This window comes from Frankia torreyi (assembly GCF_000948395.1).
Lineage (GTDB): Bacteria > Actinomycetota > Actinomycetes > Frankiales > Frankiaceae > Frankia > Frankia torreyi.
This window is the reverse complement of sequence record NZ_JYFN01000004.1, coordinates 173,014-225,038: the sequence shown is the minus strand read 5'-3', so window position 1 is coordinate 225,038 and position 52,025 is coordinate 173,014. Positions and strand designations below refer to the sequence as shown.

General features: G+C 72.8%; 41 protein-coding genes, 1 tRNA gene and 4 pseudogenes (1 of these 46 running past the window's edge). 10 read left to right on the top strand and 36 right to left on the bottom strand.

What is annotated here, in order from left to right; all coding sequences use genetic code 11:
• The first annotated feature begins 726 nt into the window (after positions 1 to 726).
• The gene (locus FF36_RS04455; protein ID WP_052680943.1) at positions 727 to 2,055 is read left to right on the top strand and encodes an MFS transporter; all 1,329 of its coding nucleotides are present in this window, start codon (positions 727 to 729) and stop codon (positions 2,053 to 2,055) included.
• A 102-nt stretch (positions 2,056 to 2,157) separates the two neighbouring features.
• Here the strand turns inward: FF36_RS04455 and FF36_RS04450 are convergent, their stop codons facing one another.
• Positions 2,158 to 3,420, bottom strand: a complete 1,263-nt coding sequence (locus FF36_RS04450) for a hypothetical protein (RefSeq protein WP_128423260.1) — start codon at positions 3,418 to 3,420, stop codon at positions 2,158 to 2,160.
• Positions 3,421 to 4,027: 607 nt separating this feature from the next.
• Here FF36_RS04450 and FF36_RS04445 point away from each other — a divergent pair.
• On the top strand, positions 4,028 to 4,723 hold the full coding sequence (locus FF36_RS04445) for a response regulator (RefSeq protein ID WP_082121665.1): 696 nt from the start codon (positions 4,028 to 4,030) through the stop codon (positions 4,721 to 4,723).
• A 19-nt stretch (positions 4,724 to 4,742) separates the two neighbouring features.
• Here FF36_RS04445 and FF36_RS04440 read toward each other — a convergent pair whose 3' ends face one another.
• On the bottom strand, positions 4,743 to 6,509 hold the full coding sequence (locus FF36_RS04440) for a sensor histidine kinase (protein ID WP_044883660.1): 1,767 nt from the start codon (positions 6,507 to 6,509) through the stop codon (positions 4,743 to 4,745).
• Between the two features lie 563 nt (positions 6,510 to 7,072).
• Between FF36_RS04440 and FF36_RS04435 the strand changes: the two genes are divergently transcribed.
• From FF36_RS04435 to FF36_RS04420, 4 genes are all read left to right on the top strand, one after another.
• Positions 7,073 to 7,675 (top strand): cysteine dioxygenase, encoded by a 603-nt coding sequence (locus FF36_RS04435; protein ID WP_044883659.1) that lies wholly within the window; start codon positions 7,073 to 7,075, stop codon positions 7,673 to 7,675.
• Between the two features lie 26 nt (positions 7,676 to 7,701).
• The gene (locus FF36_RS04430; RefSeq protein WP_044883703.1) at positions 7,702 to 8,073 is read left to right on the top strand and encodes a rhodanese-like domain-containing protein; all 372 of its coding nucleotides are present in this window, start codon (positions 7,702 to 7,704) and stop codon (positions 8,071 to 8,073) included.
• Between the two features lie 788 nt (positions 8,074 to 8,861).
• Positions 8,862 to 9,230, top strand: coding sequence for a WhiB family transcriptional regulator (locus tag FF36_RS04425; RefSeq protein WP_011603451.1), 369 nt, complete (start codon positions 8,862 to 8,864; stop codon positions 9,228 to 9,230).
• 228 nt (positions 9,231 to 9,458) lie between these two features.
• The gene (locus FF36_RS04420) at positions 9,459 to 10,001 is read left to right on the top strand and encodes a SixA phosphatase family protein (RefSeq protein WP_044883658.1); all 543 of its coding nucleotides are present in this window, start codon (positions 9,459 to 9,461) and stop codon (positions 9,999 to 10,001) included.
• 28 nt (positions 10,002 to 10,029) lie between these two features.
• Here the strand turns inward: FF36_RS04420 and FF36_RS04415 are convergent, their stop codons facing one another.
• From FF36_RS04415 to FF36_RS04395, 5 genes and pseudogenes are all read right to left on the bottom strand, one after another.
• A complete protein-coding gene (locus FF36_RS04415) occupies positions 10,030 to 10,224 on the bottom strand; it encodes a hypothetical protein (RefSeq protein WP_370657157.1) in 195 nt (64 codons plus the stop codon).
• 250 nt (positions 10,225 to 10,474) lie between these two features.
• Positions 10,475 to 11,200: pseudogene (locus tag FF36_RS37090) on the bottom strand (trehalose-6-phosphate synthase); the annotation flags it as partial.
• Position 11,201: 1 nt separating this feature from the next.
• Positions 11,202 to 11,995 (bottom strand): trehalose-6-phosphate synthase (locus FF36_RS37085; protein WP_242422285.1); only part of this gene is annotated, 794 nt, incomplete at its 3' end.
• 271 nt (positions 11,996 to 12,266) lie between these two features.
• Positions 12,267 to 12,530, bottom strand: a complete 264-nt coding sequence (locus FF36_RS04405) for a hypothetical protein (RefSeq protein ID WP_009739496.1) — start codon at positions 12,528 to 12,530, stop codon at positions 12,267 to 12,269.
• A gap of 1,324 nt (positions 12,531 to 13,854) precedes the next feature.
• Positions 13,855 to 16,920: an FtsK/SpoIIIE domain-containing protein gene (locus tag FF36_RS04395; RefSeq protein ID WP_044883655.1), complete on the bottom strand. Its 3,066-nt coding sequence runs from the start codon at positions 16,918 to 16,920 to the stop codon at positions 13,855 to 13,857.
• A gap of 822 nt (positions 16,921 to 17,742) precedes the next feature.
• Between FF36_RS04395 and FF36_RS04390 the strand changes: the two genes are divergently transcribed.
• A complete protein-coding gene (locus FF36_RS04390) occupies positions 17,743 to 18,258 on the top strand; it encodes a phosphatase domain-containing protein (protein WP_082121672.1) in 516 nt (171 codons plus the stop codon).
• Between the two features lie 371 nt (positions 18,259 to 18,629).
• Here the strand turns inward: FF36_RS04390 and FF36_RS04385 are convergent, their stop codons facing one another.
• The 12 genes from FF36_RS04385 to FF36_RS04330 form a co-directional block, all read right to left on the bottom strand.
• On the bottom strand, positions 18,630 to 19,169 hold the full coding sequence (locus FF36_RS04385) for a MerR family transcriptional regulator (RefSeq protein WP_044883700.1): 540 nt from the start codon (positions 19,167 to 19,169) through the stop codon (positions 18,630 to 18,632).
• A gap of 884 nt (positions 19,170 to 20,053) precedes the next feature.
• Complete coding sequence (locus FF36_RS04380) at positions 20,054 to 20,539, bottom strand: bifunctional nuclease family protein (protein WP_009739504.1); 486 nt, start codon at positions 20,537 to 20,539, stop codon at positions 20,054 to 20,056.
• A gap of 158 nt (positions 20,540 to 20,697) precedes the next feature.
• A complete protein-coding gene (gene ftsR, locus FF36_RS04375) occupies positions 20,698 to 21,471 on the bottom strand; it encodes a transcriptional regulator FtsR (RefSeq protein ID WP_044883654.1) in 774 nt (257 codons plus the stop codon).
• 16 nt (positions 21,472 to 21,487) lie between these two features.
• On the bottom strand, positions 21,488 to 22,033 hold the full coding sequence (locus FF36_RS04370) for an FHA domain-containing protein (RefSeq protein WP_009739506.1): 546 nt from the start codon (positions 22,031 to 22,033) through the stop codon (positions 21,488 to 21,490).
• Between the two features lie 294 nt (positions 22,034 to 22,327).
• Positions 22,328 to 22,708 carry a glycine cleavage system protein GcvH gene (gcvH, locus tag FF36_RS04365; protein WP_044883653.1) on the bottom strand — a complete coding sequence of 127 codons (381 nt, stop codon included), beginning with the start codon at positions 22,706 to 22,708 and terminating at the stop codon, positions 22,328 to 22,330.
• A 96-nt stretch (positions 22,709 to 22,804) separates the two neighbouring features.
• Positions 22,805 to 23,941 (bottom strand): DUF881 domain-containing protein, encoded by a 1,137-nt coding sequence (locus tag FF36_RS37080; RefSeq protein ID WP_242418194.1) that lies wholly within the window; start codon positions 23,939 to 23,941, stop codon positions 22,805 to 22,807.
• A 2-nt stretch (positions 23,942 to 23,943) separates the two neighbouring features.
• The gene (locus FF36_RS04355; RefSeq protein ID WP_044883652.1) at positions 23,944 to 24,276 is read right to left on the bottom strand and encodes a DUF1290 domain-containing protein; all 333 of its coding nucleotides are present in this window, start codon (positions 24,274 to 24,276) and stop codon (positions 23,944 to 23,946) included.
• Entirely contained in the window at positions 24,273 to 25,076 is an 804-nt protein-coding gene (locus FF36_RS04350; protein ID WP_242422284.1) for a DUF881 domain-containing protein, read from the bottom strand. The genes FF36_RS04355 and FF36_RS04350 overlap by 4 nt, the downstream gene beginning before the upstream one ends.
• A 597-nt stretch (positions 25,077 to 25,673) precedes the next feature.
• Positions 25,674 to 28,160: a mannose-1-phosphate guanyltransferase gene (locus FF36_RS04345; RefSeq protein WP_044883651.1), complete on the bottom strand. Its 2,487-nt coding sequence runs from the start codon at positions 28,158 to 28,160 to the stop codon at positions 25,674 to 25,676.
• Positions 28,161 to 28,178: 18 nt separating this feature from the next.
• On the bottom strand, positions 28,179 to 28,868 hold the full coding sequence (clsA, locus tag FF36_RS04340; protein ID WP_044883650.1) for a cardiolipin synthase ClsA: 690 nt from the start codon (positions 28,866 to 28,868) through the stop codon (positions 28,179 to 28,181).
• Between the two features lie 231 nt (positions 28,869 to 29,099).
• Entirely contained in the window at positions 29,100 to 30,188 is a 1,089-nt protein-coding gene (locus FF36_RS04335; RefSeq protein ID WP_044883649.1) for an NlpC/P60 family protein, read from the bottom strand.
• Between the two features lie 766 nt (positions 30,189 to 30,954).
• Positions 30,955 to 31,941 carry a class F sortase gene (locus FF36_RS04330; RefSeq protein WP_052680942.1) on the bottom strand — a complete coding sequence of 329 codons (987 nt, stop codon included), beginning with the start codon at positions 31,939 to 31,941 and terminating at the stop codon, positions 30,955 to 30,957.
• Positions 31,942 to 32,281: 340 nt separating this feature from the next.
• Here FF36_RS04330 and FF36_RS04325 point away from each other — a divergent pair, with 340 nt between their 5' ends.
• Positions 32,282 to 32,959 (top strand): hypothetical protein, encoded by a 678-nt coding sequence (locus FF36_RS04325; protein WP_044883648.1) that lies wholly within the window; start codon positions 32,282 to 32,284, stop codon positions 32,957 to 32,959.
• 169 nt (positions 32,960 to 33,128) lie between these two features.
• Positions 33,129 to 33,202: transfer RNA gene (locus tag FF36_RS04320), tRNA-Pro, on the top strand.
• A gap of 346 nt (positions 33,203 to 33,548) precedes the next feature.
• Here FF36_RS04320 and pyrF read toward each other — a convergent pair.
• The 7 genes and pseudogenes from pyrF to FF36_RS04290 all read right to left on the bottom strand — a co-directional run bounded on the left by pyrF (position 33,549) and on the right by FF36_RS04290 (position 40,854).
• Complete coding sequence (pyrF, locus tag FF36_RS04315; protein WP_044883696.1) at positions 33,549 to 34,445, bottom strand: orotidine-5'-phosphate decarboxylase; 897 nt, start codon at positions 34,443 to 34,445, stop codon at positions 33,549 to 33,551.
• Positions 34,446 to 35,054: 609 nt separating this feature from the next.
• Positions 35,055 to 35,873, bottom strand: coding sequence for an ABC transporter ATP-binding protein (locus FF36_RS04310; RefSeq protein ID WP_236705569.1), 819 nt, complete (start codon positions 35,871 to 35,873; stop codon positions 35,055 to 35,057).
• A 2-nt stretch (positions 35,874 to 35,875) separates the two neighbouring features.
• Positions 35,876 to 36,738: pseudogene (locus FF36_RS40660) on the bottom strand (FecCD family ABC transporter permease); the annotation flags it as partial.
• A gap of 1 nt (position 36,739) precedes the next feature.
• The coding region (locus FF36_RS37075; RefSeq protein ID WP_242422283.1) for a hypothetical protein at positions 36,740 to 36,919 on the bottom strand (180 nt) is incomplete at its 3' end.
• Positions 36,919 to 37,866 (bottom strand): FecCD family ABC transporter permease, encoded by a 948-nt coding sequence (locus FF36_RS04300; RefSeq protein WP_157871700.1) that lies wholly within the window; start codon positions 37,864 to 37,866, stop codon positions 36,919 to 36,921. The genes FF36_RS04300 and FF36_RS37075, both read right to left, overlap by 1 nt.
• 118 nt (positions 37,867 to 37,984) lie before the next feature.
• Positions 37,985 to 39,316 carry a phytanoyl-CoA dioxygenase family protein gene (locus FF36_RS04295; RefSeq protein WP_044883645.1) on the bottom strand — a complete coding sequence of 444 codons (1,332 nt, stop codon included), beginning with the start codon at positions 39,314 to 39,316 and terminating at the stop codon, positions 37,985 to 37,987.
• Complete coding sequence (locus tag FF36_RS04290) at positions 39,313 to 40,854, bottom strand: ABC transporter substrate-binding protein (protein ID WP_206778441.1); 1,542 nt, start codon at positions 40,852 to 40,854, stop codon at positions 39,313 to 39,315. Before FF36_RS04290 ends, FF36_RS04295 begins: the two co-directional genes overlap by 4 nt.
• A gap of 754 nt (positions 40,855 to 41,608) precedes the next feature.
• Here FF36_RS04290 and FF36_RS04285 point away from each other — a divergent pair.
• Positions 41,609 to 42,541: an alpha/beta hydrolase gene (locus tag FF36_RS04285; protein ID WP_052680939.1), complete on the top strand. Its 933-nt coding sequence runs from the start codon at positions 41,609 to 41,611 to the stop codon at positions 42,539 to 42,541.
• A 69-nt stretch (positions 42,542 to 42,610) separates the two neighbouring features.
• Here the strand turns inward: FF36_RS04285 and der are convergent, their stop codons facing one another.
• The 10 genes and pseudogenes from der to FF36_RS37070 all read right to left on the bottom strand — a co-directional run.
• Positions 42,611 to 44,056, bottom strand: a complete 1,446-nt coding sequence (gene der / locus FF36_RS04280; protein ID WP_052680938.1) for a ribosome biogenesis GTPase Der — start codon at positions 44,054 to 44,056, stop codon at positions 42,611 to 42,613.
• 49 nt (positions 44,057 to 44,105) lie between these two features.
• Positions 44,106 to 44,882: a lysophospholipid acyltransferase family protein gene (locus FF36_RS04275; RefSeq protein WP_044883642.1), complete on the bottom strand. Its 777-nt coding sequence runs from the start codon at positions 44,880 to 44,882 to the stop codon at positions 44,106 to 44,108.
• Positions 44,879 to 45,682, bottom strand: coding sequence for a (d)CMP kinase (gene cmk, locus FF36_RS04270; RefSeq protein WP_044883641.1), 804 nt, complete (start codon positions 45,680 to 45,682; stop codon positions 44,879 to 44,881). Before cmk ends, FF36_RS04275 begins: the two co-directional genes overlap by 4 nt.
• 255 nt (positions 45,683 to 45,937) lie before the next feature.
• Positions 45,938 to 47,050: a prephenate dehydrogenase gene (locus tag FF36_RS04265; RefSeq protein WP_044883640.1), complete on the bottom strand. Its 1,113-nt coding sequence runs from the start codon at positions 47,048 to 47,050 to the stop codon at positions 45,938 to 45,940.
• A 378-nt stretch (positions 47,051 to 47,428) separates the two neighbouring features.
• Entirely contained in the window at positions 47,429 to 48,187 is a 759-nt protein-coding gene (locus FF36_RS04260; protein WP_044883639.1) for a pseudouridine synthase, read from the bottom strand.
• 635 nt (positions 48,188 to 48,822) lie between these two features.
• Complete coding sequence (gene scpB, locus FF36_RS04255; protein WP_044883638.1) at positions 48,823 to 49,428, bottom strand: SMC-Scp complex subunit ScpB; 606 nt, start codon at positions 49,426 to 49,428, stop codon at positions 48,823 to 48,825.
• Positions 49,425 to 50,315: a segregation and condensation protein A gene (locus FF36_RS04250; RefSeq protein ID WP_044883637.1), complete on the bottom strand. Its 891-nt coding sequence runs from the start codon at positions 50,313 to 50,315 to the stop codon at positions 49,425 to 49,427. The genes scpB and FF36_RS04250 overlap by 4 nt, the downstream gene beginning before the upstream one ends.
• A gap of 40 nt (positions 50,316 to 50,355) precedes the next feature.
• Positions 50,356 to 51,045 carry a zinc metalloprotease gene (locus FF36_RS04245; protein ID WP_044883636.1) on the bottom strand — a complete coding sequence of 230 codons (690 nt, stop codon included), beginning with the start codon at positions 51,043 to 51,045 and terminating at the stop codon, positions 50,356 to 50,358.
• A gap of 39 nt (positions 51,046 to 51,084) precedes the next feature.
• Positions 51,085 to 51,895 (bottom strand): annotated as a pseudogene (locus FF36_RS04240) (ParA family protein); the annotation flags it as partial.
• A gap of 7 nt (positions 51,896 to 51,902) precedes the next feature.
• Positions 51,903 to 52,025 (bottom strand): annotated as a pseudogene (locus FF36_RS37070) (chromosome partitioning ATPase) (its annotated part continues 49 nt past the right edge of the window); the annotation flags it as partial.

Below are 52,025 nucleotides of genomic sequence, written 5' to 3'. Positions count from 1 at the left end.
TCGGAGTTGCTACAGAACCCACCATCATGATCACCAGGCCAGGGGTGTCGAGGACCATCGGACACCGACACACTCCCACCCACCACCGACACTTTTCCGACCCCACCCATGCACCACCCGACATCAACCACACCCAGACCTGGCCTCAGCCCCACACTGAGCCGCCCACCCTGCGCCGCCCACTCCGAGCCGACCCACCCCAACCCGACCCACCCGACCCGACCCGACCAGCCTCGACCCGGCCGACCCGACCCCAGCCGTCACGGCGTTCCGCAAAACCGGAAGCCACATCCACCCCTGTCCGACGATCAGGAGGTTCCGCGGAACCAGCCCCGCCCCGACCGCAGCCCCGACCCCGACCCACGCCCCGACTCCGACAAGACAGCGCGGTCATCTCGTCCCCGCCGTTATCCCATCGCCCTGATCCGTCACCGGGGCCGCCGTGCCGCCCGCTGCGACCCCAGTACTGCTTCGGTGAGAGCGACCAGTCACTGCCTGCATCCCGACCATGCACAACTGGCACGGCCAACCCCCGGGCCCCAGCCGCCCGTCCTCGGCAGCCAGAGGCCAGCCACCATCGACCCGCCCCACCCTGCGCGCTGAAGATTGGCTCAGCCCGGCGCGACGCAGGAGTGGACGACGTGACCCGGACCGCTCATGACACGCTCCTGACCAGGGAAAATTCCGTTGGCGTCCGGCGGTGCGGTGCGGCACTCTTGACCTGTTATGACCGACCCGCCCCCGATGTACCCCGTCCCCGCCAGCGGTTCCGAGGCCCCCGCGCCCGGCGCGGTCGGAAGCGTCTACCGGCGGACCCTCGCAACCCCCGGCGCGACCCGGTTCATCGGGCCGGCGTTCGTGGGACGGCTGCCGATCGCGATGCACGCGCTCGGCACGGTGCTGTTCGTGCAGGACCGGTCCGGCTCGTACGCCGTGGGCGGGGCGGTCGCCGCCGCCGGTGCGCTCAGCGAGGCGGTGTGCGTGCCGCGGGTAGGCCGCGCCCTGGACCGTTTCGGCCAGGCCAGGGTGCTGCTCGCCGGGCTCGCCGGGCATCTGCTCGGGGTGGCGGCGCTGCTGGCGACGGTGTGGGCCGGCACCCCCCGGCCGCTGTGGTTCCTCGCCGCGATGGTCGCCGGCGGCTGCCTGCCACCCGTCGGGACCTGTGTACGGGCCCGATGGAGCGCACTGCTGGGTGGTGGCGCGCTGCTGCCCGCCGCGCTCGCGCTGGAGGCGGCGATCGACGAGCTGGTGTTCATCCTGGGGCCCACCCTGGTGACGGCGCTGGTCGCCCTCGTCGACCCCGCCGCCGGCCTGCTGGCCTCGGCGGTCCTGCTCGGCGTCGGCGCCATGGGGCTCGCGCTGCAGCACGGCACCGATCCGGGGCCCCGGCCGGCGTCGGCCGCGCCACCGGAACGGATCATGCGGCGGCCGGACACCCGCACCCTGGTCGCGATCGTGTTTGCGATCGGGATCGGCTTCGGCGGGATCGATGTGGCCATGGTCGCCTTCGCCCGCGAGCAGGGCCTGGCGGCCATCGGCGGGCTGCTGCTGGGCATGTTCGCGGCCGGCTCGGGAATCTCCGGCCTGATCACCGGCGCCCGCACGCACGACCGCCCGCTCCGGGCCCGGCTGCTGCGCTCAATCGCGCTGTTGACGGTCGGCCTCGCACTCCCCCTGGCTGGGGTCGGCGTGGCCGCGATGATCCCGCTATCCGTCCTCGCCGGCGCCACGGTGGCCCCCACGATGATCGACGCGAACGCGATGATGGAGCGGATCGTTCCGCCACACGCCCGCACCGAGGGTTTCGCCTGGCTCACGATGGCGGTGGTCGGCGGCCTCGCCGTGGGTTCCCCGCTGGCCGGCCGCCTGATCGACACCGGGGGCGCACGGCTGGGCTACCTCGTGCCGGCGGGCGCGGGTCTGCTCGCCGGCCTGACGGCCCTGCTCGGGCGCCGGTACCTGCCGGACGTCGACGCCCGTGGCCCCGCCCCGGCCGGCGTCCAGCGCCCCGCCTCCGCAGTCGATACCACCGGCGCGGCCGCCCCCGCCGACTGACCGGCCCGGTCCACGGCTTCCGGCCCCCGGCCCCCGAGACGGGGCGCGCAGCGACCCGCTCGCCCGACAACCTCTCGCCGGGCGGCGGTTCGCTGAGGACACTCAGGAGGCGGTGTCGTCGCCCGCCTTGCCTGCGGTCCCCTCCCCGGTCTCGGCGTCAGCGGGGCCGATCGTCTCGGCAGTGGGAGCCGGCGCTCCGGACGCGGCCGGCGCAGCAGTCACGGCCGGAGCAGCAGTCACGGCCGGAGCAGCAGTCGCGGCGGCCGTGGCGACAACCTCGGCGGGTCGACGACGGAGCAGTCCGCGCCGGGCCCCGCAACGGGCCGCCTCGGCGTCACCGCGCCGTTTGCGGCCCTTGCGACCCGCCGCGGCGACCACGGTCGCGTCGTCGCTCGTGCCCTCCGCTGCCTTCTCCGTGGGATCGGCGGCCTCGGCCTTCTCAGCAGGCTCGGCCTTCTCAGCAGCCCCGGCCGCATCGACAGGCTCGGCCCCGTCTGCGGCCGCAGTCCCATCGGCAGCCGCAGTCCCATCGGCAGCCGCAGTCCCATCGGCAGCCTCCGCTGCGCCGGTGGCCTGCGCTGCGTCGGCCGCCACAGTCCCGTCATCAGGCTCCGCCGCACCGGCGGGCTCGGCGGCACCGGCGTCGGCGGCCGTCTCGGCGGTGGGCGTCGAGGGCAGCACCTCGGTGGCACCGGTTTCCGTCGAGGTTGCCGGGATGGATCCCTCGATGCCGGCGGATCCCTCTATGCCGGCGGATCCCTCGGTGCCGGCGGCGTTGACGACGCTCTCGCCGGCCGCGTCTCTGCTCGTCGCCGAGCCAGCCTCCGGCTGGGCCGTGGTCGGCTCGGGCGGGGCCTCGGCCGACGGCGCGGCGACCGGCTCGACCGGCTCGGCCGCGGGCGGCGTGGCGACGACCGGGTGGGGCGTGACCGGGTCGGCGGCGGCCTTGCGACCCCTGGAGGTGGGGGCTGCGGCCGCAGCGGCCGGCGTCACGTCGAGGGCGACCGTCCGCCACCCCTCGAAGACCTCGGTGACGGTGTAGCCGTCGGCGCTCAGCGCGTCGCGGAAGCGGACGAGCTGCTGGTAGGACAGCGTCAGATCCGCTGCGGCGACGGCGGTCTCCGCGCGCTGCGCACCGTCCGGGCCGTCGGCCGGATCCGCGTCCGGGAACGTCGCGACCGTCGCCGACACCCGATAGGTGGTCGAGGCGGCGGGGTTCACCGTCCCGGTCACGGTCCACGACCGACTGGCGACCCGGCCGACGGGCGGCTCGAGTGGCGCGCTCTCGGTCTGAGCGGCCAGCAGCGTGACAATCTTCGCCCCGGCCGTCATGGGCACCGTGTCGTCACTCTTACCCCATCGCACGCGCGCACGTCCTTTCCTCACGAAGTCGGCATCGTCCGCACGCCCGTTCGGCAGCGCCGGCGTCCCCCGGCCCCGGGAACGGCCCGGCCAACAGGCCGTCGGCGTGGGCGAGACCCGCATTCTGACGGACAGACCGGATGCGCTCCGCATCGGGGTGTGTTCCGACACAGCGGCGACATATCGGCGCAAACTAGCGGGAGGTCGGACATGATTGACGCACGCCAAGGAGCGAACGATCGGTGCGGCGCAGACATCGGCACGGATCACCGCGTGCGCGGGGCCCGCCGCCCCGCCCCAGAAAGCGCCGGAGGCGTGGCGCGGATTTCCGCCGCGACAACCAGGTCATGATCACATACGGAAACTACACATAGCAGTTAAATGATTACCTAGCTGTTCCACGTCGGTGGCGACCTCACGGGCCACCCCGTTCGGGATGGCTCCGCAGACGGCGTTCCCGGCCCCCACCGAGGCGCCCGCGGCGCGGCTCGCCGCCCCGTCCGTTCCGCCAAGCCAGCCCGGGCGTTGGACCATGAGCGTTATATTCTGCTTGCCGCACGTGACATACAGCGACGGTCTTCTACGACAGCGAGGTCGGGCGGAGTCAACGGTGTCAGACGAAGTGGCGGTCGGGTCCGGTGTCGGTGACGCCGCGTCCCCACCGTCGACCACCGGAATCATCAGGGTGTTCCTTCTTGACGACCACGAGGTAGTACGGCGCGGGCTGCGGGATCTCCTCACCGAGGAACCCGACGTGGAGGTGGTCGGCGAGGCCGGCCGGGCCGACGAGGCGCTCGGCCAGATCATCGCGCTGCGACCGCAGGTCGCGGTGCTCGACGCGCGGCTGGAGGATGGCAGCGGCATCGAGGTCTGCCGCCAGGTGCGCTCGGCGGACCCCGGAATCGCCTGCCTCATCCTCACCTCCTTCGACGACGAGGAGGCGCTCTTCACCGCGATCATGGCCGGCGCCGCCGGCTACGTCCTCAAACAGATCCGGGGCACGGCTCTGGTGGACGCGGTTCGCCAGGTGGCCGCGGGCAAGTCCCTGCTCGACCCGGCGGTCACGCCGCGGGTGCTGGTACGTCTGCGGGAGGGGCCGGCCGAGGATGAGCGGCTCGCCGGTCTGACCGACCAGGAACGGCGCATCCTGCGGCTGATCGCGGAGGGGCTCACGAACCGTCAGATCGCCAGCCGGATGTTCCTCGCCGAGAAGACGGTGAAGAACTACGTGTCCAGCATGCTGGCCAAGCTCGGCCTGGAGAGCCGAACCCAGGCCGCCGTCTTCGCCACCCGCCTGAACACCTGACGCGGCTGGCCGCCGGGCGCTAGCGGGCGGTCGAGTGGTCCGCCGGCGAGTACGCGTGCAGCGCTCCCGGCGGGGTGATGAGCGGGACCAGCCAGGTCACGGTCGTGCCGATGCCGTTCTCGCCGGGGCCGAACCCCATTCGGCCGCCCAGATCCAGCGCCCGGCGGCGCAGATTCGCCAGCCCGCTGCTGCGGGAGGCCCCGCCGGGACCGCAGCCGTCGTCGCGGACCTCGACGAGGACGTCCACACTGGTCACCCGCAGCAGCACGTCGATGCGGGTGGCCCGGGCATGCCGGGCGATGTTGGACAGCGCCTCCCGCAGCGCGGCGAGCATGTGCGGGCGGATCGCCGCGGGCACCCGGCGGTCGATCGGCCCGTCCACCCGGATCGTGGGGCTGATGCCGAGCGCGCGCTCGGTCTGGGCGACGATCGACCGGATCTCGGTGCCCAGGTCGGCACCGTCGAGGTCGGCGACCGTCAGCGAGAAGATGGTCTGGCGGATGTCGGCGATGGTCTGGTCGAGCTCGTCGGCGGCGACGTGCAGCCGCCCCGCCGCCGGGCCGTCCAGGACGCGGGCGAGGCTCTGCATCTGCAGGCCCGTCGCGAACAGCCGCTGGATCACGACGTCGTGCAGGTCGCGGGCGATCCGATCGCGTTCCTCGAACACCGCGAGGCGCTCCCGGTCGCGGTGGATGCGGGCGAGTTCGAGCGACAGGGCCGCCTGACCGGCGAAGGCGGCGGCCATCTCCAGGTCGAGGCCGCTGAAGGTCTCGAACGGACCGCTCGTGCCGAGGACGAGGATGCCCAGCGCTCGGCCGCCCGCCATGAGCGGCACCACCATCCCGACCATGGCCGTCGCGTCGGGGGTCTCCGGGCCGAGCAACGGGCCGCCGGGCGCGCCGGCGCCGACGAGCACGGCCCGCCCGGTGCGCATCGCCTCGGTCATCCGCTCGTTGCCGGTGAAGACCCGGCCGCGCAGGTGCTCCTGCCCCGGCCCGTCCACCACCCCGACGACCAGACCGGCGGCGTCGGGGACGAGGATCGCCGCGAGGCGCGCGGCGGTCGCCTGCCGGGCGCGGCGCGCCACCAGCTCGAGAGCCTCCTCGGGATCGGCCACCGACAGCAGCGCCGTGGTGATCTCCGCGCTGGCGGACAGCCAGGCCTGGCGGCGCCGCGTCGCCTCGTACAGGCGGGCGTTCTCGATCGCGAAGCCGACCGCGGCGGCCAGGGCGCAGGCCAGGCTCTCGTCCTCCCGGCTGAACTCGCCGCCGCCCCGCTTGGCCCCGAGGAACAGGGTGCCGAACGCCTCTCCGCGCACCATGATCGGGACGTTGAGGAAGGTGTCGAAGCGGGGATGACCCGGGGGGAAACCGACGGCGGCCGGATGGCCCGCCACGTCGGCGACGCGCAGCGGGCGGGGATAGCGCAGGCTCTCGCCGATCAGACCGCGGCCCAGCGGCAGCCGGCCGATCGTCCCGGGCACGCCCTCGGCGAAACCGACGTGGATGAGCTCGGTGATCTCGCCGGCCTCGCCGATGACCCCGAGGGCGCCGTATTCGGCGTCGACGAGCTGGCTGGCGGCCTGCGCGATGCGGCGCAGCGTGACCGGCAGGCTCAGTTCGCGGGCGACGTCGACCACCGCGTCGAGCAGGCCCTGCATCCGCGACTGCATCGAGGCCACCTCGTCGACCTGCGCGGACAGGCGGGTGCGCAGCTCGTCGAGAGGCGAGGGATCGCCCGCGGCCGGCACCGCCCACGGGCGTCCATCGGAGGGCACAACAGTCATCGCGGGTGATTCCTCCTCGCTCCGCGCGGCTCCCAGCCGGGCCCCTCGGCGAAGAGCGGCCGCCCGAAGGTGGGATCACTCTGGCGTGCAGGATATCCACCGGGGCGATTGCGGGGAATACCCTCGGCGGCGGCCCGGGTCCCTTCCGCCGCCGGCGCCCGGGTCCGCCGCCTCCGCGCCGCCCGACGCGGCGCAACGTGGAGTGCGGACCGCAAGCAGAAGTACAGTGTGCTGCATGGCAGTGCTGCGTCCTCTCCTGCACCGCGACCGCGTGACGGACCTGGGTCGGGCCGTCAGCGCGGCGTGTACCGGGCGGGTCTGAGGCGCCTCGTCGTCGCCGGCGGATCGGCGCGCGTCCAGCCCCGTCCGCCGCCTTCCGGTCCCGCACCGCGCCGGGCCCGACCGAACGCCCCCACGCGCTCCTGCGAGCGCGCCCCGCCGCCCGGCTCGCCGCGGCCCTGCGGGGTGGACGGTCGCCCGCGCCGATCCCCGCCCCCGCCGGCCGCCCTTCTCCCGGCCGACGCGGTGGCACTCGTTCGCCTCCACCGCCCTGGGAGTTCCCCGTGCCTCTTCTGCACCCGGCGCTCGGCGCCGACCCGGCCCGTCACGCCGCGCCCTTCCTGCCGGCCCCCTTTCTGCCGGCCGCGTGCCTCAGCGACGAGCCGGGCATCATCGACCTGGCGACACTGCGGGACCTGACTGCGGCCTTCGCCGGCGTGCCGGAGATCTGGCGCCCGGTGATCCACCACCGTCCCGACCGTCGCTGGTACACGCGGCTGCTGCTTTCCGCGACGGTCGAGGTGTGGTTGATCGGGTGGTATCCGGGGCAGCAGACCGAGGTGCACGACCACGGGGGCGCGCTGGGGGCGATGACGGTCGCCGAGGGCCGCGTCGAGGAGGACCGGTACGATCGGAACTGGACGATCACGCGGGTCCGCCAGCACCTGACCGGCTCGTCTGTCGGGTTCGGCGCGGAGCACGTGCACCGGGTCGCCAACCGCGGGCAGGAGGTCGCCACGACCATCCACGCGTACTCCCCGCCGGAGCTGCCGATGCGCTTCGCGCCGACGCAGGACGGCGCCGACGTGCGCGCGGCGGCGGTCCCGGCACCGGCGCTCGCGACCCCGGCCGGGCGGGACGTCGCGGCCGTGGGCGCCGCGCGGTGACCGCCGGCGGGAGCAGGATCGACGCGATGCTCGCCGCGGCCCGCTCCCGCCTGCGGCGCCTCGAGCCCGCCGAGGCGGCGCAGGCGTTGGCCGAGGGCTCGGGCAGCGTCCTCGTCGACATCCGGCCCGCCGCCCAACGGGCCGCGGAGGGGGAGATCCCCGACGCCGTGGTCGTCGAACGCAACGTGCTCGAATGGCGCTTTGACCCGACCAGCGACGCCCGGTTGCCGATCGCGACCGGCGACGACCTTCAGATCATCGTGATCTGCTCCGAGGGCTACACCTCCAGCCTCGCCGCCGACGCGCTGCGCCAGCTCGGCCTGCGGCGGGCCACCGACGTAATCGGCGGATACCACGCCTGGGCCGCCGCGGGCCTGCCGATCCGCGGCGGTGCGTGACCGGTCCGACGCCGATCGCCCCACTCGGCGGTACGCCACCGGAACTTTCCGCGTACCCCGAACCCCACCTGCGGCGCTTGCATCAGCAAAGGCGTCGAATGTGGTTCTGCGCACATTTCACGGCCGAATCCGGCCCGGTGACGCCCCCCGGACGGGGTTCCCCCGTTCGTCACCTGCTCGCAACGCGGCCGCGCGCGGCGCCGGGTGGGCGATCGTAGTCCTCTCCGTGAGGGCTTCGGTGTCCCGTGTCGGCCACTGGACAGCGATCTCCTGGGTGCCCGTTTCCGCTGCCCACCAGCAATTCTCCCCTGACGAGCAGCCTCGTCCCGCACCCGGCCGCCACTGCCATCAAGATCATCAAGGTTGGCTCGCGCCGTTGCGGATCACCCGCACGGCGTCCCGGCGCGCGCCCTGACGGCCCGCGGAAGCACTCCGGACGTCCGCGTTCCGGAACCCTTGCTATCCGGTCGAGAGGCGTCTACGTTCCTCGGTTAACGAGACGAGACGGGATCGTTTCCGAGTGGAGCCCACCCCCGGTATGCCAGGCGAATGGCACCGTCGGTGGATTCCTCCCGGAACCCCAGGGGGCCTCTCGCCGCAACAAGGTTGACCTGCCTGTCTGGGGTGTCGCGCTACGCCGGATTTGGCGGTCTGCAAAAGCATGTGTCCGCCTTTGCAACGTCAGCAGGAGACGGTATGCCCAGTCAGCTCAGCGTGCTATCTGCCAGAAGCTCCGCCGCACCCAGCTTCCTGTTCGCCGCGTGCCACTGCGTCTGCGGTGATGCCCGATGAGCGCCGGGGTACCTGTTCTTCCCGGTCGTGACCTGCCGCCGCAGCCGTTCGGCGCCGGCTGGCCCGCCTACTGGCGCCAGGACGCGGCCTGCCGCGACGGCGATCCGGACGCGTTCTTCCCGCCGGACGGCCGTAACACCAAGGCCCGCGCCGCCGCCGAGACCCGCGCCCGCAAGATCTGCTCGGACTGCCCGGTGCAGCGTCCCTGCCTGGCCACCGCGATCTTCCGGCAGGAGGAGCACGGCGTGTGGGGTGGGCTGACCTCGGACGAGCGCGCCACCGTCGTTCCCCGCGGCCGCCTGAGCGCTGACGACGCGCTGGTGTTCGCCGACCGCCTGCTGCTGTCGGCCTCGGTCGCGAGCTGACCTCCAGTACCTGCAGACCCCCCTGGTACTGCTGACCCCCTGGCACTACAACCGCCCCAGAGACGGTACGGCGAACGGCCCGACCCCCACGCGGGGCCGGGCCGTTCGCCGTCAAGTTCCCCGGCTGGTACATTTCCGCATTCCAGAACAGCTCGACACGGCCATGCACGGGAATGCGGGTGAAGTCATGTTCTCCACGCGCGGTATCAGATCACTCGGCGGTGTCGAGTGAGGCCGCCCCGCCGGCTGCTGCTGCTGCGTCACGCCAAGTCCGACTGGGCCGACGGTTCCATCCCGGACATCGACCGGCCGCTGTCCGACGCCGGGCGCCGCGGATGCCGGCTCATCGCCCGCCATCTCGCCGACAACGGGCTGGCCCCGGACCTCATCCTGTGCTCGGCCGCCCTGCGGACCAGACAGACCGTCGAGGGCATCGCCGAGGCGCTGCCGGCGAGCGTGCCGGTGCTGGTCGAGGACCGCCTCTACCTGGCGGAGGCGCAGGCCCTGCTGGAACGGCTGCACGAGGTCGACGACGGGGTGCCGAGCGTCCTGCTCGTGGCACACAACCCCGGCATCCACACGCTCGCCGTGGCCCTGCTCGCCCCCGACGAACGCTTCCGGATCCCCACCTTCCCGACCGCCGCGCTCGCGGTCGAGGACCTTGCCGTGTCGCGGTGGGCCGAGCTCGGCCAGGATTCGACCCGGCTCGTCTCCTACGTCACTCCCCGCGCGCTGCGTGCGGCAGCCGACCCCCCGGCCGCCTCGAGCTGAGCGCGGGGCGCCGCCCGACTCGCCAGGCTCAGTACGCCTGCTCCATGATCCGGGAGGCCAGGGCGACGATGCCGCCGCCGACCAGCAGCACGGCGGTGACGATCCACAGCGGCACCGAGGCGAAGATGAGCGCGAAACTCCCGATCACGAAGCCCGCGATCAGCAGTAGCACCGCCAGCCACGAACCCGTGTTGGCCTTGTGGTGACCGGTCTCACTCGCCACGTCCACTCCTGTCCCTCTCATCCCACCGCCTGCCGGCAGCGGGATGCGCCTCGTTCCCGCTGCGAGACTACCTGCGAACACCGATGGCGGATGCCCGGGGCCGATGTGCGTTCGCCCCTTCTTCCGACCCGTCCGCGCAGGCAGGTCGGCAGGGTGGTACCCGGACCGCACCGGGCCCTTCGGCCCGCCGTCCGGGGTCCGGTCGGCTCCGTCCGGGCTCCGTCCGGGCTCCATCCGGGTTCCTCCGGGCTCAGATGAATCCGGCGATCCGGCGCAGATCGACGAGCTGGTCGTCGAGCCAGCGCCGGACGTCATGGGTGCGGACCTGTTCGGCGGCGGCGGCGAGCCGGCGGTGGCGCTCCTCCATCGGCATCGTCAGCGCCGTGTACAGGGCGTCGGCCATCTGCTGGACGTCGAACGGCTGGAGGGTCACCGCGAACTCGCCGAGCTCCTCATGGGCGCCGGCCATCTCGGACAGGGCCAGCACACCGCCGCGACGGTTGACGACCGCCACCTCCTTCGCGACGAGGTTCATCCCGTCGGCGATCGCGTTGACGATCAGCACATCGCAGATCGAGTAGGCCGCCACGGCCAGCGGGAAGTCCTCCACCATCCGCAGGTCGATCGGCTGGCGGCCCTCCTTGGTGTGCCGGGCGTTGATCTCGGCGACGACGGCGCCGATGAGCGCGATGTAGTCGGCGTACTCCGGGACGTCGGTGCGGCTGGGCTGCAGCAGGGCGAGGAAGCTGACCTTGCCGACCAGCTCGGGATGCTGGTCGAGCAGCGTGCCGAAGGCGAGGAAGCCCCGCACGACGTTCTTGCTCGGGTCGGTGCGGTCGACACGCAGGATGAGCTGACGATCGTCGTCGAGGAAGATGTAGCGCAGCATCGCGATGTGCGCCGCGACCTCCTCCGACGCCTGGGTGGCGTCGAGCGCGGCCGCGTCGACCGAGATCGGGTAGTAGCGGGCGCGGACNACCCGGTCCCCGACCGTGACGGTGAGCTGCTCCAGGTCGACGGGCAGGCCGAGGAGTTCCTGGGCGCACAGGACGAAGTTGCGGGCGTAGCGGCGGGTGTGGAAGCCGACGACATCGCTGCCGAGCAGCCCGCGCAGCAGCCGCTCGCGGATGTCGCCGGGCAGAATGCGCCACTCGTCCGGGCCCGGCCAGGGGATGTGCACGAAGTGGGTGAGCACGACGTCGGGGCACTGCTCGCGCACCCAGTCGGCGACCAGGTAGAAGTGGTAGTCCTGCAGCAGGACGAGGGCCTTGCCCCCGCGGGCACGCACCTCGTCGACGACCGCGTCGGCGTAGGCGCGGTTGACCGCCGCGTAGCCGTTCTCGAAGGCGTCGTGCTCGGCCCGGGTCAGCACCGGCGCGAGCGACCGGCCGTAGAGGCCGTGCTGGATGAACCAGAGGATCGGGTTGGACCACACGCTGTAGAAGTCGGCGTAGGCGGTCGGGTCGGTGACGACGAGGCGGACCCGGATCGCCGGGCCGTCCGGCTCGCCGTCCACCACGTGGGGCTGGGGAGCGGTCTGGACGAGGATGGAGCTGCCCGCGCTCTCCGCCGCGACGGCGGCGTCCTCCTCGCCGGCGGCGCCACAGACCCAGACGGCGTCGTCGAGGTGTTCGGCGAGTCCGGACAGGGCCGACACGAGGCCCCCCGCGCCCCGGTTCACGGTGCGACCGGAGGCATCCCGGTCGAAGCTAACAGGACCGCGGTTGGACAGGAGTACGAGAGGCAGGTCGAGGGGGATGAAGTCCGACACGGCGGATGCAGCCTCCTGGTCACGGGCGGTACTCGGCGTCCGGTGCCGCTGATCGCTCGGGCGCCCGGGCGCACGGGGACAATCCGGACTGTAGTGAGCCCCGCTTTCGGATGCACCGCGTTGCAGGGCGCCTGAAGCGTTGTTACCCAGACCTTCATCTGGTCACTGTTGCCACCGGCGCGATATCCGTCCGTGACCCGCACTCCCCCCTATTGTGGGGATTCGGCCGCCCCCCGCGACATCGGGTGTGCCGACGATCACGGCAGGTGGGCTACAGGCCGTCCCGGTAGTCCCGGACCTCCTGCACGGCCGAGCCCAGGGAGGCAAGCGACATCTGCAATGTGTCACGCGTCTCGACGAGCGCGCTCGTGAGCTGCTCGACGGCACGATGCTCGCTGCCGTCGGTCGCCGCGATCACCATCGCCTGCGCCTCTTCGATCATGCTCAGCGCGCCCTCGAGCTGGCCGGCCACCTCCTCGGTGCGCCGGAACGCCTCGTCGAGCTGCGCCTTGACGTCGGCGATCGTGCCTGACACCCGTCCTCATCCCTTCCTGGAACCGCCGGCCCGCGAGCCGGACGGCGGCGCCTGCTCGGTGCCCGAGCCGAGCCCGAGGCCGAACCGGGCCGCGGCCGCGAGCGCGAGCAGCGCGGCGGCCACGTCGACCGGCGCCATCGGTGCGAGCCGGAACGTGGCGAGCACCGCCACCGCGGCGGCGCCCGCTCCCAGCATGCCTGCCCGGAACACGGCCATCNCCCCNCCATCGGAGCCGGCCGCCACGGCCACCAACGCCGCCGCGAGCACCGCCGCACCGATGATGCAGGGCAGCCCGGGCGCCTCGGTGAACGCCCGCAACACCCCCACGACCACGAGGCTGAGCAGGCAGGCGAGCGCGGTCATCAGCCCGGCGGAGGCCGAACCGGCCGCCTTGGAGACCGCCCGCAGCTCCGCGGCCTTGCTCATCGCCTCCAGGCAGAGGTCGTAGGCCTGGCGGGGGGCGGTGCGCGGATCGACCGGGGCAGCCGCCGTCGGCTGCCCGACGACGCCGAGCTCCCCGCGTCCCGACCGGCCCGCACGCCCCGACCGGCCCGCACGCCCCGACCCGCCCTGGCGGCCGGCAGCATGGCCGGCGTCCGACCCACCGCGCAGGTCCCGCCCGGAACTCGCCAGCGGCCGACCGGGCCGCCGCTGGGCCGGCGCGTCGGCGCCGCGGCGCGGGGCGGACTTCTTCGTGAGCGCGACCGCGGCGGCGGGCTCGGCGGCGGCCGGCCTGAGCTGATCGAGCTCGGTGAGCCCGTACTGGGCCAGCGGCTCGGCGACCTGCGCCCACACGCTCTCGACCCGGGCCCGGATGTCGGCGGCGGCCTCACGGTGCCGCCGCGCCTGCGCGCGGCCACCCTGGCGCCGCTGGTAGGCGTCCCGATCCGCGCGGGCGCGGGCGGCGTCGGAGGCGCCGAGCAGCCTCCGGTACTGCATCGCCGCCTTCAGCGGATCGTCGGGGCCGGGATCGGGATCGGCGCCCGCCGGACCGCCCGCCGGACCGCCCGGCTGACGTCCCAGCGCACCGGCGTAGGCGGCGGCCGCGCCACCGCCTGGTTCGCCCGGCACGACGACGCGATCCCCGGCGGGCGGCCCACCCGGAGCGGGGACGGCCGTGATCGCAGCCGCGTCCGGCGTCGCCGTCGCGCCCCGCTGCCACGACCCGGCGATAGACCAGGCCTCGGGGGTGTCCAACGACTCAGCTCCCGCCATCATCCCGCTCCGTCCTCCCCCGGGGCCGGCCGGCCGGGCGGGCCCCGCCTCGCGGCGGGTACCCACCCATCCGGCGCCGTCTGGATCTTCCTGCCCGATCGCCACCGCCCTACCCCCGCACCATCGGCGCGAACGGCACCACCGTGCGCGGCTCGGACTGGATGTGCCGGTCGAACAGCACCGCCCGGTTCGGCATCGTCCCGCCGGCCACCGGGCGATGGCCGGCCAGGGCGAACAGGTCGCTGCCGGGCACGCCCGCGGCCGCCCACGCCGCGATGTCGTCCCTGTTCACCGGCCCGAGGTCCTCCGCCATCCGGGACACCCCGCGCCACCAGCCGACCAGGTGGACACGGGTCGCCGGGCCGCGGCGGGTGACCGTGCGCAGATCGTCGAGGCCGGTCCGGCGCGACGCCGGATCACGCACCTCCAGGGCGGCCCGCCCGGCGTCCATCGCGAACACCACCACCAGCCGCAGGGGCGGTTCCGGGCCGCCGGCGCCGGCGAGCGCCGCCTCCTCCCGCGCCCGGGTCTCGTCCGCGGCGGCGGCGAGCACCGCGCGCAGCCCGGTGACGTCGGCGACCCGGACGGGGTGACCGGAGCGCCGCATCCGCTGGGCGAGGATCTCCGCCGCGCCGAGCGCGGTCGGCTCCGCGGCGACGATCTCCGCCACGAGGCCGCCGGCCGGTAGCTGGGCGGCGACGCTGGCCGCCGCCGCCTGCACCATGCCGACCGCCTCCCGGCGCAGCGGGCCGAGCACGGCGAGATGGCGCCCGGGCGAGGCGGCGAGGCGAATCCCGACCGCCGCCGGGGCGAGGTCGACGGGCACCCCGACCAGCGCGAGCGGGTCGCCGCCGGGCATCGCGACGGCAGGCATCGCGACGGCAGGCATCGCGGACCGGTCGGGAGCCACGGCGAGGGGCTCCGACTCGGCGGGTGCGTCCGCGCCGATCGGGGCCGGCGGTTCGTCCCCGATCGGCGCTGCGGCGGACTCGATCGCCGGCGGCGCCGGACGCCCGTCCAACGCGCGGTAGACCGGGTTGTCGTCGAGGATCGCCGGGGCGTGCCCGACGAAGACTCGCGGTCGGGGCGCCGACGGCAGGCTGCGCGCCGTGGCGGTCGCCAGCCGGTCCCGCAACTGGGCGATCACGACCGGGTCGGGGAAGGCGACCCGGACGAGCTCGTTGCCGGCCGGATGGCCGTTGCGCCGGTTCACGATCGCCTCGCCGACGCCGGACAGCGCGCCCGCGGCCTCGTTCGACGTGGACAGCAGGACCCGCGACTCCGAGATCGAGGTGCGCAGCGCCACCCTCAGCGCGAACTGGCCGAAGATCGACCCGCGCTTGCCGGCGGTGGAGTCGAGGGCGTCGATGCCGGACAGCGTCTGGCTGGCCAGCAGCAGGTGAACGCCGTAGGCGCGGCCCTGGCGGGCCAGGACCTCCAGGTGGGCGACGCCCTCGCGGGCGATGGCGTCCATCGGGGTGAGCATCACCTGGAACTCGTCCACGACGACGATGACCCGCGGCCAGGCGGAGCTGCGGTCGGCGGCCCGCAGACCGCGCAGGTCCCGCGCGCCGACGGCCCGCATCGCCACCGAGCGGCGGCGCATGTCCTCGCGGACCGCGCGCAGGACGGCGACGCCGAACTCACGGTCGCTCTCGATGCCGACGGTGTCGGCGTGCGGCAGGAAGAACGGGTCGGCGACCCCGGCGGCGAACTGGGCGAACTCCAGGCCCTCCTTGAAGTCCAGCAGGTGGAAGCGGACCTGGTCGGGGGCGTAGCGGGCGGCGATGCCGTAGACCATGTCGAGTAGCAGGGTCGACTTGCCGGCGCCGGCCTGACCGCCGACGAGGGCGTGGACGGTGTCGTCGTCGAAGGTGAGCCGCACCGGCCCGTCGGGGCCCTGAGCGACGGGCACGGTGATCCCGGCGGCGCTGTCGGACTCCCACAGGGCGCCGGGCAGCAGCTCGGCGATGCCGGGGGGGCGGGACGCCTCGCGGGCGGCCGCGTCGGCGACCTGTTTCGTGACGGCGGTGACGAGATCCGGCGGCGGCGGCGGGTCGAGCTGGACGGCCAGCAGGCCGGTCAGCGAGGTGCGCCAAAGGCCGGGCTGCGCGCCGCGCCAGTCCGGGCGATCGGCGAGCAGCTCGACGGCGGTGAACACCACCGAGTTCGGCAGCGCCTCGGCGACCGAGTCGGCCGCCTCGTCCAGACGGAGATCGTCGGAGTCGGGGTCGGGCGGGGTCACGTCGTCGAGCTCGTCTCCCCCGTCCAGGCCGCCCTGGTGGGGCTGCGGGACGAGCTGGACGATGGAGAGGACATGGACGCCGCAGGCGGGCCCCTGCGCGGCGACGGCCGCCAGCGACCGGGCACCCTCCTCGTACAGGCGCGGATCGCCGAGCAGCACCAGCAGCAGCCACGGTTCCGGCCGGCCGTGGCCGGCGTCCTCGCGTTCCCGTAGCGAGTCGAACCGGCCGGCGAGCCGCTCGACGGTGATCCGGCCCACCTCCGCGGACAGCTCGGCGAGGCGCTCCTCCAGCCGGGCCCGGGTGGTGATGGTGGCCGACGCGACGCCGGCGGCCCGCAGCGGCGCGAAGCCCGCGAGGCCGGCGCCGAGCTCGTGCGGGTCGTAGACGACGAGGTGGACCCGGCCGGCGGGCACCGCGGCCAGGATCCGGGTGAGCAGCCCGCGGACGAGATCGACCGCGGCGGCACGCCGCGCCGGGGTGGTCTCGATCCGCAGGTTGCGGCCATCGAGCAGCGGCACCGCCAGCGGCACCGTGCTGTGCGGCGTGCCTGGCTCATCCGGCGGGATGACGACCTGCCCGACCTGCCACAGGCCCGGGCGGAAGCGGCTGCGCACGCCACCCCCCGCGGCGGGGACGGCACCGAACGGGCCGTGCCGCCAGTCGGGGGCGGCCCAGGAGGCACCAGCGAAGCCACGGGCCCCGCTACGAGCGATCATCCGGGCCTGCGCCAGCTCGGCGTCGACGCCGTGCGACCCGGGCGCCGCGCCCGGCCGGCCCGGGGCGCTCGGCGCCGCCGTGGACGCGGTCGACGCTCCGCCACGTTCGAGCTCGGCCGCCTGCTCCTCCAGCCGGTCGGCGAGGGCCAGCGCCGCTCCCAGCGAGGACTGAATACCGGCCACGAGCGTGCGCGCCCGCCGGGTACCCGACATCGTCGACCTCCCCACACCATCTCCGCACCACACCGGGACCTCGGCACCACACCGAAGACCTCGGCACCACACCGGCACCTCGGCACCACACCGGCACCTCGGCACCGCACCGGGCGACCGCCGCCGCGTCGGGCACCCGGCGACGAAATTCCCCCGACGACCATGACACGTCCGAGGGAGCAAACATCCCAGAACCCGCCGACCGACCGAACCGGTGTACCCACCGGAGGGCCGCACGGGCGACGCCGTCACCGAGTGACATCGGATGCTGACCTTGGCCACGCTAACGACGGCCCGGCGCCGACGTGGCCGTTCGGACCCGGATCACACCCGCCGCCACCGCACGGACGACGCCGGGACCACCCCCGACAGCCTGCGCGGATCCGGCCGGCCGGCGGTCCACGCGCCGCGGCATGTGGGCCACCCGACACCGCGTCGAGGCGTCGAACCGGTTTCGGCGATCCATGACCATGACAGGGCCGCCGGGGCCCATGACGAGTGGGGCCCATGAGGGGATGGCGCCCACGACAGGATGACGCCCACGACGGGGTGAAAGGTGCGATGTTCGAGGCGATCCGGCAGGCAGTGCACGACCGGGACCGATATGCGGCACCGAGCGCGTGTTCAATGGCCGGGCGAGGGCAGCGTTCCCGGCGCGTCGTCGATGAGCCGGCCGGTGGGGGCGCGCAGCGTCGATGGCCACGCGGGAAGGGGATCCAGGTGACGGACGCGGCTGAAGCGGCGGGTATCGCCGGCACGGCCGACCGGACCGGCGGCACGGTGGGCGGCTCGCCGCCCGGCAGCCCGGCCGATCCCGCCGCGATGAGCGCCGGGGGTCGGGGGGGGCCGATGGTGCCGGAACAGCGGCCGCTCGCTGTCATCGACGTGGACGGGGTGGTGGCCGACGTCCGTCACCGGCTGCGGTTCCTGCGGGCCAGACCGGGCGACTGGGAGGCGTTCTTCGCCGCAGCGCCGGCGGACCCGCCGTTGGCCGAGGGGGTGGAGCTGGTCCACCGGCTCGCCCGCGACCACGAGGTGGTGTGGCTGACCGGCCGGCCCGAACGGTCGCGGGCGGCGACCTGGCGCTGGTTGGGCGAGCAGGGCCTGCCCCTGGGGGAGCTGCGGATGCGCCCCGACGACGACCGCCGCCCGGCCCGGGTGTTCAAGCGCGCCGAGCTGCGCCAGCTCGGCGCGCGACGGCAGGTCGCCGTCGTGGTCGACGACGACCCCGCCGTGGTGGACCTGCTGCGCGCCGACGGCTGGCCGGTGCTGCGGGCCGAGTGGCTCGCCTACGAGGCCACCCTGGGCAACGCCCAGGAGTCCGAGGGTCGCACCTGAACCTCGCGCCTGAACCTCAGGCCGCGGGCTCGCGCCCGACGTCGACCCTGAGCACCCGGGCTCGGCCCCTGCCAGACTCCGGCCAAGAAGCGGCGCCCCGGCCGGCCCTCGATGGCAATCCGCTAAGAACCCGCCGAAATACCGACAGAATCGGCGGCCCGGAAATCCCGGAAGCCATTCATCCAGGAAAACACGAATTCGGGCAGTGATCCGGGCCCGGAATCCTGCGGAGAACCGAGTCGCGGCGTTCCGGGGCGCTCTGCGGACCTGCGCGGCTCAGGCAGACCTGCGCGGCTCAGGCAGACCTGCGCGGCTCAGGCAGACCTGCGCGGCTCAGGCAGACCTGCGCGGCTCAGGCAGACCTGCGCGGCTCAGGCGCTGCTGCGCCGGGTGCGGCGGCTGGCGAGCTCGTCGCCCGGGTGGGTGGCGGGCGGCTGGCCGGGGCGCTCGCAGGGCAGCTCGGCGAGCTGGCCGCGCATGTCGCGCAGGGCCCGGCCGACCGCGATCGCGAACACCCCCTGGCCGCCGCGGACCAGATCGATCACCTGGTCGTCCGAGGTGCACTCATAGACGGTCGAGCCGTCGCTGATCAGGGTGAGCTGGGCCAGGTCGTCCACTCCCCGAGTGCGCAGGTGCTCCACGGCGACCCGGATGTTCTGCAGCGAGACGCCCGCTTCCAGCAGCTTGCGGACGACCCGTAGGACGAGGACGTCCCGGAAGGAGTACAGCCGCTGGCTGCCCGAACCGGACGCGCCGCGGACGCTGGGGACGACCAGGCCGGTCCGCGCCCAGTAATCGAGCTGGCGGTAGGTGATGCCCGCCGCGGCACATGCTGTCGGCCCGCGGTATCCGACGTCGTCCCCAGGAGCTTCGGGGATCTCGTCCGGAAAGAGCTGGCCCTGTTCGATCATCGTCGTACGCACTTCGCCGCCATGCCAGCCCCATCCTCCGGATCGATCCGGGTCGGTCCCGGCGGCCGGTCACCCGGTCCCGCCATCCCGGACACCCAGCCCGGTCGAGTCACTTCCACGGCCACGTCCGGATCGTCCCGACCGGACGCCACCGGACGCCACCGGCCTTCGCCCGCACACCGCCGGCCCGCGACCGCCGGCCCGTGGCTGCCGGCCGGCAGGGTCACGCCGACACCGGCAGGTCCACCGGTCGGTGCTGTCCGACCGGCACGAGACGCGCGCAGCCTACGCGCCCTGACCACCCGCGACGCGGGTCCACAGGTCCGGGCACGGCCCGCCGCCACCACCTCCCCGGCAAGGGTCAGAGCCGGAGCACGTTCGTCCGCTGACGCGTCCGCCACGGGCACGGGCGGCCACGAGCTCCGGGATCGGGTTCCTCCGACCGTAGGAGTGACGCGCGGTTCCTTCAATGATCTAAGCCGGCGTGTCTGTAGTCCAGCGGACATGGCCGGCCAGATCGGACAAAAAGGAATCGCATCGGAGCGGTCATGGCGGGACTCGTCCCACGGCGGGCCCGTCCGCCCTGAGAAGAGAGCCGCCGAAGCCCGCCAGGCCAGGGAAAGGGGCCCGCCGGCCGGGCCGGGCCGGACCACACCCGCTCCTGGGCGTGTGGGCCCGCGAACGGGGTGCGATGGGCCCGCGAACGGGGTGCGGCGCGCGCCCCCATCCCCACGACGGGGCACCCGGTTCGGGCCACGCGGGCCGCCGTGAACTCGCCGAAAGAGCAGGTAAAGGGCGTGCGGCCGAGCGGGCACCGCCGAGGACGACCGGTCGCGCGCCGACGCCGCCCCGCGACGGCTGGTCGCCGCGGGGCGGAGGCAGGCTCAGGAGCCGGGAGTGTTGAAGTCCTCGGGAGAGATCGTGTCCAGGAACTCCCGGAACTTCTCCAGCTCGCTCTCCTGTTCCTGCTCCTGCTCCTCGGGGACCGTGATCCCGGCCTCCGCCAGGACGGCCTCGACGCCGTAGACCGGCGCCCCCATCCGCATCGCCAGTGCGATCGCATCGGACGGACGGGCGGAGACCTCCACCCCGTTGCCGAACACGAGGGTGGCGAAGAAGACGCCGTCCTGCAGGTCCGTGATCGTCACCCGGGTCAGGTCCGTCTGCAGCGCCCGCAGCACGTCCCGCATCAGGTCATGGGTCATGGGTCGAGCCGTCGTGATGCCCTCCTGGGCGAAGGCGATCGCGGTCGCCTCGACGGCGCCGATCCAGATGGGCAGATACCGCTCACCGCCCACCTCCTTGAGCAGGACGATCGGCTGCTTCGACGGAAGCTCGACTCGCACGCCGACGATGTCCAGCCGATGCACCGATCTACCTCCTCGCGCAGGTGGGGCAGGGCGGGATGTTGTGACCGGAGCCAGAAAACCCCACAGGGGAGACAGTATCCCCGCATCCGCCCGGCGTCAGCGCGCCCACCGGTTCCGCTGCCCGGCAGGGCACTTCCGCCTCGGCCTCGACCACCCGGTCAGCTCGACCGACCGGCCGCCAGCCGGGACCGCAGCAGGGCCGCATGCAGCCGGACCAGCAAGGCCGCCAGCTCATCGGCGGTCTCCGCCTGCCGCCCGGCGTTGTCCGAGCCGCGCTGGCCCCGCAACGGGGCGGTGGCGGCCTCGATGAGACCAGCCTCACGATCGGCGACCGTTCGGGCGGCCCGCAGATGCCTGGCCTGGACGCCGTGCCCGGCGAGCAGCGCGACCGTGCGCGCGACGAGCAGGGCGTCGGAGTCGTAGTACCCGCCGCCCGCGATCGGGGCGACCAGGCCGTGCCGCTCCAGGTCCGCCAGTTCCTCCTCGTCGAGCCCCACGGCCGCCAGGAGCTCCCGGCGGGACATCCTGACCCTTTCCACCCCCAGGATGGCGTCCAGGCCGGTAGGAGCCGGATGCGGGGGCACCGCGCGGGGACCGGGTCGGTGTACCGGCGTCTCCTCGCGGTCGAGGGAGGCCAGCTCCTCCTTGATCACGCGAAGCGGGAGGAACCGCTCCCGCTGCGCGTGCAGGACGTAACGGAGCCGGGCCACGTCGTCGGCCGAGTACTTGCGGTAGTTCGCGCTCGTGCGAGCCGGCTCGACGAGTCCCTCCGCCTCCAGATAGCGGATCTTCGACAGCGTGATGTCGGCGAAGTCGGCCCGCAGCCGCTCCAGGACCTGGCCGATGTTGAGCACCTTCGCGCCCGAACCGGCCCGGTCCCGACCGGGCCCGTTCGGGCGCGGGGCCGGCGACGCCGCAGCGAAGCCGCTCACCGTGGGTCCCTCCCGCTCACCGCGCCGCTGACCCCCCGTAGCTCGCCCCGGTCAGGAACACCAGTCGGAACTTCCCGATCTGCACCTCGTCGCCGCTGGTCAGCTCGGCGGAGTCGATGCGCTCCCGGTTGAGGTACGTGCCGTTGAGGCTGCCGACGTCACGCACCGAGAAGCCCTTGGTGTAAGGCGAGCGGTGGAACTCCGCGTGCCGGCGCGAGACGGTGACGTCGTCGAGGAAGATGTCGCTTTCGGGATGGCGCCCGACGGTGGTCATGTCGGCGTCCAGCAGGAACCGGCTGCCGGCGTTCGGCCCGCGCTTGACGACCAGCAGCGCCGAACCCGGCGGCAGCGCGTCGACGGCGGCGACGGCGTCGCGCTCCGTCGACTCGTCGACGTGATCGCCCTCGATTCCGGAGAGCGCGGCGGCCAGATTCAACGTCGATGTCTGTTCGGCGGGCCGCTCCGGCGCCACGGGCTCACCCGGACGTACCAGAGGGGACCCGCACCGCGCGCAATACAGCGCGTCGGACGGGTTCTGCTGTCCGCACCTCGTGCAGAACACAGTCGCGTCCGCTTCCTGCCGGGACCCCGCGCGAGCGAGGTTCGCCAGCCGCCTCGGCCGCCGCCGGACAGGCGGCGGGAACGTCTCTACCAGCACTTGCGATGGTGGTAGCCAGACGTCCTCAGCCCACCCCCACCACCGGGATGATCACATGCCGACGGCTGGGCCGTCCACGACCGTGCCCCGGTGCACCCCGAGGCTAGTGCATCGGGGGCACGCTCGTGAAAAGGGTGCGACCCGTGTTGTTCGGCGTGGCGTCACCCACCGCCCGCCATCGGGACACAGCCAGTACCGTCAGTACTCCTTCACGTGCTCTGCGTACTCGCCGGCGTCCAGTAGGCCCTCGATGGAGTCCGTGTCCGTGAACGTGAACTCGACCAGCCAGCCATCCCCGTACGGATCAGAGTTGATCAGCTCGGGTGCGCTCACCAACGCCTCATTACAGGCGGTGATCTCACCGGCGGCCGGGGCGTAGATCTCCGAGACGCTCTTGGTCGACTCGACCTCGCCGAAGGGCTCCCCCGCCGCGGTGGTGGTGCCGACCTCGGGCAGCGTCACGAACACGATGTCGCCCAGCGCCTCCTGCGCGTAGGACGTGATGCCCACCCGGGCCGTGCTCCCGGTGAGCCGGATCCACTCGTGCTCACGGGTGTACTTCAGGTCGTCCGGGTACACCGGAGATCGCCTCCCCTTGATCCGCATCGCTCCGACCAGCGCCGGCGGGAGCCGTCGTTCCAACCCCGTCGCCAGGCAACCCGCGCGGCGGCGGAGCTATCCGGCCGGGCGAGCGTAGCGGGGGCTGGGAGCGGGTCGCAGCGCACGGATCTCGAGATGCCCGAGGGTCCGGACGCTGGCCTGCGCCCCGTCCCGCGCCGCTACCGTATCGAGCACCCCACCCGGGATCCGCAGCGCCTGGTCGAGGGTGTGGGCATCACCGACCACCCGAAGGACGTAGGGCGCAGCGACCGACCTCCCGTCCACGATCAGCCCGTGCCCCGGCTCGTCGGCGACGTAGGTCGACACGACCGCCCGCACGCCGGCGATCTCGATGGCCTCCGCGCCCGCGTCGCGCAGTTCCTGCAGCGCGTCGACGAGCACCGAGGCGTCGACCGCCCGGTGCGGGTCCCGGATGGTCAGCTCCAGCCCGGGCCCGTCGACCGGCACCGTCCCGGCGAGGATCGCCAGCTCGTCGGCCCGGGCGCGCTCGGCGTCCGCCCCGCCGCCCGACTCGGCGCCCCGCCCGCCGGCCGGCCCCGACGCCCCGCCCGGTGCCGGCGACGCCCCCGGCGATCCCGCCCCGGCTGTCCCGGCCGCCTCTCGGCGCAGGCGCCCCTCCTGCGACGCGAGCGCCCGGTTCTCGGCACCGATCGCGCCGAGGCTGGCAGCGAGCTCGTCCGGGCGGGCCGTGGCCAGGGAGAACGACGGGTCCGCCGAACGCGCCGCGACGACCCCGCCGAATCCGAGCGCGGCCAGCAGGACGAGGGTCACCGCCCGGCTCAGCCGCATCCTCGGCGGCCCCGATCCCGCCCCGGGCTGCGCGGGAGTCGTCGCCCCGGCCACGTCGCCGGTGCCTGGCTCACCCGCAACGGCCTGCGCGGCTCGGGCGACCGCACCGCCGACGGCTGGCTCCCCGTCACCCTCGACCTGCTGGACGCCATCCCCCCCGTCCTCAGCGGATTGCGGATGAGCGGGCTCCGGAACAGCGGGCTCCGCTACGGCGGCCTCCGGGACGGCGGGCTCCGGGACGGCGGGCTCCGGGGGGACGAGGGGCTCCGGGACGGCGGGTTGTGGGACGTCCGGCTCGCCAGCCGTCGACGGCGCCGGGTCCGTGCCAGCGCCGGCAACCGGCTCGGCCGGGGATTCGCCGGCGGGCTCGGGCCGGGAGGGCCGCGCCGCGCTCGCCGTCATCGTCAGAGCCTGATCAGCGCGCGGCGCAGGACCGTCGCGGTCGTGAAGATCCGGATGCCCAGCACGACGACGACCGCCGTCGACAGCGCACCGCCGAGGCCGATCAGGTCGCCGAGCAGCACGAGCAGGACGGCGATCACCACGTTGGAGGCGAACGAGACGATGAACTCACGGTCGTCGAACGTCCGCTCGACGAGCGACCGCGCGGCGCCGAGGGCAGCGTCGACCGCCGCCACGACCGCGACCGGCAGGTAGGGGTCCAACCAGTCCGGAGCGCTCGGTCCCAGCAGCAGTCCGGCCACCACACCCAGCACGAGGGCCAGCAGGGGAATCATGATCCGCTCCGTCGGGCATGACGCAGCACCGGTGACGGCGCCGCGGGCAGGGTCAGGGACGCGGCGATGGACGCCGTCAGTGAGGTCACGGGGGAACCGGGACGGTGGCGCAGCCGGTCGACCACCGCCGACTGTTCCACCCGCCGCACCAGCCGAAGCGGATCACCGACAGCCTCGACCGAGTACGGCGCAAGCACGGGAACGAAATTGATCAGCACGATGTCCCCCGCCGCCCGGATCGCACTGAGCGCCGTCAGCCGCACCCCGTTGATCGCGATCGCCTCGGCCCCGGAGATCCACAGCACGTTCACCAGGTCGGCGAGGTCGTGATCCTGGATGCGCCCCGGGGCGGGTGCGCCCGAGGCGGCCGTCGGCCCGGTCTGGTGCGGGCGGGGGGTACCGGACGCCGACACCCGGGGATCCGCGGCGCCGGAGCCGCCGGCCAGCCGGTCGTTGACGATGATCCGCACGCCGGGGCCCGTCACCGCGGCCGAACCCGTCATGGGACCGAGCGCCGCGACGTCCGCGACGGCGCGAGCCTGGTCGCGCTGGGCGCGGCGGCGCTGTTCGCGGGTCACCGCGAGCTGCGACCGCAGCCGCCCGACCCGGTCCTCGGTGCCCGTCAGGGCCGTGGAGCGCTCGCCGACCTGCGCGCGCAGGATCACCGCGAGCCGGTCTCGGGCGTCGGCGGTCACTGCGGCACGCCGCGCCCCGAGCGCGATCACACCACCGAGCACGGCCAACACCAGGGCCAGGGCCAGGGCTCGCCGCCACCCCCAGCACCCCGCCACCCGGCGCACGCGAGCCGACACGTCGCGAGCCGGCACGTCGCGAGCCGGCACGTCGGTGGATCGCGGGAGTGGGCGATCGAGGAGTGCGGCGAGCTCGGCGGGCAGGGGCTCCAGTGCTCCGGGCAGGCCTCGGGCTGCGGACGTCCCGGGTCGGCCGGCGGGGCAATTCGCCCCTCGCCATGGCCATCCGGTCCGATCCCGCACATTCGGCATTCTGACCGACCGGGAGCTCACCGCCGCCGACCGCGGTGCCACCGCGCGCGCCGTGGCCGGCCGAGAAACCCGTCGACTCGCCGAGTCAGCCTCCAGTAACGGATCGATTACGCAGACGTGCCGAGGGCTGTGTACGATTTTCCAGCCGAAAACCGCGCACAGCCCTCGGCACCATTGCGTCGAATTACCCTGGGCAAGGGTACAGCAGCGCACCGTGCATGGCGGACGGGTGGGATGAGGCGCCGCCGGCACGCAGACGCGGACGGCCCGCGTGGGACGGCCGCGGGAGGCGGCCGCGTGGGAGTCGCGGGGATGGCGGGCACGGGACGACCCGCGGGAGGCGGCCGGTGTGGGAGCCGCGGGAGGCGGCCGGTGTGGAGCCGCGGGGCGGTTCTACGGTGCCTCGACCACTTCGGCCCAGTGGCGCAGGAGCTGGTGGGCCTCGTTCAGGTCGGCCCCCTCGGCCCACAGGTGCGTGACGGCCTCGCTGGGATCGGGCAGCACCAGCACCCAGGAGCCGTCGGGGGAGACGATGCGCACCCCGTCGGTGGTGTCGAGGGTCTGGTCGGCGTCCGGATCGACGGACTCCACGATGCGGCGCATGACCGTGCCCTTCGCCGCCCACGGGGTGGGCACGGAGCGGCGCAGGATGGCGATGGACGGGATCCGGGCGTCGATGGCGGACAGCGTCAGCCGGGTCCGCGCGACGAGGGTCAGCAGCTTCACGAACGCCGCGAGCCCGTCAATGGCGGGGGCGAACTCGCCGACGACGAAGCCGCCCCGGCCGTCGGCGGCAAAGACGACGCCCTCCTCGCGGGCGACGCGGGTCAGCGCCGCCGCCGACAGGGAGGTCCGGCGCACGGTCAGCCCGTGGAAGTGGGTCACCTGGTCGGCCACCCGGGTGGTGGTGACCGGCAGGGCGACCTCGGCGCCCCGGTTCTCGGCGGCCACGAGGTCGAGGAAGACCAGCAGCGCCCGGTCGTCGTCGATGAGGTCGCCGCGCTCGTCGACGATGGCGATGCGCTCGCCGACGTGGTCGAAGCGCACCCCGAAGGCCGCGCCGGAGCTGGCGACCAGGGCGCCGAGCCGGTCGGTCGCCCGCAGGTCGTCGGCGGCGCTGTGGGCCGGGATGATCTCGTCGACCCGCCCGTTGACGGTCAGCACGTCGACGCCGAGCCGGCCGAGCAGGGTGGGCAGCACGAGCGAGGCGGAGCCGCCGGAGGGATCAACGACGATCTTCAGGTCCGCCTCGGCGAGGCCGGCGGTGTCGACCCGGTCGAGCAGGTCCTGGATGTAGAGGTCCAGGGTGCGGGCGGGGAAGCGCAGGTCGCCGATCTCGCCGGGGAAGGCGCGGCGGAAGTCCTGCCGGGAGAAGACCCGGTCGAGCTTGCGCTGGGCGGCCGGGGACAGGTCGTCGCCGTCGGCGTCGAGGAAGAGGATGTCGATGCGTTCCGGGTCGCCGGGGGCGGTGCGCACCATGATCCCGCCGGCCGCGTTGGAGGAACGGACGTCGAACCGGGTGACCGGCATCGGCGACACCTCGAGGTCGCGGATGTTGATGGCCCCGGCGGTCAGCGCGCTGATGACGGCCCGCTTGAGGGCGCGGGCGGCCCGGGAACCGTCGCGCGCCGTGGTGACGGTGGCACCCTTCTTCAGGGTGGTGGCGTAGGCGCCGGCGATGCGGACGACGAGCTCGGGGGTGATCTCGGCGTTGATCAGCCCGGACACGCCGCGCGGGCCGAACAGGGAGCGCTGGCCGCGGGACTCCCAGATGACCGAGGTGTTGACGACCGCGCCGGCCTCGATCGTCTTGAACGGGTAGATCTTCACGTCGTGGGAGACGAACGCCTCCTCCCGCACGACGCACTCGTCGCCGATGACGGCGCCCTCCTCGATCCGGGCCGCCCGCAGCACGTCGGTGCTCTTGCCGATGACGCAGCCGCGCAGGTTGGTCTGCGGGCCGATCAGCGCGTTGTCCTGGACGATCGCCCGGTGCAGGAAGGCACCGCTCTTGACCAGGACGTTGCTGCCGAGCACGGTGAACTCCCGCAGCTCGGCGCCGGCCTCCACCTTGCTGTAGTCGCCGACGACGAGCGGGCCCTTGAGGATGGCGTCGGGATGGACCTCGGCGTCCTCGCCGACCCACACGCCGGGCGAGACCTCGAACCCGTCGATCTCCACGTCGACCTGCCGGTTGAGCACGTCGGCCTGGGCGCGCAGAAAGCTCGCGATGGTGCCGACGTCCTCCCAGTAGCCGGCCGCGACGTAGCCGAACACCGGCGCGCCGGCCTCGACGAGGCGGGGGAAGACGTCGCCGGACCAGTCGACCGCCTCGCCGGGCGGCACGTGCGCGAGGACCTCGGGTTCCATCACGTAGATCCCGGTGTTGACCGTGTCGGAGAAGACCTGCCCCCAGGTCGGCTTCTCCAGGAAACGCTGGATGCGCCCGTCCTCGCCGGTGATGACGATGCCGAACTCCAGCGGGTCGGGCACCGACTTGAGCGCCACGGTGACCAGGGCGCCCTGGCGACGGTGGAAGGCGACGAGGTCGGTGAGGTCGATGTCGGTCAGCGCGTCCCCGCTGATGACGAGGAACGCCTCGTCACGCAGGGCGTCCTCGGCGTTCTTCACGCTGCCGGCGGTGCCCAGCGGGGTCGTCTCCGTCGCGTACGACAGGTGCATGCCGAGCTCGTCGCCGGCGCCGAAGTAGGTGCGGATCATCGAGGCCAGGAACTGGACCGTCACGACCGTCTCATCGAAGCCGTGCCGCTTGAGCAGCCGCAGCACATGCTCCATGATCGGCCGGTTGACGACGGGCAGCAGCGGCTTGGGCAGGTTGGCGGTCAGGGGACGCAGCCGGGTGCCCTCGCCACCCGCCATGACGACGGCTCTCACCGCTTACCTCCCGCTCTCGCCGGCCCCGGGGTGGGCGCCGGTCGGGTCGTGGGCGCCGGTCGGGGGCTGGCCGCCGGTCCGGGTGTGGGCCCGGTAGCGCCGGGCGAGCTGGCCGGCCTGCACGAAGTAGAGCAGGCCGGACCACCAGTACAGGGCAGTACCCCAGATCGCGAACGCCCAGCCGAGCGGGCGGGCCGCGGTCGCCAGCCACGAGTCCCCGGCGGAGAGCAGCAACAACGGGAAGGCGTAGAGCAGGTTGAACGTCGCCGCCTTACCGAGGTAGTGCACGGGCAGGGCGACACCCACGCCGATGCGGCGCAGCAGCGGTGGCAGGGCGAGCAGCGCCACGTCCCGGGCCAGCAGCAGGACGGCGAGCCAGATCGGCACGATGTCGCGCACGGTCAGCGCGATGATCGTGGAGAGGATGTAGAGGCGGTCGGCGAGCGGGTCGAGCAGCACCCCGAGGCGGCTGGTCTGGTTGAGCGCGCGGGCGAGCTTGCCGTCGAGGTAGTCGCTGACCCCGGCGAACGCGAGGATCCCCAGCGCCGCGCCGTCCGCCTCCGGCCCGAGCACCAGCCAGAGAAACACCGGCACTCCGAGCAGCCGCAGCGCCGACAGCGCGTTGGGGATCGTCCACACCCGGTCCGGCGGCGCCGGCTCGGACGCCGTGGGCTGCGGGGTGGGCGCGGTCATGCGACGTCCCTCCTCCACCGGCGCTTCGACCGGCTCGGCGGCAGGTGCCGCGAGGTGCGGTGAGCGGCCGCCCACCGCGCCCGGTGCGCCCGCGGGTCCCGCCGCGGGCACGGCGCCGCCCGGGGCCGCCCGGTCGCGCGCGGGCGCCCGATCGGCAGTCCGGACAGGGCTGACGCTAGCGGATGGCCGTCGCCACCGGACCGTCGGACCCGGCGGCGCCGCCCGGCGCCGTCAGTGGATGCGGCCGACCTTGTAGGTGGAGCTGTAGATGGGACGCAGCGAGACGACGCCGCCGGTCTGCGGCGCGGCCCACATGTAGCCGTTCCCGGCGTAGATGCCGACATGGTAGATGTTGCCCGGGGTGCCGTAGAAGATCAGATCGCCGGGCTGCTTGCCGGACTGCGGCACCTTGGTCGAGACGTTGTACTGCCCCTGCGCGGTGCGCGGCAGGGACCGGCCGAGCTGCTTGAACACGTACTGGACCAGGCCCGAGCAGTCGAAGGAGTAGGGCCCCTCGGCGCCCCACACGTACGGCTTGCCCTTGTTCAGCGAGGCCAGGTAGACGGCCTTCTCGCCGATCGAGCTGCCCGGGATGACCGTGGGGATGGCCTGGTCGATGACCGACCCGGAGCCGGATCCACCGAGGCCGGCCGCGCCGCGCAACGGGCTGGTGATCGTCACGGTGGCGGCGCCGGCGAGAGAGGGCCGCAGCGCGTTCGATCCGTCGAAGACGGCGGTGATGGTCGTGGTGGACAGCAGCCGGGCGGTGATCTGGGCGGTCCCGTTGGCGTCGGTGTGCAGGCGCGTCGAAGTCTGCCACTGCGGCCCGTTCACGACCACGATGCGAACGTCCTGACCCGACAGGGGGGCGCCGCTGTCGGCCTCGGTGGCGCGCACCGTCAGCACGACGGGGGTGTTCGGCGCGACGGCCGACTTGTCCGCGGTGATGGAGACGTTGGTGAAGACCGGGTCGTGGTCGGCGATCGCGGTGGCCAGCGGCGCGAGGGTGCGCGCCCTGGTCAGGTCGCCGACGGCCCCGTGCCCGCCGACCATCGCGGCCTCGTGGATCGGCGTCGCGCCCGCGTCCAGGGAGGCCGCACCGTCGGTCCCGCCGGGCACGGTCGCGGCGAAGGCGGCCGTCGACGCGGCGAGCGTCCCGGTCGTGAACGCGGCGATGGTGGCGGCCCGCCGGGGCGGGGGGGTGGTACGGCGGCGGACCGCGCCGGAGCCTGAGGAGGTATGGGGCGCCGGCGGCCGCTGGCGGCTGCGGACGAACTGTTCCCAGTCCTCCGGCAGCCAGGCCATACCACGACGGGGCAAGGCGTGTCCTTCCCGTGCGCCTACGAGGTGAGCTGCCGGGATTCGGGCCGGGGAGCCCGGTGCCGGCCGCGCGGACCTATCGGCTCCACCCCTGGGAGCGGCGCCGCCTGCGGCAACCGCCTCCAGGACCATGGGTCCCCCGCGCCTGCCCCGACATACTCGGAGGGGTCGCCGAACCGGGGGCAGGACTAGGCGCATCGGTCCGACGGGTATCGCTGTTCGCATGGCACGTAACCAGCACCGCCTATTCCAGGCATCGATGAACGGCCGGAACAGAAGTGCTGTCGATGACCATAATGGACATACCAGCAGGGTCGGCAACCACCCTGAACCCAACGCTCGGACACGCCATCGGAAAGCGCCCGCCCCTCAGCAAGTCGTGCCCCCACGCTCACTTCTCGTGACGACGACCGGGTGGCGGCACCCCTCGACCCGCGCCTTCGTGACAGTCGGCTCGCCACACACAACCCTCCGCCTACCGTTCCGCGCCTCGAGTGACGCTGCGCAGGTGATCCAGCGAGCCACCCCGGGGCAGCCGGAATCGGGGTCCCCACCGGTTCCGCGAACCGCGGGAAAGGCGTCGTTCCGGGACCGGACGGGCGGCACGCCACCCCCTTGCCGGACGCCGTGCGCACAACGAAGGACGGACGTCGCCGCGCGCCGCGCGGCGCGCGGTGAAAAGCGGAACGGTCAGCCGCCGGATCGACCCGGGGGAATTCCCTGACCTACCCGCACAGCCACCACGGGGACGGCCGGCGCCGCCGGATCAGGGAATTCCCTGACCCACGCCCACACCCGCCGCGGGGACGGCCGGCGCCGCCGGGACCGCACCGCGGGTACCCGTCGGGACGGGTACCCCCGCCGCCGGCGGGGCGGCACCCGAACTCGCGCCCGGCGGCACCAACGTGCCAGCGCGCACCGTCGACGGGGGAACGGTCGAAGGGGGAACCGCGGCGGCGCGGGCGGGTGGAACGGCAGCCTGAGCAGGCGGGACGGCGGGCGCACCGGGAGCGGGACCGGCGAAGGTGTCCGCGTGCGCGTAGACCACGACGTTGTTGAGGTAGTGCTTGGTCTTGTGGTCGAAGGCGCCGCCGCAGGTGATCAGGCGCAGCTCCGGACGGGTTACCGGCCCGTAGACCCGCTGGCTCGGGAACGCCGCTTTCGACACGTCCTCCTTGCGGTCGACGATGAACGCCTGGGCGGCTCCGGTCCGCCCGGCGACCTCGATTCGGTCGCCGGGGACGAGCTGGGGCAGGCGGTAGAAGACCGCCGGCCCCGTGGTGGAGTCGTAGTGGCCGACGAGGACAGCCGGCCCGATGCCACCCGGCGCGGGACCGCGGTCGAACCAGCCGACGTCGCCCCACGCCTTCGGCACCGCGATCGAGCCGTCCGGGCTCAGACCGAGATGGGTGATCGGCGCGTCGATCCCGATCCGCCGGATACGCAGCCGGGCGGGATCGTTGATGACAATCACCGGCTGCTCGACCAGCACGGGCGGCAGGCCCGTCGTGGGGCCCGCGGGAGCCGGTGGGGGCGGCGGCGGGACGTCTGGCAGGTCGGCCACCACATCCGTCCCGGAACCGCCGCGGACGGCGTCGAGTGCCGGTTCCGCCAGGCGGAATCCGCTGCCGACAATGAGCACCAGGCCCACGAGGAGCAGCCCGCGCCACAGCAGGGGACGCCGCGCGGCGGCGGCGACGGGGACCGGTCCGATGGCAGGCTTCCGGTGGCCGTCGTTGGTCTCGCCTTCCACAGTCCCTCCCGCCCGGTCCGCGCGCCGCTGGCCGTCTACCGCTCGCGCCGCCGGTTCCGCCTGCACCCCGGCCACAACCCCTTCACTGACCGTTACTGTAGCGAGCAAGCCGACCACAATCGGTGATCCTGCATCGACAACCCGGAGGCCGGCCGCCGGCAGCGCCCGCCATCCCGGTCGAGGGCGGGACAGACCGTGAAATCCAGCCGGCCAGGCGGTTCTCGCGCCGGCCGGACCGGTCGCACCACGCCCGGCCCGCTTGACGCGCATCTCCACACGCAGTCGCTATGGTGTCACTCGCAGTGACATTTTGATCACCGTAAGTGAGAGAGGGGACCAGATGAAGAAGGGTATGGGCCGGAGCGCCGCCGTTCTCGCGATGTCGAGTGCAGCGAGCGTCGCCCTCACCTTCGGGCCCGGCCTGGCCGCCGCCCACGCCGTCGACGACAGGAACAACAACAACCGTTGCGACGACAAGAAGGACGACGGTTGGGACATCTTCGGCGACAAGGGCGGCAAGGACGGCAAGGACGGCCGCGACCACAAAGACGGCATCGACAACAAGGACGGCATCGACAACAAGGACGGCGGTAACAGGCTCGACGGCGACAGGCTGGGCCGCGCCGACAACCTCGACGGCAACCGGGACAACGGCAACCGGGACGGCCTGGACGACGGCAAGGACGGCCGGGACCAGGACAAGGACGGCCGGGACCAGGGCAAGGACGGCCGGGACGGCGACTGGTTCAACTGGGATGACAAGGACAAGGACAAGAACCGCGACTGCCCGGTCGGCGTCGGCGCCGGCGTCGTCGCCGGCGTGGGTGTCGGCGGTGTCGGCGGTGTCGGCGGCGCGGGTGTCGGCGGCGTCGGCGGCGGCCCGGGCGGTGTGGCCGCCGGTGGCGGCGGCATGGCCGACCGCGGATCCTCGCCCCTGCTCCCGCTGGCCGGTGCCACCGTCGGCGCCCTGCTGATCGGCGCGGGGGTGGCTCGGCGGCGCGCCCAGGGCGCGGCCTGACCCTTCCCTGTCGCGGCCGACAGCCGCACGGACACCCTCGTGGGTGACGGCCTCGGCCTGGTCCCACGCGGGGCCCGCACACGAGGGTCGGGGGTCGGGGGTCGGGTCGACGCTGACGCGGCCCCCGGTCACCACACCGGGTCGCCGATACGGTAATGTTGCCGTTGTACGGGACGTGGCGCAGCTTGGTAGCGCACCAGACTGGGGGTCTGGGGGTCGCAGGTTCAAATCCTGTCGTCCCGACACGGGTGAGGGGTGAGGTGTGTCTGCGGAGAGCGCAGACCGGGGCCTCACCCTTTATTCATTGCTCGGCTTCGCCTCGCGGGGCTAGGGGGAGCTTCGCTCCACCCTCGCGCTCCCCCTCCCCTGGCGGGATCGGCCGCAGACGATGGTCGGTGGCTTTGGGGGGCGCTCTGCTTCGGCTGATTCTCGGGCCGGCATGTGCGGCAGCCTCGGGGCCGCTCCGTCCCACGGCGACACAAGGCCGCTGAACATCGCCGAAAACGACAGCCCGACCCCCAGCCTGCCAGGCGTGGCACCCTCCTGTAGTCGTCCTGCGTACGACAGGTTTGCGATCAAAGTGGCTGTTTCAGGTGCGGAGTGCGTCGCGAAGGTGCGCCGCGAGGGTCTGGGCGCTGTGTCGCAGACGCGATGGGTCCGGCCCGACGGCGAGCAGCGACCGGGACGCGGAGGCGAGAACGCGATCGGGACAATCGGCGAAGCACGCCGCGACTGTCGCGGGTGTGGCGCCCTGGGCGCCGACTCCCGGTGCGAGGAACAACCCGTTCATCGCGCGGAGATCGAAGTCCGTCGGAGGTCCGTGCGTGGGGCCGAACACCGATCCGATCGGGCCGACGCGGCCAGGCGCGAGGCGGTTGTTCTCGGCGGCGATGTTGGCGACCAGGTGCTGTTCGACCGTCACGGTGTCCGCGTGGCGGGCGCTCTGGAGGGCGCGGCCCTCAGCGTTGGATGACCGGGTGACGACGAACACGCCGGCATCACTGGCCACGGCTCGATCCAGGATCGGTTGCATCGCCGCGAAACCGAGATATGGGGTGACGGTGATCGCATCCACCGGAATCCCCGCGTCAGGTCCAAGGTAGGCCTCGGCGTAGGCCTGACTGGTCGAACCGATATCTCCCCGTTTCGCGTCGAGGAGAACCAGCAGACCCGCGCCGCGGCACGACTCGACGAGGCGGGCCAGGCTACGAATTCCTCGCCAGCCATGCCGTTCGTAGAAGGCGGCCTGGGGCTTCACGACGCCCACCGCCCCCACCGAGGCATCGAGGACGATGTCGACGAAACGCTCCAGACCATCCGGAGTGTCCGGCAGACTCCACCCGGTCAACAGATCACCCGACGGGTCAAGCCCGAAGACGAGCGGTCCATACCTACCCACTGCCGTACGGACCCGATCAGCGAAAGGCGCACTGGACGACCCCGGCAGCCCGAACCCGACCGATCCCGCCTTGGACACCAACGACATGGGCACGATCGTGACCCATTCCGTCCGCACGCGCCAGAGCCGGTCCGCCGCCGTTGGGAGAAGCCCAAGCGGGTAGCCAAGCCGGCGGACAAGTGCGGGCGCCAGCGGAGCCCACGTCCAGGCCGGGCCGACGGGGCGGATGGGGCTGGACATGGGCGGACGGACCGGGCCGACCTTGCAAGGCGTTCACGGACGGCGGCGGACGAACGGTCCGGCTTTGGAGGAGAAGGCGGCCCCAGGACGGACTCTCGGCCTGCCGAGCTGGGACCAGACTGGGACCAGACTGGGACCGCACGCTCTACGCATCGGCTCACGAGGGGCTACATCACGCACGCCTGAGGGTGCACGTGCCCGCGCATATCGTGCAATACATCCGCAGACCGGGGCCTCACCCTTTATTCATTGCTCGGCTTCGCCTCGCGGGGCGAGGGGGAGCTTCGCTCCATCCTCGCGCTCCCCCTTCCCCGGGCGAGATCGGTGGGGACCCGTGGTCGGGGGCCTTCTGGTGGTCCTCGCTTCATCCCCACGGTCTCCCTCCCTGGCGGGATCGGTGGGGATAAGGACGGATGTGATCGAGTAGGTTCGGGACTTTTGGGATCTCTGCATCTGTTACTTGCGGGCCGCTGGGACTGGCGTGTGTCCGGGGTTGGGTTTCGGGACACACAGGGGGGTTCCCGTGACCGGGTCGTCGATGATCACCGACTGGATTCCGAAGACTTTCTGGACCACGTCGACTGTCACGATCTCCTGTGGCGGGCCGGCGGCGACGATCTGGCCTTCTCGCATGGCGATGAGGTGATGGGAGTAGCGGGCTGCTTGGTTCAGGTCGTGGAGGACCAGGATGACCGTCCGGTTCTGCCGGTCGTTGAGCTCGCGGAGCAGGCCGAGGACCTCGAGCTGGTGCGCGATGTCCAGGAATGTGGTCGGCTCGTCGAGCAGCAGGATCGAGGTGTCCTGCGCGAGCACGAGTGCGATCCATACCCGTTGGCGTTGGCCGCCGGAGAGCTCGTCCACCGGTCGGTCGCGTAGATCGGAGGTGCGGGTGAGTCTCAGCGCCTCCTCGACCGCCTGCTCGTCGGTGACGCTCCATTGCCGACGGAACGTCTGGTGGGGATACCGGCCTCGCGAGACGAGTTCTTCGACGGTGAGGCCTTCGGGAACCGTCGGGCCCTGCGGGAGCAGTCCGAGTCGCTTGGCGATCTCTTTGGAGCGCTGCGCGTGGATCGACTTCCCGTCGAGGAGAACGGTGCCGCTCAGGGGCATCAGCAGCCTGGCGAGTCCGCGGAGCAACGTCGACTTACCGCAACCGTTGGCGCCGACGATCGAGGTGATGAGTCCCGGGGGAAACGTGGTCTGGAGGTCCGTCACGACAGGTGAGCGGCCATACCCCAACGACACATGGTCGACGCCCAGTGCGTGCTCGTTCATCATCATCCCATCCTGGATTCGCCCCTGACCAGCAGGTACAGCAGGTACGGAGCTCCCAGGACGATCGTCACGTAGCCCACGGGAAGCTGCGAGGGCTCGAGGACGCGCTGGGCTGCGTAGTCGGCGAGCAGGAGCAGTAGACCTCCGACACCCATCGCGGTCGGGATGGACGCGACGCTCGCGGTGCCGGTTATCCGACGGGCGATGTGCGGGCTCACGAAGGCCACGAAACCGATCGGACCGGTGACCGACACAGCCACCGCGGCGAGTAACGCGGCGAGGCTGACAGTGGTCAGCTGCAGCCGGCGGATCGGGACACCGAGCGCGGCACCGAGGTCCTCTCCGAGCTGGAGGGTGTTCAACTGGCGGCCGCAGGCGAGGATCGCCGGGGTCAGTAGGGCGAGTGTGCCCGCGGCGATGGCGACTTTGGGCCAGGTGGTCGCGCTCGTGCTTCCAACGAGCCACTGCTCGGCCAGGGCGAGCCGGTCCCGCTCGACCGCGTTCGCCGTCGTGATCAGGTAAGTCACGACCGCGTCGATGAGCGTGTTCAGGCCGATGCCGATGAGGATGAGCCGATACATCGAAAGATCACGCCGCACGCCGAGCACGGCGATGACGAGCAGCGCAGCCATGGCCCCTGCGAACGCCCCGACGGGCAGCATTGCCGTCGGAAGCCCGCGCAGGATCATCCACACGGCGACCACCGCCGACCCCTGGGTGACGCCGATGATGTCGGGTGCGGCCAGGGGATTGCGCGTCAGGGTCTGGAACACCGCGCCGGACAGGGCCAACGCGGCTCCGACGAGCACGCACATCAGCACGCGCGGCAGGCGATGGTCGCGGATGACCAGGATGTCGATGGAGTNGCCGCGGCCGGCAATCGCCTCCACCGTGCGGTTCAGCGGCACCATGTACTCCCCGTACGCGGTGGTGAGAATGACTGCCGCCGTGGTGGCTGCCAGCACCACGAGAAAAAGGATCACCGCACGGGTGCCGACCTGCCGGGAGAACTCCGGCCGGGTGATGCGGACCGGGACCCGCCGCATCACAGGGTCCGTATTCTGCGCCGGCTGACAAGGTAGAGAAACAGGGGGGCGCCGATGGCCGAGATCACCAGTCCGGTCTGGAACTCGGTCGGGCGCTCGATGACCCGTCCGATCACGTCGGTTCCCAGGACGAAGGCCGCTCCGGTGAGCGCGGACAGCGGCAGCAGCCATCGATAGTCGTCGCCGACGATGGTCCGCAGCGCGTTCGGCACCGCAAGGCCCACGAAGGCGATCGGCCCCGCTGCGGCCACCGACGCACCGGCCAGCAGGACAACCGCCACGATGGCCGCCACCTTCGTCACGCCGACCCGTTGTCCCAGGGTTCGCGCGACATCCTCCCCGAGCGACAGGGCATTCAGGGACCGCCCGAGCGTCAGGGCGACGGCCAACCCCAGCGCGACCATGGGCGCGGTTGCGGCGACGACCTTGATACCGCGGCCACCGACGTTCCCGATCACCCAGAACTGAAAGCCTTCCGCCACCTCGGGATTCAGGAACGTGATGATGCCCGTCACCGCGCTGCAGAGCATCGCGGTGATGACGCCGGCCAGCGTGAGGGTGACCGGAGTCGGCCGGCCGCGGGCCAGGACAGATATCACGAACGCCGTGACCGACGCGGCCAGCGCACCGGGAAACGCGAACCACACATACTCCCCGGGCCGCACCGCCCCGAACACACTGATACCGATCACGACGCTCAGCGCGGCACCGGCGTTGATGCCGAAGATACCCGGGTCGGCGAGCGGGTTGCGGGTGAGTCCCTGCACGAGGGTGCCGGCGACCGCGAAGCCGATCCCCACTTCCATGGCCACAAGTACCCGCGGCCCACGGAGGTCGCGGACGATCATGTCCTGTTGCGTGCCCGTGTAGTGAAAGAGGGCGTGGACGAACTGGTCCCAGCCGACCGGAGCGGCGCCCACCCGCAGGCTCACCACGACGGTGAACACGAGCAACACGACGCTTACGACCGCCGTGAGACGACGTCGTAGAGCGAGGTGCGTCGTCGTCACGCCGCTGCCGGTCGACCGAGGTCCAGCGACTGTCGTCATTGTGCAGCGGCTATCGTCATCGATCGATGGTGGCGGAGCCCGCGGTGGCGAGGACGTCCCGGCAGCCCCGCACCGTCGCTCGCCGCCAGCTCCGCCGAATCCCGTCCTCGCCCGGCGGCCGCTGGTGCGCGGACTCCTCGAGATGGTCCAGGCAGGCGAGCTGGGATCGGATCATGCCGGCCAGATCGGCCGAGCCGCCACGCGCGAGGGCGAGGCGCAACGGGACGACCGTCATCAGCTCGGCGACGAGCCGGGTCGGGGTGGCGAGCCATTCCTCGGCGGCCTGCCGGCCTGCTTCGGTGAGGAAGTAGCTGTGCAGGCCCGCGCCGTCGTACCGGGCGGCCCGGTCGGTCCTGGTGATCGCGCCCCGGGCCATCAGGATGTCGACCGCCTGACTGAGGACGTCGGACCGGCTCAGCTGCCCGGGGGACGGCAGCGGAAGATACCGTCCGACCATTCCGGCCGGTGCGAACGCGAACATCAGTTCCCGATACGTCCAGCCGTCGTCCGGTCTGGTCGCCAGCAGGGCCAGAACGCACGACTCGGTGGTGCTCATCGCCTGCGTCCGGTCCCAGGACATTCCCGCTGCCGGCGGCAGCGGGAGGTCCGCGGCCTGCCCCCGGAAGACCACCGCGATCCGCAGATCCGGACCGGTGTTCACCGCGGAGGAATGAACAATGTCCGGTCGGAACAGGACGGCGTCGCCCACCGCGTAGCCCGCCACGTCCCAGCCCTCGTCCGCCACCTGAACGGGTCCGACACCGTGACTGGTCCGGGGATACCGATCCGCGCGTTCCCGGTGTGAACCGGTGTGGAAGGCGAGTGATCCCTCACAGGGCCCGATGTCCGTCAGCGGCACCCAGAGATCGAAGTGATCGCCCGGCCCCCCGATTCCGGCGTCCTGCCAGCCGTCCGCATGACCGATCCATTCCGACCGGTCGGGCGAACTGGCGTCCGGGACCTTCAGGAACGCCGCGGTGTTGGCCCAGAGCAGGCTGGGGCGACCCCACAGGTCCTCGACCACCCGCCGGATATGACCGTCCTGGACCAGGGGCAGGAACACCAGCTCGTCCCGGTACCAGGTGGTCACCCCGGAACCGTTGCGATGGCGCCGGGCGTCCTCGACCCCGCCGGTCCAGCGGACCCGGTCGGCCCCCGCCGGCGACGGCTCGACCAGGCCTTCCGCCTGCAGCGCGGCCACCAGCGGCTGGCGGACCCGCCGGACCAGCTCCGCCGGGAGCACCTGCCGGCCGATCAGCCAGCCGTCGCGCTCCAGCGAACCGTCGCGATCCGGCGAGCCCATCCGCGCCGAGAAGCCGGCCTCGACGCCCGGCGCCTCGATGTTCATCCCACGACCACGGACGCCGCACCCGGTACCAGGGAGCCGGAACCGCCGACCGCGGTCAGCTTCGCGTCGGCGGGCGAGGCCATCAGCGCCTGCGCCAGCTTGGGCGCGACAGGGGCGCAGCCCGTGCTGAAGACCGTGGGCGGAGTCGTCTGGTACTCGGTCTCGGCGGGCGCGAACGTCGCCTTGTCCGCGAGCTTCACGGTGGTTCCGCCCGCGGCTATCTTGATCGTCCCATCCGGCTTGCTGGTTCCAGGGGTCGGGGACACCGACCAGCAGAGCTTGTTCGCCGCCGGATCCACCGCGAGATGGGCGCGACCGCCGCTCCCCAGCGCGGCGTGGAACTCCTTGACGTGGAACGCGTCGGCGATCTCGTCCAGGAGGAACGAGACGCCGATGGGCCCGGTGTCCGTGAACGACTTCGCGACTGACACATGCCCGCTCTTGACGGCGGGGAGGTTCGCGAACAGCGGATTCGCCTTGAACACATCCAGATCCGAGGAGCTCATGCCCGCCGACTGGACCAGCACACCGTCGACGCCGCTAAGCGCCGGCAGCGTCTCCATGCTCAGATCCGTGCTGTAGCACGGCTTCGGCTTCTTGTCGTCGAGACAGCCCGCGTCATAGTCCGCCGCGGTCGCCTGGTAGTTCTCGATGCCGAGGTCCCGGACGTAGGTCCAGGCCAACGGCAGGTACTTGTTGACCACCTCGTAGGCGCTGGTCGATTCCGTTTCCACCACCGCGAGCGACTTGCCGCGCAGCAGGCCTTTCAGGGCACCTTCCTGCAGGTCGACGGTCGCGGTGATGGCGTGCGCCTTCTCCGTCGCCCCGACCGGACTCGCGGCCGCGTGCAGCCAGTTGCGCCAGGTCGATCCCGCCGATCCGTCCGCACTGATCGGTGGATTCGGCTGAACGAACTCCACCACCTTGCCGACCTTCCCGATCGTCGTCATGACGTCGGGGTCCTCCGCGCCCATGAGGATCACGTCAGGTCGACACTTGGCCAGCGCGTCGATGTTGAAGACCGTGCCGTCGACGCGCTGTCCCAGGTCGATGATCCCGTCCAGGTACTTGGCAAGGAGCGGAACGTATTTCGGACTCGCCCACAGCGAGCAGGCCGGCTTCTCACCGACGGCGATCAGGGTTTCCATGGCGATGGGATTGTCGGTGGCGACACGCTGCTTCGGCGCGGCGGGACTGGCCGAGGCGGAGGTTGCCGGAGACCCGCCGGAACCGGAACTGCCGCACGCGGCCAGGCCGACCGCCATGCCAACGGCGAGAATCGACCATCCACGTCTCCTGAAACTGCCCACTACACGACCCTTCCTGGTGTCGACAGACATCACCTCGGCAGCGCGATGACACGGCCGGCTGTCTGCGGCCGCCGTTGAAAGCGCCACCCGCCCGGGATCCTGAACCTCACGGAAATGCTCCGGCGGCGCGCACTCCCTCCAGAGTGGCCTGATCTTTGATTTCGGGCACGGCGGTAGCCCGCGCGAACTTTGCGACGTGCCCACGGGACGAGGCGAGGCTGAACCCACCAGGATCTCCCGTGATCCTGGGTCGCCACCTGTCCGGGCAACGGAACTGTACTCCCAGCAGAGACGCGGATGCGACGGTTATCAGCAGAATTTTCCGTATCTGCGGCAGCAGTCGACAGATACGACCGTATGGAGTAGGTCTCTCACTTCAGGTCGCCGGGCAGCCAGCCATGCGTCGGACGCCGCGATCCACTACTGGGAATCGCGTCGTTACTCCACGCTCCCGGCAACCGCACTACGCACACTGGCCAGTTACCAGTCCGGCACAGAACTCGGATATGAACTCCGGTGTCCGCCGGAGGCGGAGATTCCCAGCTACACGTGGTGGACGCCCGGCCCACCGCGGTCTCTCTACGACTTTCCGTAATGCCTCGTTCACGTCCGACGCGGTGGTGTCCCGTCGCACCGGTACCGTCCGCACGAGCACGAGGTGGACGACGGGTCGACGCACGGGAGGCCGGCATGCGGTACGGGTGCCCACGGCGCGCAACCAGCCGAGGCGCGGACTCGTGGCGCGGGAACGGCTGGACGGCCAGCTCGGCGACGGCGCCCGGGCCGACAGCCAGGACATCGTGGCCAGTGGCTACGCGGCATACGCGATCGTCCAGCCCTCCTGAACCATCGGCAGCAATGGGCAGCAATGGCAGCGATGGCCGAGACGCCTGTAGAAGAGACAGGTAGCGCCGCTGCCCCGCACGCTCGGCACCGGACCCGGACCCGCTACAGGAGCCGTACCCGCCACAGGAGACAGACCTTGACCACCGGCCCCACCATCGGACTCGGGACCCGCCTCGCCGCCCGCGTCATGCGCGCGGGTTTCACCCTCGTCGGCAGCCCGTCGAAGTCCCTGCGGTTCGCCACCCAGGCGGTCGCCGACCCCGAGACCGTCACGGTGCCGACCCGGCACGGCCCCGTCCGCTGCCTGCTCTACCGGCCGCCCACGGGCACCGGGCCTCGCCCACCCGTGCACGTGCAGCTACACGGCGGCGCGTTCATCGTCCGCAGCCCCGAGCAGGACGACCATGTCTGCCGCTACCTCGCCTCCGACGTCGGCGCCGCGGTCCTCGTCCCCGACTACGACACCGCCCCCAAGGTCGCCTACCCCGTCGCCGAGCACCAGGCGTACGACGTCGCCGCCTGGGCCCACGCCCACGGTGCCGAGCAGGGCTGGGACGGCGGACGGCTGTCCGTCGGTGGCTACAGCGCCGGCGCGAAGCTCGCGATCAACGTCGTCCAGCAGGCCCGCGACGCCGGGGCGTTCCTGCCGGTCGCCCTGGCCGTCGGCTACGGCGTCACCGACGTCGGCCTCGACCCGCACGCCCGCACCTCGCCGAAGAGGCGCCCCGCCATCGGCCCGCGGCTGCTGCGGCTCGTGCAGCACGTCTACTTCCCCGACCCGGCCACCCGCGCCGAACCCCTCGCCTCGCCCGCGCTCGCCCCGGACCTCGCCGGTTTCCCGCCAACCCTGGTCACCACCGGCGGGCTCGACTCCCTCGAAGCTGACGGCCGGATCTTCGCCGAGAAGCTTCGCGCCACCGGGGCCGACGTCACCTATCACTGCTTCCCCGACGTCGACCACGGCTATACCCACAAGCGGCCGGTCGAGACGGCCCGCGAGGCGATCACCGGACTCGGCGACCACCTCGCCCGCGCCTACGCCGCAGCCAACCCGGAAAAGCCTGGCTGAGGCGCCCCGCCGAGCGGCCGACGCGTGCACCGGGCGCCTGTGCCCGCCGGATCAGCCGGATCAGCCGGATCAGCCGGCGGTGGGGCTGCGGCGGTCGCCGCGTTCGCGGACGCGGACGGAGATGGCGATGGGCGAGCCGGCGAAGCCGAAGTCCTCGCGCAGGCGGCGTTCCAGGAAACGGCGGTAGGCCGGCTCCAGGAAGCCGGTGGTGAACACCACGAAGCGCGGGGGACGCACGCCTGCCTGGGTGGCGAACAGGATCTTCGGCACCCGCCCACCGCGCGGGGGCGGCGGGGTGGCGCCGACGACCTCGCCGAGCCAGGCGTTGAGCCGGCCGGTCGGGATCCGGGTGCCCCAGGATTCCAGCGCGGTGCGCAGCGCCGGGGCCAGCCGGTCGGTGGCCCGCCCCGTGCGGGCCGAGACGTTCACCCGCGGGGCCCAGGCGATCCGGCCGAGGTCGCGGTCGATCTCCCGTTCGAGGGTGAGCCGGCGGTCCTCGTCGACGAGGTCCCACTTGTTGAAGGCGAGGACGAGCGCCCGGCCGGCCTCGATCACCATGGTGATGATCCGCTGGTCCTGCTCGGTGAGCGGCTCGTCCGCGGCGAGCAGGACGATGGCGACCTCCGCGGCCTCCAGCGCCCCCGCGGTGCGCAGCGACGAGTAGTACTCGGCGCCGGACGCCTCGCGGATCCGCCGGCGCAGCCCGGCGGTGTCGATGAACATCCACTCCTCGCCGCCGACGGTGACCAGCTCGTCCACCGGATCGCGGGTGGTGCCGGCCACGTCGTGCACGAGCGAGCGGCGGCTGCCGGCGATCTTGTTGAGCAGGCTGGACTTGCCGACGTTGGGCCGGCCGATCAGCGCGACCCGGCGTGGGCCGTCGGTCTCGGTGAAGACCTCGCGCGGTGCCTCGGGCAGCACGGCGAGCACGGCGTCGAGCAGGTCGCCGCTGCCGCGGCCGTGCAGCGCCGAGACGGGGTGGGGCTCGCCGAGCCCGAGCCCCCACAGGGCGGCGGCGTCGGCCTCGAACCGGTTGTCGTCGACCTTGTTCGCGACGAGGATCACCGGCAGGCCGCTGCGGTGCAGCACCCGGGCGACGGCCTCGTCGGCGTCGGTGGCCCCGGTGACCACGTCGACAATGAACAGCACGGCGTCGGCGGTGTCGAGCGCCGCGGCCGCCTGCTCGGAAACCTGCGCGGCGAGCCCGGAGGCGTCGGGCTCCCAACCGCCGGTGTCGACGAGGGTGAACCGGCGCCCGTTCCACACCGCGTCGTAGGCGATGCGGTCGCGGGTCACCCCGGGCACGTCCTCGACCACGGCGGCGCGGCGGCCCAGGATCCGGTTGACCAGCGTCGACTTGCCCACGTTGGGCCGCCCGACGACGGCCACGACCGGCTGGCCGGCGACCGGGCCCAGCTCGCCGGCTCCAAGATCGTCGATTCCAAGGTCGTCGGCTCGAAGGTCGTCGCCGGATGCCGCCTCGGCGCCGTCCATCGCTGCGTCCTGTCTGCTCATCACTGCCATCACTGCCACACCTGTCGTCGGGACCGGTGATCTACGATGATCACGCGGCGGATTCGCCCGGGGAGGCACGGGCGGTCTCGAGATGATCGAGCAGCCGCACCCGGATGTCCTCGGCGACGGCGGCGAGCGCCCGCCGCGAGCGCGGGTTGGCCGGCACGTCGACCTCGAACGGCTTGCCGAAGACCACCCTGACCTGCACCGAGCGACGCGGCCAGCGCGCGCCCTTGGGCAGGGCGTCGCCGGTGTTGATACAGGCTACGGGGAGCACCCGGCAGCGGCCGTGGACGGCGAGGTAGGCGATGCCGTGCTGGACCGCGGCCATCTCCCCGCTGCCCCGGGTGCCCTCCGGGAAGACGCCGATCGCGCCGCCGCGGGACAGCTCGTCGAGCGCGGTGTGCAGCGCCTCGCGGTCGGGGCGCCCCCGGTCGATCGGGATCTGCCCGCTGATCAGTAGCAGGCGGCCGACGATCCGGGTGTACATCTCCGACTTGACCAGGCAGCGCACGGTGCGCGGCGACTCGATCACCACCAGCGGGCCGTCCAGCCAGCTACTGTGGTTGCCCGCGAAGATCAGCGGCTCGTCCACGGGGACGTGCTCGAGCCCCTCCAGGGTCACCCGCATGATCAGTCGGTTGATGATCTGCCGCACCCCGGGCTTGAGCACGCGGTGCGGCAGGTCGTTGTAGACCGGCGAGGCGGCGCCCCGGTGCAGCAGCCCCGTCCCGGAGGCCGGCCGGATGGTCTCCGGCGCCGGCCGGGTGATCTCCGGGGCCGACCGGGTGGTCATCTCGTCCGCGGCCTGTTCGGGGCCCGTCACGTCGTCACGTTCGACGACTGCCCGCAGCGCCGCAGGACCTCGTCGACCACCTCGGGGACGGACAGGGCCGTCGAGTCCAGCACGATCGCCCCCTCGGGGACGGCCAGCGGGTCGGCGGCGCGGCTCGAGTCGAGCGCGTCACGCCGGTCCAGCTCGGCCAGCGTCCGCGCGACGTCGTCGACGCCCTTCTCGCCGAGCTGGCGCGACCGGCGCAGCGCCCGCACCTCCGTCGACGCGGTGAGGAACACCTTGATCTGGGCGTCCGGCGCGACGACGGAACCGATGTCGCGGCCCTCGACGACGATGCCGCCGGGCCGGGTGGCGGCGATCACCTGGCGCTGCTGGGCGACGAGGCGCGCCCGCACCGCGGGCACCGCGGCGATGGCGCTGACCGCGTTGGTGACCGCCCTGGTGCGGATCTCGGCGTCCACGCCGACCCCGTCGACGGCGATCGACGGCTCGTCCGGGTCGGTGCCGACGGAGAGCACGGCCCGCTCGGCGAGTTCCGCGACCGCCTGCGGATCCTCGATGTCGATGCGCCGCTCCAGCGCGAGCTGGGTGACGGCGCGGTACATCGCCCCGGTGTCGAGATAGCGAAGCCCGAGGCGCCGCGCGAGCTCGCGGGCCACCGTGCTCTTTCCCGATCCACCGGGGCCGTCGACCGCCACGATCAGCCCCTCGACCGGGCCGTCGGCAAGCGCGGACGCGCTCCCCTCGGACCCGAGCGGCGCGGACGTTACCTTCACCCCGTCGGCGGCACTCCCGCCCACCGACAGCGCAGACCCGTGCTCGGGCTTCACCCGATTCCTCCGTCCCGGACACCTGAGAATCGTCGGGTCGCGCCCCGCGGACCCCTTCCCGCGCCGCGTCCGCCCCGACCCTCGCCCACCGCGAGGGCGGTAGCCGGCCCGCCGGCCGCGGTCACCGGACGATGAACGTCAGACGACTCCCGGCACGCGAACCGGGCCGAAGGGCGGGCCGGTGGCGTCAACCCGTCGGTCGCACCGCGGCGGGAACCGTCGCGGGCAACCCGGATCAGGCTACTCGGTACCGCATCAGGATCGTCGGTATGCCGTCCATCCGGTGCTTGTGAGCCGGTCGACGAGACTGTCCGCGACCGCCGGATCGACGGCCAGTTCGACGATGCCGGCCGGCGCATCCAGACTGTGCTCGAACGGACCGACATCCTCGATGTTGACGTCCCACGCGCTGATGAGGCCGACGATCGCGGCGAGCTGCCCGGGCCGGTCGTCGAGCACGACGCCGACCCAGCCCCAGGACCGCGCCGTGGCGCCGGCCTTACGCGGCAGCAGCGCGCGGCCCGTGTGCCCGTCCCGCATGAGCCGGGTGACCGCCGCGGTGACCTCGTCGGCGCCGGCCGCGTCGAGGACGTCGGCCAGCGCGGTCAGCCGGGAGCCGAGGTCGCGCACCCGCCGGGCGATCGGCCCCCGGTTGCCCTCGACGATCCCCGCCCACAGCTCGGCGTCGCTGTCGGCGAGCCGGGTGGTGTCCCGGAACCCCTGACCGGCGAGCGGCACCTCCCCCGGCGAGAGCCCCACCAGCACCCCGGCGAGCGCGCTGGCGACGAGCTGGGGCACGTGCGAGACGGTCGCCATCGCCTCGTCGTGACGCTGCGGCGTGGTCCGCACGGGGGTGGCGCCGCAGGCCAGGGCCAGCGCCACGGTGGCATGCAGGGCGGCGGCGCCGGTGTGCGGGACCGGGCAGATGGCCCACACCCGCTCGGCGAACAGGTCGGCGCGCGCCGAGACCGCGCCGTGCCGCTCCCGCCCGGCGATGGGATGCGCCGGGCACCACGTCGACAGGTCGCAGCCGAGCTGGACGCCCTCGACCAGCGGGCGGACCTTGACGCTGCCGGCGTCGCTGACCGTGTCGGCGAGCCCGGCGCGGGCCAGCGCCCGGACCTCGCCCGGGATCGTCGGCAGCGGGGTGGCGACGATGGCGTGCTCGACCCGCTCCCCCGCCCAGGGGTGCCCCGCGCCCATCTTCGCGGCGATGGCGACCTGAGCCTCGTCGGCGTCGCGGAGCAGGACCTCCACGCCCTGCGCGGACAGCGCCAGCCCGATGCTGGTGCCGATGAGACCCGTGCCGACCACACCGACCCGGCGCAGCCGCGGCAACTGGGCATCGTCCCAGCCCGATCCGACCATGACCGACAGCCTATGGCGACATCTTTCGACACACTCGCCGTGCTCGGGCCTGTGGCGCTCCTTGTCGACAGCCGGCGCCGAGGTGTGTCGCTGCGAGCAGGCCCTCGGTCGGTGGCCGTGAAGATCTGGTCAGACGACCGGGGTCGCCTCGGCTCCCGGCGTGGTGCCCACTGGCCGCCCTACACGTCTGTGGCTTTCCGTAACTATCCATGCACACAATCATGCCGAGGCTTCGGTACGGTTTTTCGGAAAAACGTACCCAAGCCTCGGCACGATCTGGCCGCAATCTGGCCGGAGCCGGGCAGCCGGTAACTCTGCGGCGCCACAGGGTTGATAGAGGAGCGACCCGAGGTGACTGAGGCGGATTCCGTTACTCGGCTACAGGCCGACGTTGCGGTAGAGGGCGCCGATCTCGCCGCGGGTGAGATGGCGGGCTCGGCCGGAGCGCAGGGTGCCGAGGTAGACCGCGCCGAGCCGGGTGCGGACGAGCCGGTGCACCGGGTAACCGACGGTCTCCATCATCCGGCGGACGATGCGATTGCGACCCTCGTGCACGACGATCTCCAGCATCACCCGACCGTTCGCCTGATCGACGATCTGCACCGAGTCCGCCCGCGCCAGCCCGTCGTCGAGCTCGACGCCGGCGCGCAGCGTGCGCGGTACCTCGCGGCGCAGCGGCCCGGAGACCTCGACCAGGTAGGACTTGGGCACCTCGTAGGAGGGATGGGTCAGGCGGTGGGCGAGCTCGCCGTCGTTGGTGACCAGCAGCAGCCCCTCGCTGTCGCCGTCGAGGCGGCCGACGTGGAACAGCCCGCCGCCGAACTCGGTGAGCAGGTCGGCGATGGTGGGCCGGCCGCGGTCGTCGGACATGGCCGACAGCACCCCGCGCGGCTTGTTCAGCGCCAGGTGGACCAGGCCGGTGCGCGTGACGATCCGGTCGCCGTCGACCTCGATGATCGCGGTCTCCGGGTTGACGCGGCGGCCCTGCTCGCGCACGACGACACCGTCCACGCTGACCCGGCCGTCGGCGATGAGCTCCTCGCCACGCCGGCGGGAACCGATGCCGGCCGCGGCGAGCACCTTCTGCAGCCGAATGCCCTCGTCCGCGGCGGAAGCCGGGTCCCGCGGCGCCCGCACGGGACGCTCCTCCCGAGCCGGCCCCGCTTCCCGGGCCGGCCGAGCCTCCCCGCGGGCAGGACGCGCCTCCCCACGGACGGGGCGAGCGTCCCCACGAGCCGAACGGCCCTCCCCACGAACGGGACGGCCCTCCCCACTAACGGGCCGAGCGTCTCCCCGGACAGGCCGAGCGTCCCCACGAGCCGGACGGCCCTCCCCACGAGCCGGACGGCCCTCCCCACGAACGGGACGGCCCTCCCCACGGGCCGTCGGACGGCCCTCCCCACGAACGGGCCGAGCGTCTCCCCGGACAGGCCGAGCGTCCCCACGAGCCGGACGGCCCTCCCCACGTGCGGGACGGCCCTCCCCACGAGCCGGCCGAGCCTCCCATGTTGGCCGAGCCTCCCCACGAACGGGACGGCCCTCTCCGCGGGCGGGTCGAGCCTCCCCGCTGCTGGGCCGAACCTCCCCACGGGCAGGACGCGCCTCCCCACGGGCAGGGCGAACCTCCCCACGGGCAGGCCGAGCCTCTCGGGAGGGGCGGGCTTCCCCTCGGGCGAGGCGGGGCTCCCGGGTGGGGCGGCCGTCCGCGGGTGGGCGGCCGTCCCGGCGGGCGCGGGCGTCGCGCGGCGCGCGGGGGCGGTCAGCAGCAGCGTTCATGGGGCAACGATGTCATCCAGATCGTCGAGTCCGGGCAGCAGGGGGGCCAGAGGCGGCAGCTCGTCGAGCCCGCGCAGGCCCATCCGTTCCAGGAAGTAGTCGGTCGTTCCATACAGGATGGCACCGGTTTCGGGATCGTGCCCGATCTCCTCGACGAGCCGCCGTGCGGTCAGGGTGCGGATGACGCCATCGGCAGAGACGCCGCGCACCGCGGCGATCCGTCCGCGGCTGACGGGCTGCTGGTAGGCGACGACGGCGAGGGTCTCCAGCGCCGCCTGGGACAGCCGGGCGGACTGGCCGGCGAGCACGAAGCCCTCCACCCAGGGGGCACACTCGTCGGCGGTGTAGAACCGCCAGCCGGCGCCGACGTGACGCAGCCGGAAACCGCGGCCGTCGCGGACGTATCCCTCGGCGAGCTCGGGAAGCAGCCGTTCGATCTCACGGGCCGGGGCGCCGAGCCCGGTGGCGAGCTCCGCGACGCCGACCGGCCGCTCCGCAACCATGAGCACCGCCTCCAGCAGCGCCGCCAGCGGCGGCCGGTCCGCACCGGGCGACGCGACCGCCGCCTCACCGCCTACGCCGGCGTCCGGCTGTTCGCTCACGATGCCGCCTCCCGCGGTTCGTCGGCCGGATCCTCGTCGTACAGCCCCCGGCCGATGGACAGCAGGTCGCCGTCCGCGGCCGGGTCGACGGCGATCCAGCGCACCGTCAGCTCCCCGAGGGGAATCTCCTGGTCGAAGGAGATCCGGCCCTCGCGGAACAGCTCCAGCAGGGCCAGGAAGCGGGCGACCACCTCGATCGTCTGCTGGCAGCCCGCGCACAGCGTGCGGAAGTCCGCGGCGCCGAGCTCCCGCAGCAGCAAGATGATCGCGAGCATGTGCTCCCGGACGCTGATCCGGGGCAGGTGCACGTGGTCGGTGGCGACCAGCGGCGGCAGCGGCGGCTCACGCAGCTTCGCGGCCAGCGCCGCGAGCTCCGTAGGGCCGATGCCGATCTGCACCTCGGGCAGGGCGGCGGCGTAGCGGGGCTCCAGCGGCACGGCGCGGGGCACATGGCGGGCCTCCAGCGCCATCAGCCCGGCGAACAGCGCCGACGCCTCCTTGTACGCCCGGTACTGCAGCAGTCGGGCGAACAGCAGGTCGCGGGCCTCAAGCAGGGCGAGGTCCTCGGACTCGTCGTCGGACAGCGCGCCGGGCAGCAGCCGGGCGGCCTTGAGGTCGAGCAGGGTCGCGGCGATCACCAGGAACTCGGTCGCCTGGCCGAGGTCGAACCGGTCCCCCAGCCGGCGGATGTGCGCGACGAACTCGTCGGTGACCTGGGACAGCGCGACCTCGGTCACGTCGAGGCGGTGCTTGGCGATGAGCGAGAGCAGCAGGTCGAACGGACCGGTGAAGTTGGCCAGCTCGACGACGAAGGGCTCGGTCCGCCCCCCTCGGGCGGTCGGTGTCGCCGGCTCGGCCCCGGCGGCATCGGCTCTGGCCCGGGTCATGACGCCACGCTACGCCCCAGGCCAGCGGTCATGATCGTGCTCAAGCCAGGTGGAGACCGATCAGAGCGGCGAGCCCGCGCAGCAGCGGGCCGATGAGCTGGCCGACGACCGACGGGAACCCGACGAACAGCACCGGCAGCAACAGCAGCGCCAGCAGGATGACCAGGCCGATGTTGCCGTCGGTGAGCCGGTGGTAGGTGCTGCGCCAGCCCGACGACGTCCCGCCGAGCAGGAACACCAGCCGCCCGGCGTCCGTCGGCGGGACCGGGATGAGGCTGACGATGAACATCGAACCGAAGGTGATCGCCAGCCACAGGGTGAACTCGGCGGCGAAGCTGTCCGGCACGGTCACCTCGGTCACCCGGTCACCGAGGAAGATCCTGGCCGGGTCGCCGACCACCTGGAACAGCGCGAGCGAACCGAGCGCCAGCAGCAGGTAGGCCAGCGGGCCCGCGAGCACCGCGGCCGCGACGTGGAAGCGCCGCCGCCGCCACACGTCGTTCATCGGCACCGACTCGGCCCAGCCGTGGCCGACGATGAACACGGCGAGCCCGCTGAAGGGGCTGAGCCGGTCCTTGACGCCGGTGGTGAGCCGACCGCTGCGCAGCGGGGTGGGGTCCCGGACCACCCGCGCGGTGAGGACCTGGGCGGCGTCGTGCGCGAACACCCCGATCAGGAACGCGACGACGATCCCGAGCAGCGCCGCCGGCTCGGCGAGATGGAAAAGCACGTTGCTACCTTTTCGCCCCGATCATGCAAAAGCCCGGATTCAGCCGACGAGCGGGGGCGTGTTGTGCCGGACCATCAGCTCGCGGGCCAGCCGCCGGTAGCCGGCGGCGCCGACCGAGGTGGGCGCGTACGTCGTGATCGGCTCACCGGCCACGGTCGTCTCCGGGAAACGGACCGTGCGGTTGATCACCGTGTGGAACACCTCGTCGGGGAAGCGCTCCACGACCCGGGCCAGCACCTCGCGGGCATGCAGCGTGCGGGCGTCGTACATGGTGGCGAGGATGCCGGCGAGCTCGAGGCGCGAGTTGAGCCGCTCGCGCACCTTGTCGATCGTCTGCAGCAGCAGCGCGACGCCGCGCAACGCGAAGTACTCGCATTCCAGCGGGACGATGACGGCGTCCGCCGCGGTCAGCGCGTTCACGGTCAGCAGACCGAGCGAGGGCTGGCAGTCGACGAGGATGACGTCGTAGTCGTCGAGGATGGGGGCAAGCGCGCGGGCGAGGCTGTGCTCGCGGCCGACCTCGGTGACCAGCAGCACCTCGGCGGCGGACAGGTCGATGTTGCTCGGCAGCAGGTCCAGATTGTCGACCTGGGTCTCGACGATGACGTCGCGGACGTGGGCGTCCCCGCCGAGCAGCAGGTCATGCACGGTCAGGTCGAACTGCATCGGGTTGATGCCGAGGCCGACCGACAGCGCGCCCTGCGGGTCGAAGTCGACCAGCAGCACGCGGCGGCCGTACTCGGCGAGGGCGGCGCCGAGGTTGATCGTGCTGGTGGTCTTGCCGACGCCGCCCTTCTGGTTGCACATGGCCACGATCCAGGCGGGACCGTGGGAGGTCAGCGAGGCGGGGNCGGGGNACGACGGCAGCGGCCGGCCGGTGGGGCCGGGCTGGCCCACCCCTTCGTCGACGCTCTCGCCGCCGGCTTCGAGCCGCCCATCCTCGGACAACCGAGGGTCACCGACGGTCACCTCACCGTAGG

Bases quoted from the DNA above. Each gene is read 5' to 3' on its own strand.
- FF36_RS04310 (WP_236705569.1), bottom strand. From the start codon at position 35,873: ATGAACGAGCACGCACTGGGCGTCGACCATGTGTCGTTGGGGTATGGC.
- FF36_RS37080 (WP_242418194.1), bottom strand. From the start codon at position 23,941: ATGACGGCGAGCGCGGCGCGGCCCTCCCGGCCCGAGCCCGCCGGCGAA.
- FF36_RS04250 (WP_044883637.1), bottom strand. From the start codon at position 50,315: ATGACCCGGGCCAGAGCCGATGCCGCCGGGGCCGAGCCGGCGACACCG.
- FF36_RS04355 (WP_044883652.1), bottom strand. From the start codon at position 24,276: ATGATTCCCCTGCTGGCCCTCGTGCTGGGTGTGGTGGCCGGACTGCTG.
- der (WP_052680938.1), bottom strand. From the start codon at position 44,056: ATGAGCAGACAGGACGCAGCGATGGACGGCGCCGAGGCGGCATCCGGC.
- FF36_RS04265 (WP_044883640.1), bottom strand. From the start codon at position 47,050: ATGGTCGGATCGGGCTGGGACGATGCCCAGTTGCCGCGGCTGCGCCGG.
- clsA (WP_044883650.1), bottom strand. From the start codon at position 28,868: ATGACCGCGCCCACCCCGCAGCCCACGGCGTCCGAGCCGGCGCCGCCG.
- FF36_RS04295 (WP_044883645.1), bottom strand. From the start codon at position 39,316: ATGAACATCGAGGCGCCGGGCGTCGAGGCCGGCTTCTCGGCGCGGATG.
- FF36_RS04325 (WP_044883648.1), top strand. From the start codon at position 32,282: ATGAAGAAGGGTATGGGCCGGAGCGCCGCCGTTCTCGCGATGTCGAGT.
- FF36_RS04455 (WP_052680943.1), top strand. From the start codon at position 727: ATGACCGACCCGCCCCCGATGTACCCCGTCCCCGCCAGCGGTTCCGAG.
- FF36_RS04430 (WP_044883703.1), top strand. From the start codon at position 7,702: ATGCTCGCCGCGGCCCGCTCCCGCCTGCGGCGCCTCGAGCCCGCCGAG.
- FF36_RS04425 (WP_011603451.1), top strand. From the start codon at position 8,862: ATGAGCGCCGGGGTACCTGTTCTTCCCGGTCGTGACCTGCCGCCGCAG.
- FF36_RS04395 (WP_044883655.1), bottom strand. From the start codon at position 16,920: ATGTCGGGTACCCGGCGGGCGCGCACGCTCGTGGCCGGTATTCAGTCC.
- FF36_RS04390 (WP_082121672.1), top strand. From the start codon at position 17,743: ATGAGCGCCGGGGGTCGGGGGGGGCCGATGGTGCCGGAACAGCGGCCG.
- FF36_RS04345 (WP_044883651.1), bottom strand. From the start codon at position 28,160: ATGGCGGGTGGCGAGGGCACCCGGCTGCGTCCCCTGACCGCCAACCTG.
- pyrF (WP_044883696.1), bottom strand. From the start codon at position 34,445: ATGTCGTTGGTGTCCAAGGCGGGATCGGTCGGGTTCGGGCTGCCGGGG.
- FF36_RS04385 (WP_044883700.1), bottom strand. From the start codon at position 19,169: ATGATCGAACAGGGCCAGCTCTTTCCGGACGAGATCCCCGAAGCTCCT.
- FF36_RS04440 (WP_044883660.1), bottom strand. From the start codon at position 6,509: ATGACTGTTGTGCCCTCCGATGGACGCCCGTGGGCGGTGCCGGCCGCG.